Raw genomic sequence first — 57,671 nt, 5'->3', positions numbered from 1 at the left:
CGACAGCTGCCAGGAGTAAAGCGCCTGGACAGCGCACTCACGGGCGCGACGACGAGCAGCAGGTTTCACAAAATTCCCCTTCCAAAAATCAGGCTTTGATGGCTTTCAATACGTTAATCATTTCGAGTGCAGTCAGGGCCGCTTCGGCGCCTTTATTACCTGCTTTGGTGCCGGCGCGTTCAATCGCCTGCTCGATGTTTTCGGTGGTTAACACGCCGAAAGTCACCGGAATCTCGCTGGTCATCGCCACGTTGGCAATGCCAGAGCTGGCTTCACCTGCCACATATTCGAAGTGGGCGGTGCCGCCACGGATCACGGTTCCCAGAGCCACGATTGCATCGTGCTTACCGGCTTTTGCCAGTGCGCGCGCTGCCAGAGGCAGTTCGTAAGCGCCTGGAACCCAGACCACAGTGATGTTTTCTGCTTTGACCTGGCCAATACGCTTCAGCGCATCGACCGCGCCATCCAGCAGGCTGTCATTAATGAAGTTGTTAAAACGCGCAATGACGATGGCAATGTGAGCATCAGGCGCGGCAACAGGAGCTTCGATAACTTTCATACATATCCTTTGGGTGTTTGATTTATGGCCCCGCAGAAGGGGGCGGATTCTATCATACTCTTCGACAACGCGCTCAGGCTTTTCAGTGGGTGCTTAAGCGGGCGTCAGGGTCAGTCGCAGGTCCGCGCCAACCTTGCGTACGTCACTAAACTTCAGCTCTGGCGCATCGGACAATCGTTCCAGCCCAGGCAGTTCACACAGGCCGCGTGCCGCATTGCCCAGTAGTTTCGGTGCCACATAGACAATAAGTTCATCGACCAGTCCAACCTGCAACAGCGCACCGGCTAAACCGGCACCGGCCTCAACCCACACCGAGTTAATCTGACGCTGGCCGAGTAACATCATCATCGCCACCAGATCCAGTTGCTCTCCGCGCAGCGGCACCGCAATCTGGCTGACGCTGTCTGGCCAGGTTTGCTGATCGATTTCACTGCGCATCAGCCAGGTTTCGCCCGACTGACTCATCAGTCGATGTTGCGGCGTCACACGCTGTTGGCTATCAATCACCACGCGAACCGGCTGACGCAGCGTGGCTTCATCCAGCTGCTGGCGTGCATCTTCATTCAGTTCGCCCCAGCGCACCGTTAATGACGGATCGTCTGCCAGCACGGTGGCGCTGGAGGTAAGAATAGCCGAACTCTGGGCACGTAATTGTTGCACATCGCGCCTTGCCGCCGCCGAGGTGATCCATTGACTTTCACCACTGGCCATCGCGGTGCGCCCATCAAGGGATGCGCCGAGTTTGAGCTGAATCCACGGGAAGCCAGTGCGCATACGTTTCAGAAAACCACGATTCAATGCTTCAGCTTCGCTCATCATTAAGCCGTGGCTGACTTCAATCCCGGCCTGCTGCAAACGATACAAGCCGCGTCCCGCCACTTGCGGATTGGGATCCTGCATTGCCGCCACCACGCGACTGACGCCCGCAGCGATCAACGCATCGCAACACGGCGGCGTGCGGCCATGATGGCTGCAGGGCTCCAGCGTGACATAGGCGGTCGCACCTTTAGCTTTTTCACCCGCCATGCGCAGCGCGTGCACTTCAGCATGCGGCTCGCCCGCACGGTGATGCCAGCCTTCGCCGACAATCTCGCCGTCGCGCACAATCACGCAGCCAACATTAGGATTGGGTGTGGTGGTAAAACGTCCGCGACGCGCCAGTTCCAGCGCGCGCGCCATGTAGCGTTCGTCAGTCATGGCTTAGTCCTGTAAGCGGGCGATCTCTTCGCCAAAATCACGGATATCTTCGAAACTGCGGTATACAGAAGCAAAACGGATATAGGCGACTTTATCGAGCTTCTTCAGCTCTTCCATCACCAGATTACCGACCAGCTTGCTGGGAATTTCGCGCTCGCCAGTGGCCCGCAGTTGCGTTTTAATGTGGTTGACGGCGTTATCCACCGCATCAGCGCTCACCGGGCGCTTCTCCAGCGCCTTCATCATGCCGCTGGCGAGCTTATCTTCGTTAAAGGGTTCACGCACATCGTTGCTTTTCACCACGCGCGGCATCACCAGCTCAGCCACTTCAAAGGTGGTAAAACGCTCATGGCACACCAGACACTGGCGGCGGCGACGCACCGATGAACCTTCACTGACCAGGCGAGAATCAATCACTTTGGTGTCCACAGCGGAGCAGAAGGGGCAATGCATGACGTTTCCTGTCGCGAGATAAATAGGCCACACAGTGTAGCGCGATCTTCAAAGCAACTGAATACACGCGACCGAATCACCGCCTGGCTCACAGACGCAGGATGTCACGCTCTGTAAACAAGAAAAGCCACTAAGCTTAAACAGCCAATCCGGCACATTTGCAGGAGGTCACATGGGTCTGTTCAATTTCGTGAAAGAAGCAGGTGAAAAGTTATGGGATGCCGTCACCGGCGCTGACGATCCCAGCAAAAAACTACAGGATCATATTAATCAACTCGGCTTACCTGACAGCGATAAAGTCAAAGTCGATGTGCAAGGCGACACCGTTACCGTGAGCGGTGATGGCATTTCACAGGAGCTGAAGGAGAAAATCCTGGTGGCCGCCGGTAACGTGGCAGGGATTACCAAGGTCGATGACAAGGTCACCGTCACCGACAGTGCGCCAGAAGCCGATTTCTATACGGTGAAAAAAGGCGACACCCTAAGCGCGATTTCCAAACAGGTCTACGGGAATCCCAATGAATACAACAAGATTTTCGCAGCAAACAAGCCAATGCTGACACATCCTGATAAGATCTACCCCGGACAGGTATTACGTATTCCGAAATAACAGAAAGGACAATGCATGACGATCAGGACGTTTTGGGCGCCCGCCGCACTTTCGCTGCTGGTGCTCAATGGTTGTAGTTCAACGCCGACTTCACCGCAGGTCAAAGAGTTACATCAGGAAGTCAGCCAGCTTAACCAGCAGATGCGCAAGCTCACCAATCAGGCAACGGCGCTGGAAATTCAGGGTCAACTCAATGGGCAATCGACCCAGGGGGCATGGCTGTTGCCGCAAGCCAACACTCCCGTCGAGTTACAGACGCAGGTGGGCAAATTGCGCCTGTCACTGTCTCGCGTCGAGGGGGAAGCCAGTGGTAGTCGCGCCAACCTGAATATCCGTTCCACCGATGACCAGCCGATCCCCGCGCTGAGCGCCACCGTGGTATGGGGTGAGCTGGATCCAGCCAGTGGCAAACCGCTGAATGCGGAAAGTCTGAGCCAGACCATTCAGGTTGAGGCGAGTCTGATGCCACGCAGTTCGGTAACAGTGCCGCTGCGCCTGAGCGGACTGACGCCGGAGCAACTCGGCTTTGTGCGCGTGCATGATGTGCAGAGCACAGCAGCCACCAAAACCGCGCCCTGATCAGCAGGCATAAAAAAACGGGCTGCCCTTAGGCAGCCCGTTTCATTTCATCAGCAGAATTAAGGCAGGATCGAAGGCTGATCTGCGCCCTCTTTCTCCACTTTCTGCACCAGCATGTGTTCACGCTTCATACCCAGTTTCAATGCCAGAGCAGAAGAAACATAGATAGATGAAACGGTACCGATGGTGACACCGATCAGCATGGTCAGCGAGAAGCCTTTCAGCAGCGCACCACCAAAGATGAACAGAATCAGAATCATCGCCAGCGTGGTCAGCGAGGTGATCAGGGTACGGCTCAACGTCTGGGTCAGCGACACGTTAGTAATATCGTAGGAAGAACCGCGACGAATTTTGCGGAAGTTCTCACGAATACGGTCGGAAACCACGATTTTATCGTTAAGCGAGTAACCAATCACCGACATCAGTGACGCGACAATCGTCAGGTCGATCTCAATGTGTGATAACGCCAGAATGCCGCAGGTGATGATGACGTCATGCGCCAGTGCCAGCACGGTACCCAGCGCCAGACGCCACTCAAAGCGGAAGCCGATATAGATCAGAATCGCAATCAGTGCCGACAGCAGCGCCATCGCACCGGCTTGCGCCAGATCGCTACCCACGCTTGGGCCGACGAACTCAATGCGCTTCACGGTCGCGTTCTGCTGCGTCGTCTCATTGATGGAGGTCACGACTTTGTTGCCGAGCTCCTGACCTGCTGCACCGGTGGCTGGCGGCATACGCACCATCACGTCACGGCTGCTGCCAAAGTTCTGCACCAGCGGCTCCTGGAAGCCCGCTTTCACCAAACCTTCACGCAGTGCGTCCAGATCGGCCGGTTTTTCCAGGTTAATCTCAATCACCGTTCCGCCGGTAAAGTCGAGGCCCCAGTTGAAGCCTCGCACACCGATAATGGCGATAGACGCCACAATCAGCAGACCGGAGATGATGAATGCCAGCGTATCCCAGCGCATAAAGTCGACGACCTTACGCCCGTGGTTCAGCTGCTCAATACTATATTCCTGTGCCACAACGCACTCCTCAGATGGACAGCTTGTTGATGCGTTTGCCGCCGTAAACCAGGTTAACGATGGCACGGGTGCCGACGATAGCGGTGAACATTGAGGTCGCGATACCGATAGCGGTGGTGATCGCAAAGCCTTTAATGGAGCCGGTACCGACCGCATAAAGAATGATAACTTTGATCAGCGTAGTGACGTTGGCGTCGACGATACTGGAGAAGGCGCCTTTGTAGCCTTCGTGAATCGCCTGCTGTACCGAGCGTCCGTTACGCAGTTCTTCTTTAATACGTTCGTTAATCAACACGTTGGCATCGACAGCAACCGCCAGCGTCAACACGATACCGGCAATACCCGGCATGGTGAGGGTCGCACCCGGCAGCAGTGACATGATGCCGACAATCAGCACCAGGTTGCACAGCAGCGCGCTGGTCGCAATCAAACCAAATTTCTTATAGAACACCACCATAAACAGAATGGACGCGATCAGACCCCACAAGCAGGCTTCGAGACCCTGAGTGATGTTCTGCTGGCCCATCGTTGGACCAATGGTACGCTCTTCCACAATCTGAATTGGCGCGATCAACGCACCGGCACGCAGCAGCAGCGACAGCTGACGCGCTTCGTTCGGGTTGTTGATACCGGTGATGCGGAAGCTGTTACCGAGGCGCGACTGAATGTTCGCCACGTTAATCACTTGCTCCTGTTTCACCAGGATTGCACGACCGTTGGCGTCTTTCTTACCGCTGTCCTTGTACTCCACAAACAGGGTCGCCATCGCTTTACCGATGTTGTCCTTGGTGAAGTTCGACATCATGTTACCGCCCGCGCCATCCAGTGAAATGTTCACCTGCGGCTGGTTGTACTCGTCCATGCTGGACGTCGAATCGGTAATATGGTCACCGGTCAGAATCACACGCTTGTACAGCACCACTGGCTGGCCTTCACGCGTCTCTTTCACTTCCGAATCACCCGGCACACGGCCACTCGCCGCGGCAGTTGGATCAACGGTGGTGTTTACCAGACGGAATTCCAGGGTCGCAGTGGCACCCAGAATCTCTTTGGCACGCGCCGTGTCCTGAATACCCGGCAGTTCCACCACGATGCGGTCAGAACCCTGGCGCTGCACCAGTGGCTCGGCAACGCCAAGCTGGTTCACACGGTTACGCAAGATATTGATGTTCTGCTGAACCGCATACTCACGGGCTTCGCTCAGACGCGCATCGGTCATCACCGCACGCAGCGTATCGCTGCCGACGCTGGAGATCACCAGATCGCGATGACGCGGTGACAGGTAGCTGATCGCCGCATCACGGCTGGCACCGTCGCGGAAACGCACTTCTACACCGTAGTTAGCGATTTTATTGACGTTGGTATACGGGATGCTTTTGTCGCGCAGGTCACTGCGCAGGCCATCGGCATTCTGCTCTTGCAGCTTGCCCAGAGCGGTATCCATATCCACTTCCATCAGGAAGTGTACGCCGCCACGCAGATCAAGACCGAGTTTCATCGGCTGTGCAGCCAGCATGGTCAGCCAGCGCGGGGTTGCCGGCGCGAGGTTGAGTGCCACAACATAGTTGTCGCCCAACGCGGTAGTGATGGCATCACGCGCGCGCAGCTGTGCATCCTGATTGTCAAAACGGGCCAGAATGGCGCCATTTTCCAGAGCGAGGGATTTGCTCTGGATATTATCTTGTTTTAATAAAGTCTGGACCTGATCCAACGTCTGTTCACTGGCGGCGCCACCGCGCGCACCAGTGATCTGAACGGCCGGATCCTCTCCATAAAGGTTAGGAAGCGCATAGAGCAGGCCGACGAGAATCACGACGACCAGCATGATGTACTTCCACAAAGGATAACGGTTTAACACGGCAGTTCCCTTCGGGAAGAAAAAATTACAGCGCCTTCATAGTACCTTTCGGCAGAACGGCGGCCACGAAATCACGTTTTACAACTACTTCAGTGGTGTCGTTCAGGGCGATAGAAACGTAGCCGTTGTCAGCCACTTTGGTCACACGACCTACCAGGCCACCGCTGGTCAACACTTCATCACCTTTAGAGATGGAATCCATCAGCTTCTTGTGATCTTTAGAACGTTTCTGCTGCGGGCGCAGAATCATGAAATAGAAGATCAGACCAAACACCACCAGCATGATCACCAGAGAATAAGGACTTCCCTGAGACGGAGCGCCTGCTGCGGCAACGGCGTCAGAAATGAAAAAGCTCATTAAATTTCCCTCATTGATAGAATTATCAGACGTTTAACGGTGGAACCGCTTTACCCGTCCGTTGGTAGAACTCGCTAACAAAGTGCTCTAATTTACCCTCTTCGATGGCCTTACGTAAACCCGCCATCAGACGCTGGTAATAGCGCAGATTGTGAATCGTATTCAGACGAGCGCCCAGTATTTCGTTACAACGATCAAGATGATACAAGTAGGCGCGGCTATAATTGCGACAGGTGTAACAATCGCACTCCGCATCCAGCGTTGTTGTGTCATCTTTATACCTGGCGTTACGGATTTTCACCACGCCATCGGTCACAAACAGGTGACCATTACGCGCATTACGCGTTGGCATGACGCAGTCAAACATATCGATACCGCGGCGAACGCCTTCCACCAGATCTTCTGGCTTGCCGACGCCCATCAAATAACGCGGTTTATCTTGCGGAATTTGCGGACAGACGTGTTCCAGGATACGGTGCATGTCCTCTTTAGGTTCACCCACCGCCAGGCCGCCCACAGCGTACCCATCAAAGCCGATATCTACCAGACCTTTAACCGAGACATCTCGTAAATCTTCGTAAACACCGCCCTGAATAATGCCGAACAGCGCATTTTTATTCCCGAGTGAATCAAAGCGATCGCGGCTACGCTGCGCCCAGCGCAGTGACATCTCCATCGAACGTTTGGCGTAATCCCAGTCTGCTGGATACGGCGTACACTCGTCGAAAATCATCACCACGTCTGAACCGAGGTCGTACTGAATTTCCATCGATTTTTCCGGATCGAGGAAAATCGGGTCGCCGTTGATCGGGTTACGGAAATGCACGCCCGCTTCGGTGATCTTACGAATGTCACCGAGGCTGAACACCTGGAAGCCGCCGGAGTCAGTGAGGATCGGTCCCTGCCAGTTCATGAAATCGTGCAGGTCACCGTGCAGTTTCATGATCTCCTGGCCCGGGCGCAGCCACAGGTGGAAGGTATTACCGAGCAGGATCTGCGCACCGGTGTCTTTCACTTCTTCCGGCGTCATGCCCTTTACGGTGCCGTAGGTGCCCACAGGCATGAATGCCGGGGTTTCCACCACACCACGATCGAACACCAAACGGCCACGGCGCGCGCGCCCGTCGGTGGTATCTAATTCAAATTTCACATTGACCTCATTAGATAATCAGAGAAACAGTCTGATTATTAAGCTCCAACCACTTCGTCAGGAGCCTGTGGATTACGGGTGATGTACATGGCATCCCCGTAGCTAAAGAAACGGTACTGCTCTGCCACCGCGCTTTGGTAAGCCGCCATGGTATTTTTGTAACCGGCAAATGCCGACACCAGCATAATCAGCGTCGATTCCGGCAGGTGGAAATTGGTGATCAGCGCATCAATCACCTGATAGTGATAGCCCGGATAGATGAAGATTTGCGTGTCGTCGAAGAAGGGTGCAATCAGCGCATCCTGAGCCGCCTGCGCCGCGCTCTCCAGAGAACGCACGGAGGTGGTGCCCACCGCGACCACTTTGTTGCCACGCGCTTTACACGCCAGCACCGCATCCACCACATCCTGCGGCACTTCGGCATACTCAGAGTGCATGATGTGGTCATTGATGTTCTCGACGCGCACCGGCTGGAAGGTACCTGCGCCAACGTGCAGCGTGACAAATGCCATTTCGATGCCTTTCGCGCGCAGCGCGTCCAGCAACGGTTCATCAAAATGCAAACCGGCGGTCGGTGCGGCTACCGCACCCGGACGCGCACTGTAAACGGTTTGATAAAGTTCGCGATCCGCTTCTTCGTCCGGACGATCAATATACGGCGGCAGCGGCATATGACCGACGCTGTTAAGGATATCCAGCACTGCGCGGTCATCGGCAAATTCGATTTCAAACAGCGTATCGTGGCGCGCGACCATGGTGGCTTTGACGCTTTCGTCATCGCCCAGCAGCAGCTCTGCACCCGGCTTCGGCGCTTTCGAGGCACGCACATGCGCCAGCACGCGTTTGTCATCCAGCATGCGCTCCACCAGCATCTCGATTTTGCCGCCACTGGCTTTTCGGCCGAAGACACGCGCCGGGATCACGCGGGTATTGTTAAACACCAGCAGGTCGCCCGGATTGAGTTTATCCAGTACGTCGGTAAACACTTCATGGCTTAACGCCCCACTTGGGCCATCCAGCGCCAGCAAGCGGCAACCGCTGCGCTGCGCCTGCGGATAGTGGGCGATCAAAGATTCTGGCAACTCAAAAGCAAAATCGGCTACACGCATGCATCACTTCTTTCAGGACTCAAAAAACAGGCGGCATAGTTTAGCGGAAAAGCGGCAAATTCTGAACAACTGGCTGCATATCTGTGATTCTGCCTATAATGCGCCATGAACTTTCTCGCTCACCTTCACCTCGCACAGCTGGCAGACAGCTCCCTGCTGGGCAATCTGATGGCCGACTTCGTGCGCGGCAATGTGCAATCGCAATGGCCGGAACCGGTTGTGGCGGGCATCGCTATGCATCGCCGACTGGATGTTTTGACGGATAACCTGCCGGAAGTGCGTGAAGCGCGGCAATTCTTTCGCGCTGAAACTCGTCGCGTTGCGCCCATCACGTTGGATGTCATCTGGGATCACTTCCTCGCGCTGCACTGGGACCAGCTGCGCCCTTCCCAATCGCTGGTCGCGTTCACGGCGGCAGCCGAGCGTGAAATCATGCCGCAACTGCCCGGCACGCCAGAAGGATTCATCGAACTCAATTCGGTGATGTGGCGCGAGCGCTGGTTTGAGCACTATGCCGAACCAACGCGGCTGGCCCGCGTATTGAGCGGTATGGCACATCGCCGCCCGCGTCTGGCAGCACTGCGCGACTCCTATCAGGATTTTGTCGATCATTATCAGCAACTTGAACCGCTGTTCTTCCAGTTCTATCCGCGCCTGATGGACGCTGCGCGCCACCAGCAACTCTAAACCCGCTTTTTTTCACAATCCCAGCATTTCCGCCTCTTGCCAGCCGCAGTCATCTGCGGCTTAATGAAACCTTTCTTAACTTTTGTTAAGTAGGTCACACCGCCAGGTCGCCTGTTTCGGCGTTTTTTGTCACTTCGTTTGCCAGAAAATGATAAGAGGGAAAGATGTCATCAGCTACGCTAACCGAACTTGACGCGCGTTATCACTTTGCCTGTGATGTCGCTAAAACTGCAGCCAGCCGCGCTTTATCCTGGTATCAGCAGCGTCATCAACTGGTGATTGAGCATAAAAAGGATTTACAGGATGTGGTTAGCGAAGCCGACCGCAACGTGGAAGAATTGGTCAAGCACCTGATTTACGAACGCTTTCCCGATGATGCTGTGCTGGGTGAAGAAAGCGGTGGTGAAACTACAGGTGCGCGCTTTGTCTGGGTGATTGACCCGATTGATGGCACCAGTAACTTCCTGAATGGATTACATAACTGGTGCGTGTCACTGGCGATTGTCTGTGAAAATGAGCCGGTAATTGGCGTGGTCTGCGATCCCAACCATCATGAGACCTTCCATGCCTGTCGCGGTAAAGGTGCCTGGGTCAATGAAAAGCGCATTCAGGCGCACAGCGCTCAGCATCTCAATCAGGGCGTGCTCGGCATTAGTAGTTCCAACAGCCAACCGGTGGAACCGTTGACGACCTTTATTGGTGGCTTGCTGTCACAGGGCGGGATGTTCATCCGTAATGGCTCTGGCGCATTAATGAGTGCCTGGGCCGCCGCTGGTCGTTTAATTGGTTATTACGAAGCGCATATGAATCCGTGGGACGGTTTACCCGGTATTGTATTGATGCGTGAGGCCGGCGGCATAACCAATGATTACCTTGGTCACAACGGTCTGCAGCAGGGCAATCCTGTGCTGCTCGCCAATAGCGTTATCTACCCTCAGCTCAAAGCACTGTTACCCGCGCATATCAGCCTGTAGCCGATTCACCACATCATGAAAGATAAGCCTGAAGGATAATCCGGGCTTATCTTTTCGCTATTTATGCTTCAGCGGTGTAAATACAAATACCACCTTAATCTGCGATTATTCTAATTTTCTTCCGCCCTGATATTTAGCGGCTAAAAGCGCGTATTCTGTCAGCGTCAATCATCCCTTGTAATACCCATTTTTCTCCTTTGTAACTTTTTTCGGCGACAGGATGCGCCGATTTATTTTTTCTGGAACGCATAACCATTCTTATCCTAACTTCTGGGTTAAATTATGACTGCGAATGCCTCTCACCGTTATCGGGCGGATATTGACGGCCTGCGCGCCGTCGCCATCATTCTGGTGGTACTCTTTCACTCCGGCGTCACCTCGCTGCAGGGTGGCTTTATTGGTGTCGACCTCTTCTTTGTTATTTCCGGCTTTCTGATCGGCGGTATTATCAGCAAGGAAATATCCGAGGGTCGCTTCTCATTTTATCAATTCTATTTACGCCGCATTAAACGTATCGCTCCCGCGTTATTTTTCATGATGACGATATTGCTGCTACTGGGCTTCATCCTGCTCTCACCGCTAGAGTTCAGCCAGCTGGCCAAATACAGCCTGGCGGTATTTATCGCCGTACCCAATATGCTGCTACTCAAGAGCGGTGACTATTTCAGTACCGATTCCGATTTAAATCCCCTGCTCATGACCTGGTCATTGGGAATAGAAGAACAGTTCTATATTGTGCTGCCATTCATTCTGCTTTTGGCCGTACGACTCAAACGTTCGATGCGCTCTGTGGTACTGATACTGAGTGTGATCTCTTTGGTGGCCTGTATCGGGATCACACCGTTTGCCACCACCCACGCCTTTTATCTGTTGCCAACCCGCGCCTGGGAACTCGGTGCCGGTGTGCTGCTGGCGCTGTGGAAACCACAACCCCTCACCGGCCGAGCGGCCAGCCTGCTCAATCTGCTGGGCTGGATGATGATTATCGCCGCCAGCCTGTTGCTTAGTAGCCATAGCCAATTTCCGGGCTGGTTGGCAATCATTCCCGTGCTGGCGGGTTGCCTGATGATCGGTGCGCGCAGCGAGCTTAACCAGTTACTGTTAGAAAATCCGCTGATGCGCTTTATCGGCAAGATCTCTTATTCCTGGTACCTGTGGCACTGGCCGCTGCTAAGTCTGGCGCGCATCTGTAGCGATCACCCCCTTACCGTCTGGCAAGGTTTAATGATCTGCGGTGCAGCGCTGGGTCTGGCCTGGTTTTCATGGCGCTTTGTCGAGCAGCCCTTCCGCCAGACGCGCATGGGCACGCGTTGGGTGATCCCCGGCTACTGTGCCTCATCCCTGATTGCGGCGGGTGCGATGCTGCTGTTGTGGCAAACCGGGGGCATGAAATCGCGGGTTAGTGAACTCGTCGTGAATGCGGACAGCTGGAAAATTTCGGCGCAGCGTAATCCGTGCTTGCTTGATTACGGGGCAAACCTGCCCTCCAGGCATGAGGAGTGTCATCCAAACATCGATCGCCCCGGTATCGCCTTAATTGGCGACAGTCACGCTGCCGCACTACGTGCTTCGGTGTCGGGCTATGCACAACGTCAGCATAAACCGCTGTATCAACTCACCAAAGCCTCCTGCCCGTTTCTGATTGGTGCCACGCGCGTGGTGAGCCAAATGCCACATCATGCGCAGCAATGCATCACTTTTAATCAGGAAGTGCTGAAGATGGTGCTGAGCGACAAGGTGGACGAAGTGGTGATCAGCGCCTATTGGGCATCGGGTATGAGCCTGTTGCCCGGTGCCGGTTTCCGCGAAACCGATCATCCTGAAAAGAGTAATCTTGAGGCGCTGCAAGCGGGTATGGATCGCGTGGTGGCTCAGCTGACTCAGGCGGGCAAAAAGGTCACGGTAATAGAGGATGCGCCTTCAGTGGACGTTGACCCGCTGCGCTACAGCAATAACCGTAATATCCCGATTCGTCGCGAACTGAGCGCCTGGCTGAGCAAGTGGGAAGCTCCGCCGCTGCTCTCTGAGCGCACCAGATTGTTCCAGTTCCCGGAAGAGGCCGTGGAGAAATTATTGCAGCGCTATAAGCAACAAGGCGTACGCGTGTTATCGCTGCGAGAGAATCTGTGTAATGAGCAGGGCTGTTTGATCACCAGCGGAGGATTGCCGCTCTATTATGATGACAATCACCTGAGCCCGGCGGGCGGAGAGATTGCGTTGGGTAGCAATTGGTAGTCGTGCTTCGGCCTGAGCTTTTCATCATACTTAAAAGCTCAGGGCGGGAATCTCTCCCGCCCTGAACACTACCTATCCTTCCACGCTTAACGGGCAAACATCCCACCCGTTATGCGCATCAGAATGATCAGGCTTTCCGCTTTTTCGCCAGCGGCCAGGCCAGCAACAGCAGCACAATCCACGCGAAGCCAACATACAGCGACACGCGCGTGTCAGGGAAATAACCGATCAAGGCAATGATGAACACCAGGAAAGCCACGCCAATCCAGGCGGTTTTGCTGCCGCCTGGCAGAGCGAATTGCAGCTTGCCCGCCTGCTCTTTGCCAATTTTGCGGCGAAACGCGATTTGCGACAGCAGAATCATGATCCACACCCACACCGTGGCGAAGGTCGCCAGCGACGCGATCACCAGGAACACTTTTTCCGGCATCAGGTAGTTGAGATACACGGCGATCAGCATCGCCACCATCATCACCAGCACGGTGACCCACGGAATCCCGCGATCCGAGACCTTCTGGAACATCTTCGGCGCATGGCCCTGCTGCGCCATGCCGTGCAGCATACGCCCGACGCCAAACACGTCGCTGTTGATCGCCGACAGTGACGCCGTCAATACCACAAAGTTAAGAATCGATGCCGCCGCCGCAATGCCCAGATGCTGGAAAGTCAGCACAAAAGGACTGCCGGAGGTGCCGACCTGGTTCCACGGATAGATCGACATGATGACAAACAGCGTGCCGACATAGAACACCAGAATGCGCAGCGGAACCGAGTTGATGGCGCGCGGAATCGACTTCTCAGGCTCTTCCGCTTCACCGGCGGTGATACCGATAATTTCAATGCCGCCATAGGCAAACATCACCATTTGCAGTGACAGCAGCATGCCGACAATGCCGTGAGCGAAGAAGCCGCCGTTGGTCCACAGGTTATGGATACCCGTAGGCTGACCGCCGTTGCCGATGCCCCAGAAAATCATGCCAAAACCGGCGATGATCATGATGATAATGGTGGCGACTTTGAAGAAGGAGAACCAGAACTCGACTTCACCAAACACCTTCACGCTCATCAGGTTAATGGCACCGATAATCAGCACCACCGACAGCACCCAAATCCAGTGCGGTACTTCCGGGAACCACACGCCCATGTAGATACCAAAAGCCGTCACGTCGGCAATCGCCACAATCAGGATTTCAAAACAGTAGGTCCAGCCGGTGATGTAACCTGCTAACGGCCCCAGATAGTCCTGCGCGTAGCGCGAAAACGAGCTGGCCTGCGGGTTATTCACTGACATCTCACCCAAGGCACGCATGATGATGTACGCCACCGCACCGCCGATGATGTACGCCAGCAGCACGCTGGGGCCTGCCATTTTGATCGCATCCGCCGAGCCGTAAAACAGCCCGGTACCGATTGCCGATCCCAGCGCCATAAAACGGATGTGGCGCGTGCTCAGTCCGCGTTTGAGCTTGTTGGTTTCTTGCATAACACCAATACCTTGTAAATGAAAAAACCACGGGCAAGCCCGTGGTTGAAATTAACAGCAATGTCGATTACGAGTGGGCAGCGACCTGTTCGCGTCCTTTTGCCCGATCGACCACCGCGGCAATCACCAGCATCACCAACGATGGCGGCAACCAGGAGAGTCCCTGATCGGCCAGCGGCAGGTGCTGGCTGAACAGCGGCAGCACATCTTTAAAATTGGTGGTTTTGATGGCATCAACGATGCCAAACAGCAGGCTCACCAGCATGGTTGGCGCGATAATACGTGCGCTCTTATTCCACCATTTCAGGGTGAAGCTCAGCACCACCAGCACGATGCACGGTGGATAAATCGCCGTCAGCACCGGAATCGAGATCTGAATCAGGTGGCTCAGGCCGAGATTCGACACCACCATGGAGAACAGACCCAGAATAAACACCAGCGCTTTATACGACAACGGCAGGTATTGCGCAAAGAATTCCGCACAGGCGCAGGTCAGGCCAACCGCCGTCACCATGCAGGCCACGAAGATCAGTGCTGCCAGGAAGAAGCTGCCCATGCCGCCAAAGGTCTGCTGCACATACGCATGCAGAATCGCTGCACCATTGGCATTCTGATCAACCAGGCCAGCACTGCCAGAACCGAGTTTGAACAGGCTCAGGTAAACCAGCGTCAAGCCAACACCGGCAATCACGCCCGCCAGCATGGTGTAACGGGTCAGCAGTTTCGCATCTTCAACGCCACGAGAACGTGCCGCATTGACGATAACAATACCAAACACCAGCGCACCCAGCGTATCCATGGTCAGATAACCGTTAACGAAGCCGCTGGAGAAGGCCGCACGCTGGTAATCAGCCGTAGCAGGCGCGATACCACCGGCCGGCCACAGCAGTGCTGCCAGACCGAGAATGGTCAGCGCCACGATTTTCAGCGGAGCGAGGAAGTGGCCGACGGTGTCCAGCAATTTGCCAGGATACAGGGAAATGCCAATCACCAGCGCAAAATAAATCAGGCTGTAGATAAACAGCGGCAGCGCGCCATCACCGGTCAGCGGAGCAATCCCCACTTCAAACGACACGGTCGCCGTACGCGGCGTGGCGAACAGTGGGCCCACTGCCAGATAGCAAACCGTTGCCAGCAGCAGACCTGCGGCTTTACCAATTGGCGAGCTGAGGGCATCAATGCCGCCGCCCACGCGCGCCAGGGCGATAACGGTCATCACCGGCAAGCCAACGGCCGTAATCAGAAAGCCGAAAGCGGCAACCCAGACGTGTTCGCCAGACTGAATCCCCACCATCGGTGGAAAGATAATGTTTCCTGCGCCTACGAACAGGGCAAACGTCATGAAGCCCAGCGCCAGGATATCCTTGGAGGTTAAACGATGTGTCATAAACTTCTGTACTGCCTGTAGCTGATGTTGCGGTGGAAGTTGAGTGCGTGTTGTCCTCTGCATGCACAAAAACAAAGGCTTATCTGATGAGTTCAGAGCGTTATGCGGGCCTAATCGTTAAAGCGCAGGTGATTTAATCTACTTTTCTTCTGTTCGCAGAGGGATAAATCGACAACGGCGCAAATTAAAACGTTTATAGCGAAGAAAGGCAATACGGGATCGGAAAACCAGAAGGATATAACAAGAAAGTGACGCAAAGCAGTTTATCAGCGGGGAATAGCGTGAAAACACCTCAGATGATTTGCTTAAAGTTTCCGCATCACGGGAGATCTCCTCGCAAAACCGGGCTCTTAAATGCACAAAAGGCGCGATTTACGCGCCTGTTTGCACAAGTTTACAGCATCACCACACCTGATTGGCGATATCGACCACCAGACGAATCTTCTGCCACTGCTGCGCTTCCGTCAGGCTGTTGCCCTCTTCTGTCGAGGCAAAGCCACATTGTGGGCTGAGGCAAATCTGGTTCAGGCTCACAAACTGAGAAGCTTCCTGCAGGCGCGCTTTCACCTGCTCCGGATCTTCCAGTTCACCGTTCTTAGTCGTGATCAGACCCAATACCACTTGCTGATGACCGGGTTTGATAAAGCGCAGCGGCTCAAAACCACCGGAACGCTCGTTGTCATATTCGAGGAAGTAAGCATCGATATTCACCTGACCAAACAGAATCTCGGCCACCGGCTCATAGCCACCTTCGGAAATCCAGGTTGAGCGGAAGTTGCCGCGGCACACATGCAGACCAATGGTCAGGTCAGCCGGTTTATCTTCCAGCGCTTTGTTCAGCACCTCAGCGTAAATACGCGCCAGTTCCTGCGGATCTTCACCGCGCTCACGGATCTGCTGCTGCTGATCCGAAGAGCACAGGTAAGCCCAAACAGTGTCATCCAGCTGCAGAAAACGGCAGCCCGCCGCGTAGAAAGCCGCGATCGCATCTTTGTATGTCTGCGCCAGGTCAGCAAAGTACTCTTTCAGATCGGGATAGACGGTGGCATCGATCACTTTACGGCCACCACGGAAGTGCAGCACGCTTGGGCTTGGGATGGTCATTTTCGCCACGGCGTCGCCCGCAATGCTTTTCAGGAAGCGGAAGTGATCCAGCATCGGGTGATGTGGATTAAAGGCCACCTTGCCGGTGACTTTCACGCCGTGCGCTTTGGTTTGCACGCCGTTGAACTGGATGCCCTGCTCCGCTTCAAATAGCTCAACGCCTTGCAGATCGCCAAAGAAGTCAAAGTGCCACCAGGCGCGACGGAACTCGCCGTCGGTGACCACTTGCAGGCCGTTAGCGCGCTGCTGCTCGACCACGTGGCGGATTTCTTTATCTTCTACCTGACGCAGCTGCTCAGCCGTGATCTCGCCATTGGCAAACTGCACGCGCGCTTGCTTGATCGCCGCAGGACGCAGAAAACTGCCGACGGTATCGGCACGGAACGGTTGTTGTTGTGGCATGTTCACTCCTGGCTAAACGCATAATTGCGTCAGGGTATAATTTCACCCGGTTATTTATAGCCATCTGGATGGCTAAATGTCCAGAAAGAGTGACATGCTGAAACAAATTGGGCAATGGAAGAAAATTCAGGTGACGTGAATAAAATTCATGATCGGGTGCTCGTTCTTCCATTTTACTCAATGGCGGCACGTGCCTGGGCCATCTGGCTTTCGGAAAGTGGCAAATAACCGGCCTCAGTTACCCGGCGCTGCCCTTCAGGTGATAACACCTGATGCAGGAACGCATTCACCAGCGGCGGCAGCGGTTTGCCCGGCGCTTTATTGACGTAAATATAGAGCGGACGCGACCACGGATAGCGGCCGCTGCGAATGGTTTCGGCGTCCGGCATCACGCTATCGCCGCTGGCAGTGACGATGGGCACCATCTTCACGCCGCTTAAGTGAAAACCAAAACTGGCATAACCAATGCTGTTGGGTGTTGCCGCAACGGCCTGCACCACCGCCGCCGAGCCGGGAAACTCCGCGACGTCCGAGCGGAAATCCCCTTTACACAGCGCCTGCTGTTTGAAGAAGCCCCAGGTACCTGATGCCGAATTACGGCCAAAACGCTGAATACTGCGTCGCGCCCAATCTCCCTGGTTGAGGCCAAGATCGCCCCAGTGCTGCGGCACCGAGTGCGCACCACACAGACGAGTGACAGAAAAAAGGGCATCGAGTTGCGGTTGATCGATACGCGTTAGCGGGTTGTCCTGATTGACCACCACCACCAGCGCATCCATCGCCACCGGCACCGCCAGCGGGGGATAGCCGTAGCGCGTGGTAAACAGTTGGCGTTCATCAATTTGCATCGGGCGGCTCATCGCCCCGAGCTGGGCAGCGCCTGCCGCCAGCGCGGTGGGTGCGGTTGAGGATCCAGCCGCCTGTACCTGAACGTTAACGCCCGGTGACTGGCGGCTGAAATCCTCGCCCCATAAGGTCATCAGATAGCCGAGGGTATCGGAACCGACGCTGCTCAAATTGCCGGTGAGCATGGTTTGTTGGCTTTGTGCCAGCGTAGAGCACAGCAGCAACGTGAACAGCAACAGCGATCTCATCAGGTCTTCCGCAAATCAGGTCAGGACATTGAACTGCACATTCTGTCGCGCCGCGATTCATCACGCAATCAATTGCGCCACTTCATCGTGCTTAACTGACCTTACTGTGCACGCTCTTCGCCACAATCAAACGTGGCGGCAGCACGAAACTAAAACAGGTTTCCTGATGCGGAATACTGGTGATTTCCAGCCGTGCATTATGGTGGCTCAATGCATGCTTAACGATCGCCAACCCTAAGCCACTGCCCCCGGTGGCGCGCGATCGGGCTTTATCCACCCGATAGAAACGCTCGGTGAGGCGCGGCAGATGCTCCTCGCTGATCCCCGGTCCGTTATCGCACACTTTGAACTCCGCGCCCTCTTTGTTACGCAGCCAGCTGATATCGAGGCGCGTCCCTTCCGGCGTGTGATTCACCGCGTTGTACACCAGATTGGAAATGGCGCTGCGCAGCTGTTCATCATTACCGAAGACTTTGAGGTGCGGATCGGTGCGGAAATGAATGCTGTGCCGGCCCTGGCTGAGCGTTTCCGCCTCGCGCTGCAACAGTTGCAGCATGCCCGGAACATCCACCGTCTCTTTGAGATCGATAGCCGGTGCGGCCTCGATACGCGACAAGGTCAGCAGCTGTTTCACCAGGCTATCCATGCGACGCGTTTGCTCCTGCATGGTGTGCAACGCCTTGCCGCGTGTGCGCTCGTTCATCGTCGCATCGTCCATCATCTCCAGATAGCCCTGCAGCACCGTTAACGGCGTACGCAGTTCATGACTGACGTTGGCAAAGAAGTTACGCCGCGCCCCTTCCAGCTGGTGCATTTGCGTGACATCGCGCGCCACCATCAACCACTGCCCTTCGCTATAGGGCATCACACGGAATTCCATATGATGTTGATTGTTCAGCACCAGCGTCAGCGGCTTGTCAAAATCGCGTTGGCGAATATAGCGGGAAAACTCAGGATAGCGCAGCAAGTTGAGGATGTTCTGGCCATTATCTTCCGGCCAGCGCAGCCCGAGATGCTGTTGTGCCAGCCCGTTGCACCAGAAAATGGTGCCCTCTTCGGTGGTCAGGATCACTGCATCCGGCAGGGATTCCGCGCCGCTACGAAAGCGCTTAATCAGGTTACCCAGCTCGCGACGTCGACGGCGGTTACGCAGTTGCATCTGGTACAAGCCGTAGAACAAGGGCTCCCAGCTACCGCGACCGGCGGGCGGCGTCATGGAACGATCGACCCACAGCCAGTGCGACAGACGCATCAGATTTCTAAAGTGCCAAAACATCACACCCGACACCGCGATCAGCAGTAGCCAGGGCAGATAACCGAACAACAGACCAAGCACCAGCGCGGGCAAACAGACCAGCGCCAGCTCAGTCAATAATCTCTTCCAGGAGAGTCGTTCCAGCACGGTAAAAGACTCCGTTTAGTAGCGGGCAGAGAAACGATACCCTGTTCCGCGTACGGTTTGAACCATGCGATCGTGGCCAGATACTTCCAGTGCTTTACGTAAACGACGGATATGCACATCAACGGTACGATCTTCCACGTAGACGTTGGTGCCCCATACATGGTTCAGCAGCTGTTCGCGGCTGTAAACACGCTCCGGGTGCGTCATAAAGAAGTGCAGTAATTTATATTCGGTGGGTCCCATTTCCAGCGGGGTACTTTCCGACATCACGCGATGTGAGGAAGGATCCAGGCTCAGGCCCTGCATCTCAATCACCTCTTCCACCGCCATCGGTGAAATACGGCGCATCACCGCTTTGATACGTGCCATCAGCTCTTTCGGTGAGAAAGGCTTAGTGATGTAGTCATCGGCGCCGACTTCCAGACCGCGTACGCGATCCTCTTCTTCACCGCGTGCCGTCAGCATCATCACCGGGATGTCGCGCGTCATGGCTTCACGTTTCAAATGTTTAATAAACTGAATACCGCTGCCGCCAGGCAACATCCAATCCAGCAGAATTAAATCAGGCCAGGGTTCGATCAGCTTACCAATCGCGCTGTCATAGTCTTCTGCCTCAATAGGCTGGTAATCATTCTGTTCCAGCACGAAACATAACATTTCACGGATGGGAGCTTCGTCTTCCACAACCAAAATGCGCTTAGCCATTATAACTCCTGCTTTTGTGACAATAGGTCACTGGGATTTGCGGCGCCATTATGCGTCAGTTTTATGACACTTTTATGAAAAACCCTCCCTATGATAGATAGTGATAAAACAGAAATGTGACAACGATTATCGCTTTTTTTTCTTTGCGATCTGAAGAGGTTATAATTCGCCTTCGCTTAACGAAGCAGGGAGTATTCATGCGCATCATTCACACCGCAGATTGGCATCTCGGTCAGTTCTTTTACAGCAAAAGCCGGGCGGCCGAACATCAGGCCTTCCTCGACTGGCTGCTGGCACAGATTACCCAGCATCAGGTGGATGCTTTAATCATCGCGGGAGACCTGTTTGATACCGGTTCGCCACCGAGCTATGCGCGTGAAATGTTTAACCGCTTCGTGGTGGCGTTACAGCCGACGCAGTGCCAGCTGATTGTGCTGGCGGGCAACCATGATTCCGTCGCGACCCTGAATGAATCACGCGAGTTACTCGCCTGTTTAAATACGCGAGTGATCACCAGCGCCACACCACAGGGCGAACAGCAGGTGCTGACGCTGCATCAACGCGATGGCACGCCGGGCGCGTTACTGTGCGCGATTCCCTATTTACGTCCGCGCGATATTTTGCGCAGCCAGGCGGGACAATCCGGGCGCGAGAAGCAGATATCACTGCTGGAAGCGATTGAGCAGCATTATCAGCAGTGTTATGCCGCAGCGCTGGCCGAGCGGGCAGATCGCGCACTCCCCATCATTGCCACCGGTCATCTCACCACCGTTGGCGTGACCAAAAGCGACTCGGTGCGCGATATCTATATCGGCACGCTGGATGCCTTCCCGGCGCAGGCGTTTCCCGCCGCGGATTACATTGCCCTGGGCCATATTCACCGAGCACAGCGCATTGCCGATAGCGAACATATTCGCTACAGCGGCTCACCGATTCCGCTCAGTTTTGACGAACTGGGCCGCGAAAAGAGCGTGTTCCTGCTGGAGTTCAGCGCTCAGTTGGATAGCGTCACTCCCCTCCCGATCCCGCAGTTCCAGCCGATGCAGATGTTGAAAGGCTCAATGGCGGAGATCGAACAACAGCTGGGCGAATTTAGCGAGGGAGATCGCGAGCAGCCCGTCTGGCTCGATATTGAAATCACCACGCAAGAATATCTCAGCGATTTGCAGCGCCGTGTTGAGCAACTGACCGAAGCCCTACCGGTGGAAGTGCTACTGGTACGCCGCAGCCGCGAACAGCGTCAGCGCAGCCTGGCACGCATGGATAATGAAACGCTAAGCGAATTGAAAGTCGAAGAAGTGTTCGCCCGCCGTCTGGCGCAGGAAGAGCAGTTTGATGCCGAACAAGCCGAACAGCTCACCCAACTGTTCCGCACCACCCTCGCCGCGCTGGAGAACCCGTCTGCATGAAAATCCTGACGTTACGCTTTAAAAATCTCAATGCGCTGCGCGGTGAATGGTTTATCGATTTCCGCCGTGAACCCTTTGCCAGCAACGGCTTATTTGCCATAACCGGCCCGACCGGCGCGGGGAAAACCACCTTGCTGGATGCCATTTGCCTGGCGCTTTATCACCAGACGCCGCGCCTTGGCGTGCTGTCGCAGACACAAAACGAACTGATCACCCGCGACACCGCCGAATGTCTGGCAGAAGTGGAATTTGAGATCAAAGGCGAAGCCTGGCGCGCCTTCTGGAGCCAGAACCGCGCACGCGGCCAGGCGGATGGCAAATTGCAGGCACCGCGTGTCGAGCTGGCGCGCGTGGCGGATAACCAGATTGTGGCCGATAAGGTGGGTGACAAACTCAAGCTCATCGAAACCCTTTCTGGCCTCGATTTTGACCGTTTCACCCGTTCAATGATGCTGTCGCAAGGCCAGTTCGCTGCCTTCCTCAACGCCAAGCCGGGCGAACGCGCCGAACTGCTGGAAGAACTCACCGGCACCGAAATTTACGGCCAAATCTCGATGCAGATTTACGAGCGCTGGCGCACCGCACGCACCGATCTGGAGACACTGCGCGCCCGCGCTGGCGGCATGATGCTGCTGGATGAGACGCGTCGCACAGAGTTGATGCAGCAGGTTGAAGCCTTAACGGCGCAGGAAAAAACGCTGAGCGAGCAGCTTGAGCAAGCGCAACAGCAACAACAGTGGCTGACGCACTCGCAACAGCTGGCGCAGGAGCAGCAGCAAGTCGAACAGGCGAACCAGGATGCCGAACAGGCATGGCAGCAGGCGGAGAGCGATCGCCAACGCCTGGCGCGCGCGGAACCAGCTGAAAAGCTGCGAGAAAAACTTCAGCAGCGTGAGCAGTTGCAACAAGATCAACAGCTCGCAACCCAGCAGGCGCAGCAGTTACACACGCAGCAGCAAAATGCACTAACCGCGCTGCAGCAGGGTGAAAAAAGTTATCAGACGGCACAGCAAGCGCGTGAGCAGGCGATCGCCGATCAGCAGCAGCTGGAAACCTTGCTCACCGAACAGGTGATTCCGCTCGACCAACAGCTCGCCAGCCGCGCACAGCAGTTGGCGGAGCAGCAGCGCCTGCATGCGCAACAGTCACAGACATTGCAGCAAAGCCAGAACGCGCTCAGTCAGCATCAGCTAACCCGTGAGCGCTTACAACAGCAGCTGGCAGAGCAACAGACATTCCGCAGCCGTGAAGCGGCGGTGGCGCTCTGGGGCCCAGAACTGACGCGCTGGCAGGCGGATATCGCTCGTTTCGATGAACGCGAGCAGGCGCTGACGCAACTTCGTGCGCAACAGCAGCAGCAACACGCGCAGCTGACACAGCAGCAGCAGGCGATTGCCGAAGGTGATCGCGCGTTGCAACCTCTGCAGCAGGCTGAGACGCAGGCCAGCCAGCAACGTTTGCAAGCGGAGCAGGCACTCACTTCACTTGAGACTGAAATCAGCAGCACTTCACTGCGTGACGCGCTGGCACAGCATCAACAGCAGCGCGCGGCACGCCACCAGCTCAGCTTATTAGCGGCACGCTGGCAGTCGCTGCAGCCGCAGTTGCACCAGCGGCAACAAAAACTCACGCTGTTACAGCAACAGCATCAGCAAGACGAACGTGCTTTGCAGGCACTGCGCGACGATTACAAACGTGAGAACCAGACGCTGCTCGATCTGCGCAAAATCTGCGAGCTGGAGCGCACCATTGCACAGTTGGCTGATGAACGCGCCCGGCTGCAGCCCGATCAGCCCTGCCCGCTGTGCGGTTCGTGCCAGCATCCGGCTATTGCGCAGTATCAGCAATTACAACCGGGTGAAAACCAGCAGCGGCTGGCGGCACAGGAAGCGCGGGTTAACAAGCTCAAAGAATCAGGCACGGCGAAAAGTGAACAGCAAAAGCTCTCGCTGCAACAGCAGCAGGTGCTGCAACAGGAGATTGCCGAATTCGAACAGCAACTCGCGGTGGCGCGCGAGCAGTGGCAAGCTTTCAGCAGTGAGCTGGCACTTACCTGCACGTTAGATCAGCAGGAAGTCTTTACGGCGTGGCAACAGCAGCAGGATGCGCAGGAAGCCACGCAGCAGCAGCAACTGCAGCAGCGCGAAAATGCGGCGCGAGCGTTACAACAGGCCAAAGACGCGCATCTTTTACAGCAACAGCAGTGGCAGCAGCAGCATAGCGCACAACTGCTGGCACAACAGCAACTGAACAACCTGCAGCAAACGCTGGATGAACTTAATCAGCGGGAAACTCAGGAACACAGCGCCTGGCAGCAGTTAGCGCAGCAACTGGAACAGCAGCTGGCGGCACATCAGTTTGTGCTGCCCGAACGCGATGCCCGCGCCAGCTGGCTGGCTACGTTGCAGCAGCGCTGGCAAGCCTGGCAGCAGAGTGAGCGCTTGCTGGCCGAGTTACAGCCGCAGTTGGCTAAAGCCGACAGCGAGCAGAACAACCTGCAAAGCAACCTGACGCGCGAGCAGCAGCAGCTGGAGACGTTGCAGCACGGGCTCAGCAGCCTGCAGCAGCAGCACGCAGAACAGCAACAGCAGCGTCAGCAACTGTTTGGCGATCGCCAGGTGAGCGTTGCGCGTCAGCAGCAGCAGGCCTTGCTGCAACAGTGCGAACAGGCGCTGGCGCAGCAGTTACAACTGTGGCAGCAGGCACAAAGCCAGCTGCACAGCCTGAATGGTCAGTGTGAGCAAATTGATAGCCAAATTCAGGCCATGCATCTGCGTATGCAGGCGGCAGAAACGGCGTTTAACAGCGCACTCCAGCAGAGCGCCTTCGCCGACGAGCAGGCATTGCGCAGCGCGTTGCTGGACGAACAGGACATTCAGCATCTGCGCCAGCATCTGCAAGCCCTGGAGCAACAGCGTCAGCAGCAGATTACCCTGCACCAACAGCTGGCGCAGCGCGTCACTGCCCATCAGCAACAGCGCCCTGCCACGCTAAGTGACGAAGTGGCGGCGGGTATCACTGAACAGCTGGAATCCCTGCGTCTGGCCCTGCGCGACAATGCCCGTCAGCAGGGTGAAGCGCAGCAGCAGTTGCACAGTGATGCCCAACAGCGTCAGCAGCAGCAATCATTACTGACGCAGATTGCCAATGACGAGGTGGAGCTGACGCAACTGGGTCGCCTGAATGATTTAATCGGTTCAGCCAAAGGCGACAAATTCCGCCGCTTCGCACAGGGATTAACGCTCGATCATCTGGTATGGCTGGCGAACCGTCAGCTGGATCGCTTACACGGGCGCTATTTACTGCAGCGCCGCGTCACCGATGAGCTGGAGCTGGAAGTGGTCGATACCTGGCAGGCCGATGCCACGCGCGATACCCGCACGCTGTCCGGCGGCGAAAGCTTCCTGGTGAGTCTGGCACTGGCGCTGGCGCTGTCTGATTTGGTCAGCCACAAAACGCGCATTGAATCACTGTTCCTTGATGAAGGCTTCGGCACGCTGGACGCCGAAACACTCGACACCGCGCTGGATGCCCTCGACGCATTGAACGCCAGCGGTAAAACTATCGGCGTGATCAGCCACGTTGAAGCGATGAAAGAGCGGATTCCGGTGCAGATCAGGGTGCGGAAGATGAATGGACTGGGCTATAGCAAGCTGGAGTTGCCGGGGGAATAAACGTCCGTCCCGCCATCAAATGAGCCTCCTTTCACAGGGTGCGGCTGTCTGGCCGCACCTGACATTCAGCTGTGCGTCGTGCGAGCCATTGAGCGAAAAATTCTGGATCTAATCAGAGTCAGAGAAATGCCATAGCAATCCCCTTACTGCTCGGTAAACTGGCCACCATGTTTTGCAAATCCGGGCAATAGATGAACGTATTTCGCCGTATTGCTGGCACATTGTTGTTGAGTGCCCTACTCAGCGCCTGCCAGCATGCCCCATCGCATCCCATGAAAAGTATGACCAACCTGTGCCAGCCACAGAGCGAACCGGGCAGCGCATCCTGCAAATGGACTGATGAGATGCAGCGACAGCTCAACCGGCAATTTTCCGATGCGGCACATTACGCAGGACAGCAATGCATGGTGCGACTGGAGTGGCAAAACAGCGGGCGCTATGCAGTCACGCAGACGCAAGGTGATGAAACCCTGTGTCTGCGCGCCTGGCAGTTAATTGGTCAGTCGAAAGGATTACCGCCGCCGCCGGATCGTACCCAGCCCGCGTGGTTCGGCTTTGCGCCGCATCAGGCTAACTCGCCAGCCCTTCCTGTCGCCACTGGCGCGGGCTGATGCCAAACCAGCGCCGGAAAGCGCGTGAAAACGCACTGACTTCGGAATAGCCCAGCAGCAGCGCCATCTCCGAGATGGGTAGCTGCTTCTGTTGCAGATAATGCGTGGCCATTTCGCAACGCACTTTATCCACCAGCGCGGTGAAGCTGATGCCCTCTTCGCGCAGCCGCCGTTGCAACGACCAGCTCGACAGCCCCATTTTATCCGCGATCTCTTCCAGCACCGGTTCGCCCTGCATCAACGATAAGTTGACCTGCGAACGCGCCTGCTCCACCACGCTTTGCAGTGAAGCGCTGCTATTCAGACGACGGATGGCATCTTGCATCACCATTAACAACATCGGATCCTGCTCTGGCATGGTGCGCAGCAGATCGCGTTTGGGGATCAGCAGTGAATTGAACGGTTGATCGAACCATACCGGCGCATCAAACACTTTGCAGTGCTCGTGCCACTGCTCCGGCCGGGGATGCTCAAAATGCACCTCGCGCGGCGCCCAGTTTTTGCCGGCCACGTGACGGATCAGATTGAGGAACATGCCGAGCGTCAATTCCGCATCCTGCCGACGCGACAGGATCGCCCCGTGCCTTACCTGATAATCCAGCCGCCAGCAGTCGCCTTTGTCGATAAGACGCGTCAGCGTATCGTGCTGATGCCAGGGAAAAGCATTCACCACGTTGTGCAGCGCCTGCTCCAGCGTCGGTGAACATAAGCCGATGTAGCCAATCAGCCCTAATGACTGCGGTTTGAACTGCTTGCCGTAATGCAAACCGAAGTTATCAAAACCAGAGTGGCGCGCCGCTTCTTCCATCACGCGGCAATAGTTGACCAGACCAAGGCTGAGCGTCGGGCTGGCCAGCAGTTCGGAATCAATGCCGCTGATACCAAAAATACGATCAACATCGCCGCCTTTGTCGGTGATAAAGGTGCTTAAGCCAGTTGCAGCTGCTGCCAGCACGCCACGGTTGTTGGCTTGTGCCGAGAGCGAGCTGTACGCTTCAGAAGGAGTCATCAATGATTGCATCGGAACCTCACAGGGATCGCGCGAGTGAAACTAATGGTGGGATCCAGCAAGATTCGTACCATGACGCACTCAGTGGTCGTCATCAATGACGACGCGGCAAGGTTCGGGAGTATTCTCCGGCATGCGCGTTGGTGCACACGCGGCCCAATGGTCCGGTGACGTACCGTAACGTGCACATTGCTGCACACCTGGCTAAAAGCAGCCCAATGATCCGGTGACATTCGGTAACGTGCGCATTCCTGCTCAACAGAATAAAAGCGGCTCAATGGCCCGGTGGCATTCAAAATGCATGCACATTGATGCACATCTGGCTAAGCGCGGCCCAAAGGTCCGGTTGCATTTAGTTTCGCCGCGACCGCTTTCTGTTCATATCATAGCGGCGCGATTTATCGCGCAACGGCGTGAAGGTCATCTCACAGAGCGCAATAAATTGCGCCGCTACGACGCACTGCTGCCCGCTACTGGTGCAACTCAAACACCAACCGGCAGCTGATTGGTTTCAAGATAGCGACGGCATAGACGCACCGAGTGATCGGCCCAACGCGGCCCCAGGCTCAGCGCCATCTCGGTGTCTGCATGGGTGCCCATCCATGCGGTCATCTGGATACGACGTTGAATCAACAGCGTCGGCACCAGCGCCATCTCCTCATCACTGATGTGCGCCACACGCTCGTAGCCCTGGATCCAGTTATCCACCCATTCGGCGGCACGCGGATGATGCTCAACAAAACTGATCGCCGCCGCCAGATCGTGCAGATACCAGCCCATGCCGCAGTCATCAAAATCGATCACCCGGGTTTCACCTTTGTGCAGCAGCAAATTGGTGAGGCGCAGATCAGCGTGGATCAAGCCATAACGATCCTGTCCTTTACCAAAGCCCTGCAACTCTTGCCCGACCCGCGCTACCGCTTCAGCGACAATGCCATGATCGGCAGGATTGAGATTGGGCGCATCCTGCCAGCGGCCCCAGTGGCTGTGATCGCTGACCATGGTGTGATGATCCCAGATGATGCGCTGGAAGCCAGCCGGTTTTTGCCAGCTGCGACTGTGCTGATGCAGGCGCGCAGTGATGTGCCCGAGCTGCTGGAAGGCTTTGGGATCGACATCGGTGGTGGGCATCTCGCCCTCGATCCAGTGGAACAGTACCGCATGTCGCATGCCTCCATCGGGCATGGCTATTGTCAGCACCGTTTCGCCATCACTGGCCGGGATCGCCTGCGGCACCATAATGCCAATCTCACGCAGCGCGTCGAGCCACAGCAGCTCACTCTGGATATCCGCTTTGCTGTGATAGTCAGGTCGATGCAGGCGCAACGCATAACGCTTACCGCCCGCCAGCAACAGGAAGGTGGCGTTCTCCGAGCGACAAAGTAGCTTCAGCTCGCCCTGCAAGGGCGCGGGATAACAGGCCAGCGCCTGCTGTGCCAGCACGGTGGTTTCCGCATCAGTAAGGGTATCGGATTGTTTGGCGCTCATTCATCTGTCTCCAGCATCAATCTTAAAGGAAGCAAGTGTTATCAGCATGGGATGACGGCGTTCTGACTGCTTGACCGCAGATAACCCAAAGTTGACCGCAGCGTACATCTGGCACTTTTCTTGCCTCAGAGTTGACCGTGGAGGACAAAACTCACTGCGCCTGCGTCAAGTTTTCCCGCTGCAGGCGGCGGCATTATCACTTCACTGTAGTGCATAGAACAAAACAGCGCGGTGCAGCCGCCGCACAACAATCACGACGGGGAGACGATTATGACGAGTAAGCTCAAACCCACGCTGGGCACTCTGCATTTGTGGGGTATCGCGGTTGGACTGGTAATTTCCGGGGAGTATTTTGGCTGGAGTTATGGCTGGGGCGTGGCGGGCACGTTGGGGTTCCTGATCACTACCGCACTGATCGCCACCATGTACACCTGCTTTATTTTTAGCTTTACCGAACTGACCACCGCCATTCCACACGCCGGTGGCCCGTTTGCTTACAGTCGCCGCGCCTTTGGTGAAACCGGTGGTTTGATTGCCGGTCTGGCGACGTTGATTGAGTTTGTGTTCGCCCCACCGGCGATTGCCATGGCGATTGGTGCTTATCTCAACGTGCAGTACCCGGATCTCAACCCGAAAACCGCTGCGGTCGGCGCTTATCTGGTTTTCATGACCCTCAATATCCTCGGCGTGAAGCTGGCGGCGATGTTTGAACTGGTGGTGACGGTGCTGGCGGTGCTGGAACTGCTGGTGTTTATGGGCGTAGTGTCGCCGGGCTTCAGTATCGCCAATTTTGCCGCTAACGGTTGGGCGGGAAGCGATCATTTCGGTATGCCAGCCCTTTCCGGCATCTTCGCGGCTATTCCTTTTGCCATCTGGTTCTTCCTCGCCATTGAAGGCGCCGCCATGGCCGCCGAAGAGGCCAAAGATCCGAAGCGCACCATTCCCAAAGCTTACATCACCGGGATTCTGACGCTGGTGGTACTGGCGATTGGCGTGATGCTGCTGGCGGGCGGCGCAGGCGACTGGCGTAAACTGTCTGACATCAACGATCCGTTGCCGCAGGCGATGAAGATGATCGTCGGCGAGCATTCAAACTGGATGCATATGCTGGTGTGGATTGGCTTGTTCGGACTGGTCGCTAGCTTCCACGGCATTATCCTCGGTTATTCACGTCAGTTCTTTGCCCTGGCGCGCGCCGGTTATCTGCCGCAGGGTCTGGCGAAACTGTCACGCTTCCAGACGCCGCATCGCGCCATTATTGCCGGTGGCGTAATTGGTATCGCGGCAATCTACAGTGATGGTCTGATCAACCTGCAGGGCATGACGCTGACGGCGGCGATGATCACCATGGCAGTATTTGGCGCCATCGTGATGTACCTGATGAGTATGCTGAGCCTGTTCAAATTGCGCCGCACCGCACCCGACATGGAACGCAGCTTCCGCGCACCGGGTTATCCGATTATTCCCGGTATCGCGCTGGTGCTGTCACTGGTGTGTCTGATTGCCATGCTGTGGTTCAACCCGGTGATTGGCGGCCTGTTCGTGGGGATTATGGTGGTGGGATATATTTACTTCCTGGCGACCAAAACCCAGCGACAAAATGCACCGCAAGATGCGATGTTGATGGGTGAGTAATGGCTAAATTGCAGGGGCGCAAACCTGCGCCCCTGTCCAAAGGTTGCTATTGAGGCGACCTTTTTTCTAGGATTTCAGCGGCCACAACCATGCTGCGCCGCGCACACCACTGGAATCGCCGTGCACCGCTTTCAATACCGGCGTTTCACACTCGCGACCAAACACCCACTGCTTCATCAGCGCAGGCACGGTCTGATAAAGGCGATCGTTATTACTCATCCCGCCGCCCAGCACGATCACATCCGGATCGAGCAAATTCACTACCTGCGCCAGCGACTTAGCTAAGCGCATTTCGTAACGGCTCATCGCCAGCTCTGCTACCGGATCCTGCTGCTCAATCAGTTTAATGATCTCTGCGCCCTTCAATGCTTTACCGCTCAAACGCTGATAATCGATGGCAAAGCCGGTGCCCGATACAAAGGTTTCAATACAGCCCTGCAAACCGCAATAGCAAGGCACTTCTTCGCGATGGCGAAGTTCATCTTCATCCATCCACGGCAAAGGATTGTGGCCCCACTCGCCCGCATTACCATTGCCGCCAATGCGCGATTCACCGCCAATCGCCACGCCCGCGCCCGAGCCAGTGCCGATGATCACTGCGAACACCAACGGCTGACCCGCACCTGCACCATCCACCGCTTCGGAAACCGCTAAACAATTCGCGTCATTAGCGATGCGCACGTCACGATTCAGCGCCTGCGCCAAATCCTTGTCCAGCGGCTGTCCGTTCAGCCAGGTGGAGTTGGCGTTTTTTACCCGCTGGGTGTACGGCGAAATCGTGCCGGGAATGCCAATGCCCACCGTGCCTTTTTCCCCGGTTTTCTCCTCTGCCAGCAGTACTAAATCCACAATCGCCTGGACTGTGGCGGCATAGTCATCGCGCGGGGTATTGACGCGGTGACGGAACAGCTCTTGCCCCTGATCGGAGAGCGCAATCACTTCAATCTTGGTACCGCCTAAATCAATCCCAATACGCACGATTTATTCCTCATTATTCGTTCAGGTGACAGATACAGTAGAAGGCTGAATCGGGAAAGGCAATGAAACCAATCCGATGTTTCGCTATCATGCGCGCTGACTTTGAGACTTGTGCGCCCGATCGCACCCACGGTAAGGAATCCCGATGTTGTGGTTTAAAAATATGATGGTTTATCGTCTGAATCGTGACATCCCGCTGTCCGCAGACGATCTGGAAAAACAGCTCGACGCCTTCACGTTTTCGCCGTGCGGCAGCCAGGATATGGCGAAAACCGGCTGGGTTTCACCGATGGGCAACCGCGGCGAAGCGCTGACGCATGAAATCAACGGCCAGATCGTGATTTGCGCCCGCACCGAGCAAAAGATCCTGCCTTCGCCGGTGGTGAAGCAGGCGCTGGAAGCGAAGATCGATAAGCTGGAAGCGGAACAGAGCCGCAAGCTGAAGAAGACCGAAAAAGACTCGCTGAAAGATGAAGTGCTGCATAGCCTGCTGCCACGCGCGTTTAGCCGTTTCAGCCAGACGTTCATGTGGATCGATACCGTGAACAACCTGATCATCGTCGATTGCGCCAGCGCCAAAAAAGCAGAAGACACTTTAGCGCTGTTGCGTAAGAGCATCGGTTCACTGCCAGTGGTGCCGCTAACGCTGGAAACCCCGATTGAGCTGACGCTGACCGAATGGGTGCGTTCTGGTGAATTGCCTGCTGGTTTCGCGCTGATGGATGAAGCGGAACTGAAAGCGATTCTGGAAGACGGCGGCGTGATCCGTTGTAAGAAACAGGATCTGATCTCCGATGAGATCGCCACCCACATCGAAGCTGGCAAAGTAGTGACCAAACTGGCTCTGGACTGGCAGGAGCGTATTCAGTTGGTGATTGCCGACGATGCCTCGATCAAGCGTCTGAAGTTCAGCGACACGTTGCGTGAGCAGAATGACGACATCGACCGCGATGATTTTGCCCAGCGTTTTGATGCCGATTTCACCCTGATGACCGGCGAGCTGGCCGCGTTGATCAGTAATCTGGTGGAAGCGTTAGGCGGCGAAGCCAAGCGCTAAAGCTTTTATTGATCTAACCTCGCTGTAGCGTAGTGCTTGTCCGTTAAGCGACGGTTGATAACGTAGTCTGGTGCCGTTCAGGGGTTGGCGGTCCTCGCGCCGCTAACGCGGTTCCTTCACTTCATTCATCTGCCTGACGGACCGGCGGGGATGGCACATCGTGTGCCGCCCCGCCTTTCGCCCGCATCCATGCGTGCTCTCCTGGCATCCTCATTACGTTCAGCGCTGCGGATTGCCAGCCCCTGAACAACACCAGCCTGCTCTGAAGCTTCAGTGCGAGTTGTTGAAATGGGCACTATAGTGAAGGCCTGAGCACCTCTGCTGCTGCAAGGGCTATCCGCAGCGCTGAGGCGAAAACGTTGTGCCAGGAGCCTGGCGCATGGATGCGCCAGGCAGTTCGGGTCGGCCATGGATGGCCATACCCGAACGATCCGCCCGGCACGACGTTGCAGCCGAAGGCACCGCGAAGCGGCGTGAGGACAGCCCGGCAGCAGCAGAGGTGCACTGGCCCGCACTTCCGCACAAAAGAAAACACGGCAGTTTAACGATGTCTCATTCTGGCAATACGTAATTTCGCCAGAGCTTCCCTCAATGTCATTCCCTGATCGTTTGCGATTTCATGTTTTGCGATCATTGCCAATTCAAACAATGCGTTCTTCTGGCGTTCATCTTCAGGCTGTTCAGGACTATCCAAACGTTCAAGCGCGGCTTTATTGAATATAATCTCTGCCATGAGAACACATCCTTTTCTATTTTCGTGAAAATAGCTTTACCAGGCTCAACATAGACACACCTTAGTTTGATTCCTGGCTACGCTGAAGCCAAAAAGAAACCGGGAATGCTAAAAGCATTCCCGGTTTAATGATGACTCATGCTGAAAGTCAGCGTTTACAGATAGCGGCAGAGATAAGACGTTGGCTCAGCCACCTGCAAGTGGAATTCGCTGTGGCCCGGCACGTTGAAAACCGAACCGGCTTCGTACCATTTCCACTCGGTTTCACCTGGCAGCAGCACTTTCAGTGCGCCGCTCACTACCGTCATCTCTTCCGGCTGTCCTGTACCGAAGGTGTACTCACCTTCTGCCATCACGCCAACGCTGGCACGGCCAATTGTTACGCTGTCGAAACCAATGGATTTCACTTTTCCGTCGAAATACTCACTTACGTTGAGCATGTTACTTCCTCACAGCACATTATGGTGTCTGGCAGATTACAAGGGAACTCGCTGATCTGTCACGCGAAAAAGCAGCTTAGCACACGAGTTGTGATCGGCCTCAGTCAGACGATCAACTCTGCCGCTAACTTCGCCACCAGCACGTTGGATAACAGTACCGGAATGCCCAGCATTTTCTGCAGGAAATCCCGGTGCTTCTGGTGATAGCCAATACAGTCGAGCACCACCACATCCGCACCCTGCTCTTGCAGCGACAGGCCCGCCTCGATCAAATCATTCTGCTGTGCCAGATAAGGGCTGGCGACGGCAAAGCATGGCGCGCTGTTCAGATTCCGCCATTTACTGGCCTGCTCAGCGATCTGCTCTTCTACCGGCACCACAATCCCCACTTTATGTTCCTGCACGATGGCCTTGACCAACGGTGGGATAATGCGGTCCGGCTCCAGCAACAGCGCCTTTTCGGTTTTCAGCGTGCCAAATTCACCGGTGCACAGCAGCAAAATCGTATCGTAGCCCTGCTGTTCCAGCGCCGTAATCTTGCGTTGCAGTCCCTGCTCAACTTTTGGCCCCGACAGGCGCACCTGCTCGCCGGTGGTCATACGCGAAACCAGCACTTTCTCACCCGCTTCAGGCGAGAAGAACTGCTCCACCTCAGCGAGTGTCAGCCCGTCGAGTAATCCGGCGTGAGCGACTTGCTCTTCCGGTAAGTGATCCTGCAGCAGCGGCAGAATATCGCTACGCGGGGATTGACCAATCGTTAAGGTAACCAGGGACTGTTTCATCATTAGGCTTTCCGCGTACGCAGGTGACTGAGACTACCATACAAAGAGTGTAGTAATGCGTACTCTTGTTTGTCATAGAACTGACAGGTTTCACGGCCAAACTCTTTCGCCACTTCCACCGCAAACTTCACGGTCGCCGCGATATCGACTTCATGGCTGGCACCGGTGCCGCAACCTGGCACGACCGATTCCGCGCAAATCGCTACACCAACCACTGGCACATCGGTGGCGGTTGACGGCTGCAGGATGCTGTTAAGATGATACACACCGTTGCCATATGGCGTGATGTCCTGCGTGGTAATCGGGAAGGTCACCGCTGGCTGGCCGCTGGTCATCTCCATGATGCGCAACAGATCTTCTGAAACGCGCAGGATGTAACCCTCTTTCACCGTTGGCGACAGCGCGTAGCCTTTGTGATTGAGAATGCGATTACCCTTGGTGGTATCGATGGAAAGAATCGCGTCCACGCCGTCGATCACTTCGTTGTCATTCATGGTGATGTCATCGCATGGCGAGTCCATGAAATCCACCGGCTCATGCGGACGGGTTGGCGCATCCGGGCAGATGTGAGTAGTGATAATCACGTCACCCGCCAGCACATCGCCTTTGGTCTGCATCTGTGCCAGCTTCAGCGCACTGCTCACCGCCGCCACTGCGCCATCTGCATCCGACACCATACCGATACGCGTTGGACGCGCACCGATGCCGCCTAAACGACCGACAATGCCCAGCGTGGGTGCGGTGCCGCCTTTGTTCTTGCCCTGCGCACCAGGAATATCAATGCGCACGAAATCAGTACGCCCTTTCGGGCCGGTGACGCGCTTGAAGCTGGCGGTCACGCCTGGGTAACTGGCAAAAAGATCCACCACTTGCTGGCCATCCACGTAGGCGCTATCGAGTAACTCAAAAACCTGCAGTGTCTGCTGTAAACTCATATTGAATTCCCTGGGTTATTTCTTGGTGCTACTGGCAAAAAGAGAATGGAAGAAGCTGTACAGCGCGTCGCCCGCAATAAACCCTGCGGCCATCACCTCCATCGGTGAACGTCCACGCTCGCCCCACACTCGAATGATCAGGATACGCAGTGCGATCCCCACCATCACCGCCCAACCTGCTGCGGCGTTGTTGATTAACAAACCGGTCGCCAGCAATACGCCTAACTGACGCTTCGGCCCACCGATAAACTGAATAATCGCCCCCGGAATCGCCCACATCAGCAAGCTTCCGGCAATGCCTGGCTCGGCACCGGCCTGAATAGTTTTGGCGTAAACGCGCGCCACTGGCGGCAGCAGATTCTCGGCGAAGAACAGGTTGTGTGCGTACCACACCACCGGAATACAGATCACGAAGGCGATCATCGCGGCGATCAGCTGGATACGGCGGCCCCAAAGCTCTTGCTGCAGATCGGCACCATTACCGCGCAAAATAAAGCCGGCTTTCAGGTCATAACCCATATCGGCAAAGGCCGGTCCTGTTGCGGCGGTGAAGCCACACAACAGGCAGAGCGCCAGCGGCGGGAAGCCGAGCAGAATACCGAGGATCAGGGTTATCAGCGCTACGGCAAAGGCCGGGAACCAGCCTGAGTGCATCGCGGCGATGCCGACAATCAATTCATGCACGAAGGCAGCAAACGCGGCATACACGATAAACAGCACCAGCATCGGCAAGCCCATCTGGCTCCACAAACCGCCCGCCAGTGCCAGCAGCGTGGAGATGATGATGTAGCCAACGGTGCCGAAGCCGAGAGAACGCTTCACTTCGCTGTCGCTGCGGCTGACATTCAGCTGATCGTTGCGACGGCTGACAATCACCTGCACGACCTGAATCAGCGCCACCAATCCAGCGCCGACCATCATGCCGTGTGGGATATACAACGCATTGATATCGATACCAGCAACCGGTTGCGCATAAGCACGCAACAGAAAACCAATACCCAACATGCTCAGCGCCCAGATATTGCCAATAAAAGCAGTACCGAAGGCTGACATGGGGATTTTCAACATCGAACCGGCAATGCCGCCGACAATACCCACCACCAGCAACCACGCCTGACGGCCGCCTTTATCGCCGGCTTTGATCGCTTCCGCGGCTGCCACGCCCGGTGGCCACGCATTGCTGGCCGGGAACACGCGGGTATCGAACAGGCGGTATAGCAGATAGGCATCCAGCAGCATCGCCGCACTGACACCGACAAACAGCGGCAGTACCAGCTGCGGTTCACCCAGCGCCCACGGCACGGCAATCGGCATCAGCAGACTGTTCGCCGCACCAAAGGTGGCAGAAGAGATGGCGGTTTGCGCAAGGTTCTGTACTTCGATGGAGCGATAACGACGGAACCATTGCAGAGGAATGCGCGCCAGCAACATGGCAAACAGCGCACCGATAATAGAGGTATTGGGTGTCACCCCAATGGTGGTAATCAGCTGAACCCCGATGATGGCACCTGCTACAGACAGCAGAACCAGCATTAAGCCCACGCCGATACTTTTTATTGGATTATGTTGACGCATATTATCCCCGTATTTTCACCCTGTAGAAAACGCGTAATACGTTTTATGCCCGACACGCGGGACATCAACGCTTTTAATAAATCGTTCCCTGATTTTTGAAATAGGCAGGTCCGAAGACCTGCTATTTCCCTGGTGTGGCGCGAATAAACGCCTTTAAATCGAAAATAAGGTTATGCGCCGTATTTCTCGGCCATCAATGCAGCCGTTGCGCGCAGTTCGCTGAGCAGCGCGTCCGGATAACCCGGGGCCGCTTCTTGCGAGAGAAACGAGAGACACAGTGCGGCACTTTCGCCGCGATGTTTATTGGTAACCGCCACCGCCAGTGAGCTGATGCCTGGCAACGTCTCATTGCGTGCCAGTGCCCAGCCCTGCTGGCGAATCACCGCTAATTCTTTACAGAGTGCATCAATGTTCAGCGGCGAGTTTGCGGATGCGGCTTGCCAGTCATCGGCAAAACGCTCACGCACTTCGTCATCACTCAACTGTGCCAGCAGCACGCGCCCGGTAGAGGTACCGGAAAGGGAAACACGCGTACCTGGCGGCGTGACGAGTTGGGTGAAAAAACGGCCGTGATACATGCGCATCACCAGAACGTCTTGCCCATCCAGCACGGAGATGTACCCCATACAACCACTGCTGGCCGCCAACTGCGCCATCGGCGCAGAAGCGCTATCCACCAACGGCGTAGATAAGTAGTGCCCCGCAACTGAAAGCAACACACGACCAATCTGGAAACAACGACTATCGGGATCACGCTCAAGCAATCCTTCACTTTCCATGGTCGCCAACAGACGCGAAACGGTACTTTTCGGTAATCCTAACGCGTCAACCACCTCGGTGAAGGTCAGGCCCGGATGGCCCTGCGTCACGCCAAAGCGCTGGAAAAGCTTCAGTACGGCAGCGGCGTTTTCGAGTGTGGTCATGGCGTAGGTTTCACTATGTGGAACTGAGTTCCTATATCAATACAGTGAAAGTAATTCGCTCTGCTGAACGGGTCAAGCGCAAATTTTGAACCGGCTATATTTGCTTCGATTTAACGCAGCATAAAATACGGCGCAAACTGAAAATAAAGTGACGTTATCAGGCAAGCAGGAATAACAGCAGAAAAGGATGGCGGTTCTGGCGGGCATATTAGTCATTTTAAGGCAGTTGAAAATAACTGTTTAGCCACGGAAAGTAATCACTGATTAACAGGCGTCCCTGCCCGCGAGATTTACTCTTTATCCGCGTCTTCATAACGCGCTTTGGCATCCTGCGCTTCGGCTTCAGTTTTGTGCTCACTGATCAGTGAATCGGGCTTCGGATGGTCAGCGCGTAACTCATACCACGTCACAGTATTGCCTGCCGCGCCTTTCTCGACGGTGACGATGCGCGCTTCTCGCGGGTACGGTGGTTTGGTTGGCATAGATTTCCCTCTTATGTCTGGTTTCCACACAGACAGCGGCGATCCCCCTGTCTCTAATAAAGTATAGACAATGGAGGATCGCGAGAAAAAAGAGGGATAAATCTGAAGGAGTTAGCTGGCGCGGGCGAGCGAGAGGGATTGCAAAATTTGATCCACAACCTGTTCTGGCGCCTGCATGGCATTCACTTCATGGTGCGCGGTCTGGCGGTAAAGATGCGCGCGCTCGCGCAGAATATCGCTCATCTCCTCGGCAATCGGACGACCGGTTAGCGTCGGGCGCTGTGCGGCTTCGGGCTGACGTTCAAGACGATCGGCCAGTACCGTTGACGGGGCATTTAACCAAATCACCTGCCCATGTTCGCGCATAAAGCGACGATTCACCTCAGCCAACACCATCCCGCCGCCGGTGGCAATCACCGTTGCCGGCGCTGTGACCGCCCGCAGCGATTCAGTTTCGCGCGCACGGAAGCTGTCCCAGCCTTCAGCCGCGACGATTTCCGCCACGGTGCGTTGCGTCGTGAGCTGCAGGTTATGATCGGTATCGCTAAAGGCATAACCGAGCGCCTGAGAAAGGGCCTGGCCGATAGTGGTTTTACCGCAACCGCGTGCGCCGATCAGATAGATGGGTAATGACATCCGGGCTCATCCTCCGCCGTATTTATGCCGCACGGGCAAGGTCATCAGGTCAATATTGCGTCGCATGATACCTGGATTTTATTTTATCAGCCACCCGCGAAGCACGATTTACGCGTATTTACGGCCATGAATTCACTATCAACATGATTAATAAAGATAAAATGATGCGTATTTCGTGCATCAACCTATTTGTAAGCACGGGCAACATTTCCTTACCAGGCCATTGATTTACTTTCTGTCACGTTGACCACATATAAGGAGGTACGAATCATTGGAGGTTCACACCATGCAGAACGAAGAACAACAGTTAATTGACAATCTCTTTAGCCGACTGAAACAGGCTGAAACCCAGAGCGGACCGCGTGATGCCGGTGCCGAGCAGCTGATTAAACAGCACTTGCAGACCCAGCCTGGCGCGCCTTACTACATGTCACAGGCAATCCTGATTCAGGAAGCGGCGCTGAAAAAACTCAACGCTCAGGTGGCCGATCTTGAGAATCGCCTGACACAGGCTCAGCAACAACAACAGCAAGCACCGCAGCAAAGCAGCGGTGGTTTCCTGTCGAGTCTGTTTGGCGGCGGTTCTCGCCAGTCTGCACCGCAGCAGCAACAGCCAGTGTGGGGCAGCGCGCCGCAGCAGCCGCAACAACAATATGCCCAGCCACCGCAGCAGCAGTATGCGGCTCCGCCTGCGCGCGGCACCGGCTTTCTCGGTGGCGCACTGCAAACCGCGGTGGGTGTTGCGGGTGGTGTGGTGATGGCCGATATGCTGACCAGCATGTTCCATCATTCTCAGCCGGAAGAGATCGTGAACATCATCAACGAGCCGGCGCTGCCGCAGGTGGATAACAGCCTCGATACCTTCAACGGTAATGACAGCGACAACGCCTTCCTGAACGACAACGCCAGCTGGGATAACAACAGCTTTGCGGATAACAACGACTTCAGCGACTTTGGCGGTGGCGACTATGACGACGATGACAGCTTCGTCTGATTAGCGTTGACGTAGCCACTTATCCAGTTCGTTAGCAAACAGCTGGCGGTCACGTTGGTTTAGCGCCGATGGGCCGCCGCTCTGCACCCCACTTGCTCGCATCGTTTCCATAAAGTCACGCATGGTCAGACGCTGACGAATGGTATCCGGTGAATAGCGCTCACCCCGCGGATTCAACGCCGCAGCGCCCTTCTCAAGTACTTCTGCCGCCAACGGAATATCTCCGGTGATCACCAGTTCGCCCGGCTGCACACGCTTGACGATTTCGTTGTCAGCGACATCAAACCCCGCCGCCACCTGCAGCGTTTTCAGCCACGGTGATGGCGGTACGCGCAGCGGCTGATTCGCCACGAAAGTCACGGTGATTTTGGCGCGTTCGGCGGCACGGTACAGCACTTCTTTGATGACATTGGGGCAGGCATCAGCATCAACCCAAATCGACATGTGTTTTCCTTTTTCCTACAGAATTGGAGGCGATCTTGCCCGCTTGCGGCAGAATGGCAAATATTTTTACGCGGCTTGTTATTCAGCACAGCTGTCGTAAGCTAACTCGCACGAGAAAATGAACACTTAAAGGATAGAGCGATGCTGGAGAAGAAAATCGGGTTTATCGGCTGCGGCAATATGGCGAAAGCCATCATCAGCGGACTGGTCAACAGCGGGCTGATTGCCCCGGCTAACATCTGGGTTTGCGATCGCAAACCGGCCACCAATCAGGCGATGGCAGAGCAATACGGCGTGACAGCGGCTGAAAGCCCAGAGAGTCTGGCACGTGAAGTTGATATCCTGTTTGGTGCCGTGAAACCGAATGTGATTCTCAAAGTGCTGAAAGATCTCGCGGGTCAATTGAAGAAGGATTCGCTGGTGGTGTCGATTGCCGCCGGCGTCACCCTTGATTCCCTGGCCGCCGTGCTCGGGCACGACCGCAAAATCATCCGCGTGATGCCGAATACACCGTCACTGGTGAATGAAGGCATGACTTCGATTACCCCTAACGTACTGGTGGAACCGCATGAAGTCGACGAAGTAGTCGGTATCTTCGAGAGCTTCGGCAAAGCGGCGGTGGTGAATGAATTTCTGATTCATGCTGTGGTCGGTGTGAGCGGTTCGGCTCCGGCCTATGTGTTTATGTTTATTGAAGCGATGGCTGACGCTGCCGTGCTCGGCGGTATGCCGCGTGCGCAGGCTTATCAATTTGCCGCGCAGGCGGTAAAAGGTTCCGCGCAGATGGTACTGGAAACCGGTAAACACCCTGGCGAATTGAAAGATATGGTGTGCTCACCTGGCGGTACCACCATCGAAGCGGTGAAAGTGCTGGAGGAGAAAGGCTTCCGCGCGGCAGTGATCAACGCAATGCAGCAGTGCATGGCCAAGTCCGAAGCATTAAGTAAGCAATAACCTACCCGGTTTAATCAGGTGCGCATGCCTGCGCACCTGAATCCGTCCAATGTTGTGCAGCCCTCTTTACGCGCCCTGTCCCTGATAGGCTTCAAATAGCGCTAGCCCTTGCGCCAGCGTCATCGGTTGCTGCATGGCTTCCACCAGCGCCGCCGTCAGCGTGTACATCCCTGCTGAACACACGGCCGCGATGATGCCCTGACGAGAGTAAAAGGCGATGAAACTTTTGTCCTGAAGCGATCCCAGTAGCCGGTAGTCGTCCCACTCTTCGGCATGGCCCAGATATTCGTAGCGTGTGCCATAATGCGCGGTCCAGAAAAACGGCACGCGATCATACATCACCCCTTTGCCCAGCATATTGAGTGCCGCAATACGTCCCTGCTGATGTGCCACACGATAGTGCTCAATACGCTGCGGGCCACGCGGCGTGAGATAACTGGCGATATCGCCCGCGACCCAGATATTTTCAGCCACGCGCAACTGTCCATCGGCGAGCAGGCTGCCATCGTCCTGCAGTGGCAAATCATGGATGAAATCCGTCGCCGGTTTCACGCCAGTGGCAAACAGCACCTGACTTGCTGGCACCGATTTGCCCCCTTTCAGACGCACCGCTTGCACCTGTTCTTTCCCTTCCAGCGCTTCCGGCTCACCCTCAACAAATTTCACCCCATTGCTGCGATGCAGATCGTGAAAATATCGTCCAATCTCTTCACCAAACTGCTTAGCAAACGGCAATGGATGGCGGGCAATCACCGTGACATCCACATCACGATTGCGCAGTGCACCCGCCATCTCCATACCGATAAAACTATTGCCGATGATCACCAGCTGCTCTGTTTGATCCACCTGTTTGAGCAGTTCATCCGCCTGATTTAGCGAACGTAACAGATGCACACCCTGCAAATCCTTACCGGGGATGTTAAGAGGCTGCGGCACGCCGCCGCTGGCAATAATTAGCTGGTCAAATTTCACTGTCTGACCATCAGCAAGAATCAACGTCTGATCCTGCGCCTTGAGTTGCGCGACCTCGCCCTGAATACGCTGTAGCGAACCCAGCACATCCGGCTTAAGGAGTTTAGGCACATCCTCAATCGCCATTTTTCCCGAAGGCACAAACTTGCTCAGCGCGGTGCGATCGTAAGGGGCGGCGGATTCGCGCTCCACCAGCACAATGCGCCCGCTGAAACCTTCATCGCGGAGCGTCCAGATCGCCGCACTGCCTGCGGCTCCGGAACCTAAAATCACGCACACCGGTGATTCGCCCTGAGCGGCGGGCGCACTGGCGGGTGACATCGCTTGTGGATTCACCAGCACCTTGCCCTGTTCAACACGCACCGGATAGCGTTTGAGGTTGGCCAATGCCAGCGGCTCACACATCTTGCCATCGCGCAGTTGAAATACCGCCTTGTGCCACGGACACACCAGCTTGTCGCCGCAAATTGCACCCTGCTCTAACGGCGCTCCCGCATGGGGGCACTTTGCCTGCAACGCCTGCACCCGTTCGCCATCGCGAACCAGTACCATATCGATATCACCCACGGTGAATTTGGTGGGTTTGTGCTGCGCCAGCGACTTGAGTTCCACGACAGATTGATAGCTCACGATTAGCCTCCTGCGTTGTTATTGGATTTGACGACATTAAATCCCTACAAACAGTAAGCCTGGCAAAGCAGGAGAATTTCGCTGAAGAAACAAAGCGTAACGGCGGATAAGCTATTACTTATCACACCGTTAGCGAGGAAAATAAAATCGCGCTTCAGGCTGAGGCGGCTTGCCACACCTTTTTGCCCTGTTTGAGACAGGCGACTAACGCCACGCCCCCATCTGGCTGGGGTTTCAGCAACAACACATCCGCCGGCGCACCGGGTGCCAACCCATGCTGCTGTGGCAAATCTAACTGCCGTGCCGGACGAATCGATGCCATCTCAATCGCCTGCTGCAAAGAGGCTAATTGTTGCCGCAGCAGAAAATTGACGCCATCCAGCAGGCCCCGCGCGGAACCGGCCAGCAGCTGTGGCGCATCCGCCATGCTCAGCCGCCCTTCCGCGCTCAGTTGCACGCGTCCGCCTATTGCCGAATCGTAGATGCCCGGCGGCTGCCCGGCAAAGCAGGTCACATCACTCACCAGCAGCGCCTGCTCGCCCTTCGCCCGTAAAAAGACTTTCAATACCTCAGCGGGCAGATGATCACCATCGGCAATCAGCGTGGCCGCCAGCGCATCTTCCGCCAGCTGCTGCCAGATGTAATTGGGATGGCGCGGCAGTTGCAGGTGCGCGCCATTGCCCAGATGAGTTGAAAGCGAAGCGCCCGCCAGCACCGCATCATGAATCTGCGCGGCAGAGGCCGACGTATGCCCAATCGCCACTCGCACCTGCTGCGCCGCGCAATGCCGGATGAGCTCGCTGCTTTGCGGCCATTCCGGTGAGAGCGTCAGCAAACCAATGCGCTGCTGCGCGGCCCGTTGCCAGCTTTCAAACAGAAACACATCCGGCGCACAGATCGCCTCCCGTGGATGCGCACCGCGCGGGCCGTCCTCCGGTGACAAAAATGGCCCTTCCAGATGAAAACCCGGCACCGCCAGCGCGACGTCCGAATAGTGTTCACAGGCGCTGGCCAGTCGCTGCAACGCTTGCGCAATCTCTCCGGGCTGAGCGGTGATCACCGTCGGCATAAAGCTGGTGACCCCTTGTTGCCACAACGCGTGCGTGGCATTCAGCACATCCTGTTCGCTAAAAGGAAAGTGATTAAAGTCCACGCCCTGAAAGCCGTTAACTTGCAGATCCACCAGCCCCGGCGCCAGAATCAGATCGTTATCGGGCTCTGGCAACGATCGCACCTCTGCCAGCAGGCCTTCACACATGTAGAGCTCAATCGGATCCAGCGTGCGGTAATCGCGACCGCGTAATAGCATTTCAGTCAAAAATCACCTCCGCGCAGGCATCGGCGTCGGTATAGAGCGTGCAGTTGGGATGCTGGCGCAATCGGGTTGCCGGGCAAGCCGTGGATATCGCGTCGTGCAATGTTGCCTGCACCGCTGCGCGTTTGGTCGCGCCCGGCACCATGCAGAACAGCCTGGTGCCACGCATCAAAGCGGGAATCGTCAGCGTCACCGCGTGCGTCGGCACCTGCTCGAGTGTGGGGAAACAGCCGTCGTTGACCTGCTGCTGACGGCAGGCGTGATCCAGTTGCACTGTCTTGACGCTAAGCGGATCGCTGAAATCCGCTACCGGCGGATCGTTAAAGGCCAGATGGCCATTTTCACCAATGCCCAGACAGACCACATCGATCGGTGCCGCCTCCAACTTGCGCGCATATTCGCGACACACTCCCGCAGGATCGCCACCTGAAGGGATGAGATGCACTTCGCCAGGTTGTACGCGGTCAAACAGATGTTCACGCAGGAAATGGCTAAAACGCTGCGGCGCATCCTCATTCAACCCAATGTATTCATCCATGTGGAACGCGTGGATGCGCTGCCAGTCGAGATTCGGCGCGGCAGCCAGCGCGGCAAGAAACTCACGTTGTGAGGGCGCGGCAGCAAACACCATTCGCACCACCGCCTGCTGTTGCAGTAATTGCTGCAAATAGGCGATGGCATCCTCTGCCGCCGCGATGCCTAATGCATCACGATGGGCGAAGCGCTTGACCCACAAGCGGTCGCGCTTTCCCTGTTGTAAAAGCGTCATTCTTATCCCTCTTGAGAAGCGTTGTGACTTTTCGGCCAGTGCGCACTGGCGGGCATATCCTGATCCTGATTGAGTGCCGCGAGCAGCGCGTCGACTTCCGGATTGACCGGCGCACGACGCAGCCATCCCATCACCACAAACAGCACCAGCGATGACATCACGGGGGCGGCCACCTGAGTGGCAGTGCTGACATCAGTAAAGATAAATTTCACGCAGAAAAAGGTGCCCACGCCCACGGCCCAACTCACCAGCGCCGCGGCACTGCCGCTACGACGAAATGCGGGCAGTAAGCCTAAAAGCATCGGAATCGAAATGGGCCCCACTAATCCACCGAACCAGATAATCAGCAGAGACAGCACACCGCCGAAACGGCTGGCATTCATGGCGATAATCAACGTGGTGATGATGAAGAGAAAAGCCGTCAGACGCGCGACGAGCAGCGAGCTTTTACCGCGCTGAAAATGGCGCGGCAGCATGCCGGGCAGAATGTCACGCGTAACCACCGCCGTGATGGCATTGGCATCTGATGAAGTCATCGACAGTGTGTGAGTGAACATCGCCACCAGCACTAATCCTATTAACCCATTCGGCAGTAATTCCATCGCCATCACAGAGTATGAACGTGAGGGATCGCTAAGATTGGGGAACAGCAGTGGTGCCGCCCACATCGGCCAGAACAGTATCAGCGGCCAGATCAGGTAAAGTGCGGCCGAGAGCAACGCCGCTTTACGAGCATCGCGACCCGCCGGTGCGGCGATGAAGCGTTGTGCCAGATTCCAGGTGCCGCCGTTGTAGCTCAGGGTGTAAATCACAAAGTAGGCGAGGATAAAGCCGAGCGTATACGGCTCCTGAACGATGTCGGTGTGCGTGGCGGGCAAGTGCTGCCAGATGGTGAACAGTTCGCCGAAACCACCCAGATGCATCGCCACGGCCACCACCATGACCATCGCGGCGACAAACTGCACCACAAACTGGCCGAAATCATTGCAGGCATCGGCCCATAAACCGCCCATCACGGTATAAAACAGGCTAAGCGCCCCGGAGATACAGATGCCAATCAACGGATCTAACCCGGTAAAGACATTGATGATCACGGCAATGGCGGCCCATTTGGCGCCGACGTCGAAGGTTTTCAGCAGCACCCCACTCCACGCCAGCACCATTTGCGTTGGCAGGTTATAACGCGTCGCGAGGTACTCCATCGGCGATTCGATATTCATATGGATTCGCAGTCTGGCCCAGCGTGGAGCAAACAACCGCGACCCGATTAATACCGCAACGGAGATGGGAAACGCCCACCAGAAATAGATGGTGATGCCCATGTTATAAGCCACTGCCGCATAGGCCACGAACACGGCCGCACTGTAGCCGGACATATGATGCGAGACGCCCGACAACCACCAGGGCATTTTCCCGCCTGCCGCAAAGAAATCACGCGTGCTGCCGACTTTACGCATCGCCCAGAGCGTAATGGCCACTATCATCAGCGCATAGAGCGCCATCACAGCATAATCAAGCACATTCATAGCCGTCTCCACAGGTCAAAGCTGCCCGACGAAAGCATCCGGTTCGAGGGGGAAGGATAGATTATTTTTTAATTAGTCCTTATTTAGGATTAATGCATCCTGGCAGCATTACCGCGTTTAAAATGTGACGACGCTCCGGCTATTACTTTTTCTTCTGACCGGTGAATGGTAGCGAGTGAGAAGCAATAAAAAAGGGCTCATACACAGTATGAACCCTTAAATCAGGTGCAATTCGATTAGGCTTTTTTCAGGCAGGAACTCATAAAGGTCTTGCGTGCATCGCCGCTGAGTTTTTTATCAGCCGCGTCGGTATTACAGGTTTTCATCTTCATTTGCTGCGGCGTCATGCTGCCTATCTTGCTGTCTTTTTTCAGACAGTCGCTCATGAAGGATTTACGCGCATCCCCTTTTAAATCCTGAGAAGATGCGTGTTGATTACATATGGTCATTTTATTTTGTTGGGCGGTTTTCTCTGCTGCACCCGCATTGCCCGCCAACAGCAGGCCTGCTGCTATCATTGCCAAAAGACACGATTTCATTGCCGGAATCTCCATAGAATTATTGCCTCTTAATCATGGCAGGAAATAAGCAATGCAGAAAAAAATATATTCCCTCGTCCAGAGCTTGCTGCGAGCACGCTAACAGCAAAATCGGTTCTTCAGCGTGGCGTGACGCTTACACGCGGGGATGATTCAGCAGCTTTTCAACGTAGTTACGCAGCAGAGTGGTATCTGGGGTTTCTGCCGCAGGGGCAAGTGGAGGCATCGCGGTGGCGATACCGGCCGCAATCTCGTTGAATTGTTCAGGATCCAGCTTACGCAGCATGGCCGTCAGCACAATTTCTAATGCCTCTACCTGGACCACTAATTCTTTTGACTCTTCTTCTTTCTCAGCCAGTTTTAGCAGAAGTTCCGCGATAAGGTTTTTCATGCGACAGGCTCAATAAGAGATGGAAAACAGACGTTAGCATTGAGGGGGTTAAAACAACAGGGATTTTTGGCGGTTTGCTTAAAATTTAGAATAAGCGCAGCGTTATAAAAGAAACGGAATTTCAATATGTAACGGCGAAACGTTTCACTTCATTGATAGGGCTTTTTCGAAACGTTTCGCGCGTAATCATGCATTAACGTCTGGCGCTAATTAATGGGGTCCCATAAAGCCACGACCTGGACCGCCACCGCCGCCAGGACCACCCCAACCGCCTCCGCCACCCGGCGGTGGGAAGATACAACCGCTCAACGCGGTCACCAATGCCACAACGGCAGCGAGTTTAATAATACGGACCATAATTACCTCTGGATGGTGAAATCGGGCTGAGTGTATGAGGCGGTAACGGGCACGACAATACAGAATTCTCTGCAACCCGGCGCTATTCATCTCTGCTCACCACGCTTAACAAATTACTGGCACTACGCCCGCAAAAAAACCACAGAGGCATCATCATATTGAAGAAAATTTCAACCATTGCGGGCGGTCGATCACTTTACACGCCGCGCGAAATGACGCAATGTGAGCGCATTACAATCAATGAGATCTTACCATGACCCTGCCCACCCTTTCTCTCAGTGATATCCTGGCGCGTCGCGACTGGGAAAATCCGGTGATCACTAGCCTGAACCGTCTGGATGCCCATCCGCCGTTTTCCAGCTGGCGCGATGAAGTCAGTGCGCGCGACGATGCCCCTTCCCCATCACGCCAGTTACTGAATGGACAGTGGAGTTTCAGCTATTTCTCACAGCCTGAAGCGGTGCCACAAAGCTGGTTGCTGCAGGATTTGCCTGGCGCGCACTCCCTGTCCGTGCCAGCAAACTGGCAGCTGCATGGCTTTGACGCGCCAATCTACACTAACGTGCAATATCCGATTCCTGTGAACCCGCCGTTTGTTCCTAAGGAAAACCCCACCGGATGTTACTCGCTCACATTCAATGTCGATGAGAGTTGGCTGACACAAGGACAAACGCGCATTGTGTTTGACGGCGTTAACTCGGCCTTTTTCCTGTGGTGTAACGGCCAGTGGATCGGCTATTCACAGGACAGCCGCCTGCCAGCCGAGTTTGATCTCAGTCAGGCATTACAGCGTGGCCAGAACCGACTGGCAGTGATGGTGTTGCGCTGGAGCGATGGCAGCTATTTAGAAGATCAGGATATGTGGCGCATGAGCGGGATTTTCCGCGACGTCAGCCTGCTCCATAAGCCATCAACCCAACTGGCCGACGTGCAAATCGAAACGGCGCTGAGCCCGGAATATATCCGTGGCGATCTGCGCGTGAGTGTCAAAATTAACGCCAGTGAACGACCGCTTAATCAGTGCCGTCTGCGTGTGAGCCTGTGGCAGGACGAAACCTGCATCGGCAGTGAAGAACAAGCGCCGGGCAGTGCGGTGATTGACGAACGTGGGCATTACCCAGAGCGCGCGCTGCTGGTGCTGCCGATAAAAAATCCCCTGCTGTGGAGTGCGGAAACGCCCCATCTCTATCGTGCCGTGGTGACGCTATTGGATGACAACGGGCAGGTGATTGAAGCCGAAGCCTACGATGTCGGCTTCCGGCGTGTCAGCATTGAAAACGGTCAACTGTGCGTCAACGGCAAGGCCCTGCTGATTCGCGGCGTTAACCGTCATGAACATCATCCGGAAAATGGCCAGGTGGTGGATGAAGCCAGCATGCGGCGCGATATTGAATTAATGAAACGCCACAACTTCAACGCCGTTCGCTGTGCGCATTATCCCAACCATCCGCTGTGGTATCGCCTGTGCGATGAATATGGCCTGTATGTCGTCGATGAGGCCAATATTGAAACCCACGGCATGCAGCCAATGAACCGTTTATCGGCCGATCCACGCTGGTTCGCCGCCTATAGCGAGCGCGTCACGCGCATGGTGCAGCGCGATCGTAACCACGCTTGTATCATCATCTGGTCACTCGGCAATGAGTCCGGCCATGGCAGTACCCATGATGCGCTCTATCAATGGGTGAAAAGCAGCGATCCGACCCGTCCGGTGCAATATGAAGGTGGTGGCGCCAGTACTGCCGCCACCGATATTGTCTGCCCAATGTATGCGCGCGTCGATCAGGATCAGCCCTTCCCTGCCGTACCGAAGTGGTCATTGAAAAAATGGATTGGCCTGCCGGGGGAAACGCGTCCGCTGATCCTGTGCGAGTATGCACACGCGATGGGCAATAGCTTCGGGGGCTTCGCCAAATACTGGCAGGCATTCCGTCAGTTCCCGCGTCTGCAGGGCGGCTTCGTCTGGGATTGGGTCGATCAAAGCCTGACGCGTTATGACGAACAAGGCCAGCCATGGCAGGCTTACGGCGGCGATTTTGGCGACACGCCTAACGACCGTCAGTTCTGTATGAACGGTCTGGTGTTTGCCGATCGAACGCCGCATCCGGCTTTGTTTGAAGCGCAGCGTGCACAGCAATACTTCCAGTTCCAGCGCGATGCCAGTAATGCCTGGCGTTTCACGATCTCCAGCGAGTACCTGTTCCGCAGCAGCGATAATGAAGTGCTGCGCTGGTCGATTGAACAGGATGGCGTTTCCGTCGCGCAGGGCGAACTGCCGCTGCATCTCACCGCGCAGGGCAGCCAGACGATTGATATTCCAGCCGCTGAACATTTACAGGGGAATGCGTGGCTGAATCTCGCGGTGCATCAGATCGCTGCCACCGCATGGTCGGAAACCGATGCCCGCGTGGCCTGGGATCAGTGGCCGCTGCCCGCCGCGTTAATGCCTCGTGTGATTGATGCCACGCCCACCGCGCCAGAGCTGATTGCCAATCACGATTTGGTTGCCGTGCAACTGCCGCAACAGCGTTGGCACTTCTCGCGCCGCAGTGGGGAATTGGTGCAGTGGTTTGTTAACGATGAAGAGACGATGCTGACGTCATTGCAGGAGTGCTTTGTACGCGCGCCGATTGATAACGATATCGGCACCAGTGAAGCCGCCAATGTCGATCCCAATGCCTGGGTGGAGCGCTGGAAACACGCGGGCTATAACCAGCTGGAAGCGGTGCTGCTGGATATGCAGGTCGATAGTCTGAAACACAGCGTGCTGATTGAAACCTGGCATCAGTGGCAGGCCAATGGGCAGGTGATCTTTACCAGCCACAAGCGTTATCAGATCGGTGGCAACGGTGAGTTGAGCGTCAGTGTCGAGGTGCAACAGGCGCCGGGCTTGCCTGCTCCCGCGCGCATCGGGTTGCGTTGTCAGTTGAGGAGCGCGCCGCAGAGTGTGAGCTGGCTCGGCCTGGGCCCGCATGAAAACTATCCGGATCGTCAGCTGGCGGCGCAGTTTTCACACTGGCAGCAGCCGCTGACTTCGCTGAGTACCGCCTATGTGTTTCCCGGTGAAAACGGATTGCGCTGCGGTACGCGCCAGCTTGATACCGGCAGCTGGCAGGCGAGCGGCGATTTTGCGTTCTCGCTCAGCCGCTACAGCCTCGAACAGCTGCGTGATACCTCGCATCGCCATCTGTTGCGGGAAGAGGAAGGCTGCTGGCTGCACCTTGATGGCTTCCATATGGGCGTGGGCGGTGACGATTCCTGGAGCCCCAGCGTCAGCCCGGAGTTTTTGCTTTCTCAGCAGAAGTGGCACTACGCGCTGACGCTGCGCCAGTAGACTTCTTCGCCGCCTCACCTTGCTGGCTCAGCGGTGGAACCAGCTCGGTTTTCGGGCGGCGATAGAAGCGGCGCAGAAGCAGGACATTCAACAGCACCACCACGGCGGTAGCGAAGAAGACCCAGCGATAGCCGGTCGCAGCAGACACCGCCGCACCCAATAGCGGGCCGGCCACGTTGCCGAGATACATAAAGGATTGGTTGTAGCCAAAGATGCGTCCGGTGACATTATCGCGCGAGTGGCGTACCAGCAGCGTTTGTACTGCAGGCATCATCGCGCCATCGGCAAAGCCCAGCAGGAAACGCAGCACGCCTAACTGAGTGGCGCTGGTAACGAATGACATCGCCATCAGCAACACCAGAGAAAACAGCATGGTGCCCATCAGAATGCGCTGCGTGCCAATGCGATCACCCAGCTTACCCAAACGAGGGGCGGAGATCAGCGCCGAAACGCCCGGCAGTGCGGCAATCACACCACTGAGGAAGGCAAGATTCTGCGCATCGGGCGCCAGCTCACGCACGAACAGCGTCAGGATCGGGTTCACCGAGCCGTTACACATCTGGATCACCATGGTGGTGACGAACAGACACATCATCAGGCGAGGATTGTCGAGGCTGCGGAACACCTCGCGTCCGCTCATTTTGTCCTGCTTGCTCACTGGCGTGTAGCCGGTCTCTTTGATCAGGAACAACGTGACAAGGAAGCTCACCATCAACAGCACTGCTGTGACAATAAACACCATGCGCAGTCCCAGCCAGTCAGCCAGCAGCCCGCCAATCATCGGCCCCAGAATCACACCGCCAATTTGCCCGGTGGAGACACAGCTCAATGCCCAGCCGCTGCGCTCGCGCGGAACCTGAGCGGCCACCAGCGCCATCGCATTGGGGATATAGCCAGAGGTTAAGCCCATCAGCGCACGCAACAGCAGCAACTGCCACGCTTCGGTCACAAACGCCTGCAGCAGTATCACCGCGCCCATGCCAAAGGATGCGCGTAACAGCATCAGCTTGCGCCCTTTACGGTCAGCCAGGCTGCCCCACAGCGGCGCTACCGCAGCAGAGACGATGAAGGTAATACTGAAGGTGAGACCCGACCAGACGCTTAGTGCATTGGCGCCATGGATACCGAGTTCCTCAACGTAGAGCGGCAGGAAGGGAATGATCTGGCTGATGGCTAATCCGGTAAAAAAACAGCCAAACCAGACCGATATCAGATTGACCTTCCAGGACTCGATGGAGCGTAGCATGGGCATCTACATCAGAAAAAATGAAATGAGGGTTCAGTCTAACAACCTCATAACATCGCTGGACGGCAAAACATGGCATCAGGTTAAAAACGCAGTTTTCCGCTGCCTTGCGTGATTCTGCTCACAGCAAATAGTGTAAGGGACACGATTTATAGTGTCTTTATGTGCTGTAACAAACAACTCAGCAAGATAAGCGCATCGCGACAGAGAGCAAACGTGAAAAAATATGTCTATCCATTACTGACAATATTCGACGCCGCATCTATGTTTAAAAAATCACCGGCCATCGCTGGCGAGGCGCTGCCCGTTCTGGACAGTTCCCATGCTTAACCCATATTTCCCAATGCTGCCAATAACCGGCGGTGGGCATCGTTGTCTCTGCGGAGGTCAGCCATGAGAATACATCCTAACAGCGCCAGTCGGGCGATTACCGACTACTTTAACAGCCCTGCCTGGCATGCGCCGCACGAGAGCGATCTGCTGGCAGCGATCATGCGCGAATTGATGGATGATGGTCAGCCCGCTACCAGCAAAGCGATCATTGCGCGGGTGATTGCCAAACTGGAGTTTGAAGGGGATGAGCAGCAGCTCCAAAGCTATCGTAATTTGCTGGCGCAGTTGCTGGAAGACAGGCAACAAAAGCCGTAAGGTACCGTCATTAAACCACCGAAGAAATCGCCTTGTGTGCGGTGGATTTAAAGGACATCTGCAGCGTTCAGGGACTTCAAGACGCGCCGTAAGCGGGCGCGCCTCAATATCGTGTTACTTCACTGCGCGCAGGTGATCGGCCTCGCTGACCACCGCTTTTCCGCTTGTACGCTGGTACAGGCACAGCTCACGCCCAATCTGATTTTTCATGTGCTCCTGCGGATAACGCCCTTCCAGCAGTACCGCGTCGTAGCCGACGCTGTCGTCATACTGAATCGGTTTCCCCACCACCTTCACCCCTTTCAGGCCGCTGGCTTTCAGACAGGCTTGCTGCCGGGTTTGGCTGTTTTGCTGCCAGGCGGCTTCGCTCGAGGCGTGCGTCAGTGGACTTAATAGCAGGGTGATTAGCAGAATTTTTTTGGTGTGTCTCATCGTCGCTCCTCATCAATCCAGTACGGATTAATAGATAAAAAAATTCCCGCCGAGGCGGGAAGAAACAAGACGAGCATTGCATATTCGAGAGTGACGAGGAAATCTCCGTAATGCGCAGCTATCCTCGCCCGGCGCCATGACAGCCCGATGACAATGCGATGTCCGTTTGAATTTATCCGCAATAAACCCGCGAAATTTTACCACTCTGATCAGCAGTAAAATTCAGGCGGCGCAGGTTGAAGTCCATGGTGACGGCACCGTTCCACGGAATGGCGCGCACCGGCACCGCAAAGCGTTGGGTATCAAGGCTACTCAGTGGCTGGCCGATATAATTCTGATATTGCGATGCGCCACACTGATCGGTTTCGGGATCGTGGCTGACGGCAGCGGTGCTGTCCGGTTTGCTGGCGGACTGACAGGCGGTTAAGGCAAAAAAGGCCGTGGCCAGTAACGCTTTTCCATAATGGGTCACAAGTTTCTCCTCCTGGATAGTAAACGAACCATTCCCGAGAGTAACAAAGCAAGCCGTTGATGTGAAAACAATGCCAGCGGATTGGTCGAAGAATTGTGCTGTAACACGCGATCTTCCTCTCATTTTCCAGGATTAATCGCACGCGCTGTCTAAAAATTACGCACTCAGTCACTATAATTAACTAAGAATTATCTGAGGAGACGATGATGGAACTTGCTATTTTTATCGGCTTTGCCATCCTGATGACCGTGGTTGCGGTTCGGGTGCGCTAAGCCCCCGATAATGCTGGCGGCAAAACGGCCGCCATCAACGAGAGGCCGCCTATTGAGCGGCCTCTTTTTCATCCTGCAAACGCGCATTAAATGCCGCAAGCGGCATCGGTTTGCCGAGAAAATAGCCCTGCCCCTCTTCACACGACAGCGCTTTTAGCTCGTTGAGTTGCGCTTCGGTTTCAATCCCTTCTGCCGTGATGGTGAGCGCAAAGGCGCGTGCCAATCCGACAATCCCCGCCACCACGGATTGCGCCTGCTTCGACTCCGGGAACTCCTTCATCCATGATCGATCGATTTTCAAACCATTGAACGGGAAGGTTTTCAGGTAACCCAATGCGGCATAGCCGGTGCCAAAATCATCGACCGTTAGCCGCACGCCAAGCGCACGCAGCCCCTGCATGATTTCCAGCGCACGATCGGGATGCTCGAAGGTGACGTTTTCAGTGATCTCCAGCTCCAGTCGGGTGGCCGGTAAGCCGCTAACCGCCAGCGCATGCGCCACACGATCCACCAGATCGCTGTTGCGGAACTCCACCGGTGAAATGTTCACGGATACATAGCGCTGGTCGCCCCAATCGCTGGCATCATGGCAGGCGCGCATGAGCACCCAGTCACTGATGGCAGCGATCAGCCCATTCTCTTCCGCCAGCGGAATAAAGCGGTCAGGGGTAATCCATTTATCCTCGCCCACCTGCCAGCGAATCAGCGCCTCTGCGCCAGCCAGCTGTCCCGTTTGCAGTTGATAGCGCGGCTGGTAGTGCAGTGAAAATGTGTTGTTGCGCAGCGCCTCTTCAATCGCCTGCACCATATCGCGCTTCGATTGAATATGGTTGGCCATATCGTTGGAGTACCATACCCAGCGATCGCGTCCAGCCGTGCGTGCCTGGCCGAGAGCGATGTCCGCAAGCCGTAGCAAGGCTTCCGGTTGGCTGGCGTCCTGCGGTGCGCTGACGATGCCCATGCTGGCTGTAAGACTCAGTTGATGCGATCCGCTGATAATCGGCTGATGGACGGCGCGTTGCAGTGCGCGGCAGCGATACTCCAGACCGGCGCGCGAGCTTTCGCGCAGCAGTAGAATAAACTCATCTCCGCCCAGTCGTGCCGCCAGTTCATCTGGGCCGATCAGGTTTTTCAGCCGTTGAGAGATCTCATTCAGCACCACATCGCCCACCGCGTGGCCCCAAGAATCGTTGATCGGTTTGAACTGATCGAGATCGAAGCTGATCACAAACAGCGGTGCCTCTTGCGTGGCATTTTCCAGATGTGTGGTCAGGAATTCCTGTAGCTGCATGCGGTTGGCGAGGCCAGTGAGCAAATCATGACGTGACAGGAACTGGATGCGCGCTTCTGCATCCACCTCATGGGTAATATCGGACACCGTGCCGCGAAAGCCGGTGCGCAGTCCATTACGACGAATGGTTTTCGCCATCAATTCGCCGATGCGGCGCTCGCCATTGGAAGCCATAAACTGGCAGCGCAGCGGCACATGCTGCATTTCATCGCCCTGACGCAACAGCCAGGCCACCAGCGAATGGCTGGGATGACTGAGGAGTTGATCCAGCGGCCGCCCAATCCAGCTTTTGACCTCGTGTCCTGTCACGGCGGCAAACCGCGAGGAGAGATAGCAAAGGCGGCCCTGATCGTCCACTTCCCAAATCCAGTCCGAGGCCGCTTCTGCAAGATCGCGAAAACGCTCTTCACTGTTCGCCAGTTCACGCTGGCTGATGGCCAGCATTTCAAAGCGACGATCGGAAATAACTGCATTATGCAGCGCATGGCGAATCACCCGGCGCGTCACCAGCGCAACCGCTAACGCCGTAAACAGCAACAGCGGCATCATCAGCCATATCACACCAAAACCGGGATTTTTGGCCTGCCAGCGCAATACCAGCGATTCGCCCTGAATCACCGGTTCGACCAGACGCGGTTCATACAACGCATCGTTTAAGCCATTCGCAATACGCGGCGCAATCACATTGAGCGATTTGCCCAGCGCCTGCAGTTTTTCCGGAGTCATGATGTTGACGAACACCATCACCGAAGAAGGGCCAGAGATGGTGGGGAGATCGGGCACCTTGCCTGGGGTGATCGGTGCGGCCACCACCAATGCCGGCTGCTGATTGATTATCACGTTACGTGTGATGCCATCTTCGGGCTGGTGACGTGCGGCGGCCAGCAATAGTGCAGCTTGCCCACCTAACCAGCTCTCCAGCGACGCCTCTGACAATTTGCCATTCACCACCGCATAGCGCGTTTTGCCGGCGCCATCGATCACAAACACGCCATCGTAGTGATACTCTTTGTACAGGCTGGGTCCAAAGTTCTCTTCGTCCCACGCCCAGACTTTATTCACCGTCAGGTGCAAATTTTTCCAGCCTTCCCCCCAGTTCGCATAATCACGCACATCGATGATCATCTTCTCCTGCTGCTGTAGCCAGGCCTGACGCATCAGGTTGACATCCTGCTGTATGGAGTCGGTGTTTTGTCGATGGGCAATCACCAGCACCATCACGACAGAAAGCAGCAGCACGCCAAACAGCAGCGATGTCAGAGTGCGCAGACTGCGTCGCGTCACCCGAACGGTGTGTGCTTCCATATTAGCCCTGGCAGGCAAGGTCGCGTGCCGGTGATACTCAGAATTCATGCAATGTGCTCGCAAAACAGAGGCAGCAAAAGAGAAGACAGGGTGCGCGTTCACAGCGCCTCTGTCCTGTAATGGTTTTTTCGGTTATCGGCGCAGGCCGCCGCAGATTTAGTCCTCACGGCGGAATTTTTGAGCAGTGCGATTCTGTGTGGGGCCATCTCGACAGCAATGATCGCCATTGCTACTATGCGTTTTCCTCTGCCCATTGAGCTGACTATGGACACCCAATCCGACAAGGTGACGCTGACGCTGTTCTACGCCGCGAGCTTTGTGGTGTATTACGTCGTGACCATGCTGATTACGCTGTTTCCCAACTACGGGGCGCTGCGTAATAACGGTTTACTGGTGCCGGTGCTCTGCTTGTTCGAATTCGCGGTAATTTACCCGCTGTATCGTTTTTACTGCCAACGCCGCACTGACATTCCGCTGGGATATCTGCGTCCCGGCCAGGCGTTGCTGTTTGTGGGTGCGCTGGTGGCACTGATGGTGGCGCAAACGCAATTCCTGCAACCGGAAGGCTGGTTGATTGCCCAGAGCCAACAGGGTCGCAGTTCGATGTTGATCCTGCTGCTGACCGCCGTGCTGCTCGCGCCAGTGTTTGAAGAGGTGTTGTTCCGCGGTTTTCTGTTACAGGGGTTTCTGTTATGGGCGCCGAAAAGTCGCTTCGCCTGCATGCTACTCACCTCGCTGCTGTTCGCCGCGATGCACACGCAGTACGTGCACTGGGAGACCATCGTGGCCCTGACGCTGTTTTCACTGTTGCTGTGTTACGCCCGTCTGCGCAGCAATAGCCTCGCGCTGCCCATCTTCCTGCATACGCTGAATAACCTGATCGCGATTCTGCCCGCCTGGTTCTATGCATAAAAAAACAGCGCAAGAGATGAAGTGAACCCCGAAAGTTGGACACCATTCCAACGAGTAGGGGGAACTACAATGAGCAGTCGTAAGCATTCACCGGAATTTAAAAAACAGGCCGTTCTGCATCTTCTCA

Annotated in this window: 53 protein-coding genes (1 of these 53 running past the window's edge); 15 read left to right on the top strand and 38 right to left on the bottom strand. The window is 55.7% G+C overall.

All coding sequences use genetic code 11. From position 1 onward, the window contains the following. The 4 genes from nusB to nrdR all read right to left on the bottom strand — a co-directional run. On the bottom strand, positions 1-69 hold the 5' portion of the coding sequence (nusB, locus tag WFP70_RS24890) for a transcription antitermination factor NusB (RefSeq protein WP_038648596.1). Its footprint begins 351 nt before the window's first position; only the first 69 of its 420 coding nucleotides appear in the window; it begins with the start codon at positions 67-69; its stop codon lies beyond the left edge, outside the window. A gap of 19 nt (positions 70-88) precedes the next feature. Continuing rightward, complete coding sequence (gene ribH / locus WFP70_RS24885) at positions 89-559, bottom strand: 6,7-dimethyl-8-ribityllumazine synthase (RefSeq protein ID WP_160867938.1); 471 nt, start codon at positions 557-559, stop codon at positions 89-91. 93 nt (positions 560-652) lie between these two features. Then, positions 653-1,756, bottom strand: coding sequence for a bifunctional diaminohydroxyphosphoribosylaminopyrimidine deaminase/5-amino-6-(5-phosphoribosylamino)uracil reductase RibD (gene ribD, locus WFP70_RS24880; RefSeq protein WP_337024693.1), 1,104 nt, complete (start codon positions 1,754-1,756; stop codon positions 653-655). 3 nt (positions 1,757-1,759) lie between these two features. Beyond that, complete coding sequence (gene nrdR / locus WFP70_RS24875; RefSeq protein ID WP_034831027.1) at positions 1,760-2,209, bottom strand: transcriptional regulator NrdR; 450 nt, start codon at positions 2,207-2,209, stop codon at positions 1,760-1,762. A 172-nt stretch (positions 2,210-2,381) separates the two neighbouring features. On the opposite strand from nrdR, the gene lysM reads away from it, so the two are divergent. Then, positions 2,382-2,819 (top strand): peptidoglycan-binding protein LysM, encoded by a 438-nt coding sequence (gene lysM, locus WFP70_RS24870; protein ID WP_045833917.1) that lies wholly within the window; start codon positions 2,382-2,384, stop codon positions 2,817-2,819. Positions 2,820-2,834: 15 nt separating this feature from the next. Further along, a complete protein-coding gene (locus WFP70_RS24865; protein ID WP_337024694.1) occupies positions 2,835-3,398 on the top strand; it encodes a DUF3251 domain-containing protein in 564 nt (187 codons plus the stop codon). A gap of 59 nt (positions 3,399-3,457) precedes the next feature. Here the strand turns inward: WFP70_RS24865 and secF are convergent, their stop codons facing one another. Genes secF through queA form a run of 5 tightly spaced genes read right to left on the bottom strand, consistent with a single transcriptional unit; the run spans position 3,458 to position 8,901 of the window. After that, positions 3,458-4,426: a protein translocase subunit SecF gene (gene secF / locus WFP70_RS24860; RefSeq protein ID WP_038648607.1), complete on the bottom strand. Its 969-nt coding sequence runs from the start codon at positions 4,424-4,426 to the stop codon at positions 3,458-3,460. Between the two features lie 10 nt (positions 4,427-4,436). Next, entirely contained in the window at positions 4,437-6,284 is a 1,848-nt protein-coding gene (secD, locus tag WFP70_RS24855) for a protein translocase subunit SecD (protein ID WP_160867942.1), read from the bottom strand. Between the two features lie 25 nt (positions 6,285-6,309). Beyond that, entirely contained in the window at positions 6,310-6,642 is a 333-nt protein-coding gene (gene yajC, locus WFP70_RS24850; RefSeq protein WP_034831018.1) for a preprotein translocase subunit YajC, read from the bottom strand. 25 nt (positions 6,643-6,667) lie between these two features. Further along, positions 6,668-7,792: a tRNA guanosine(34) transglycosylase Tgt gene (gene tgt / locus WFP70_RS24845; protein WP_034831015.1), complete on the bottom strand. Its 1,125-nt coding sequence runs from the start codon at positions 7,790-7,792 to the stop codon at positions 6,668-6,670. 38 nt (positions 7,793-7,830) lie between these two features. Next, entirely contained in the window at positions 7,831-8,901 is a 1,071-nt protein-coding gene (gene queA / locus WFP70_RS24840) for a tRNA preQ1(34) S-adenosylmethionine ribosyltransferase-isomerase QueA (protein WP_058961447.1), read from the bottom strand. 105 nt (positions 8,902-9,006) lie between these two features. Here queA and WFP70_RS24835 point away from each other — a divergent pair, with 105 nt between their 5' ends. From WFP70_RS24835 to WFP70_RS24825, 3 genes are all read left to right on the top strand, one after another. Then, positions 9,007-9,588, top strand: coding sequence for an ACP phosphodiesterase (locus WFP70_RS24835; RefSeq protein ID WP_337024695.1), 582 nt, complete (start codon positions 9,007-9,009; stop codon positions 9,586-9,588). 164 nt (positions 9,589-9,752) lie between these two features. Then, positions 9,753-10,562 (top strand): inositol monophosphatase family protein, encoded by an 810-nt coding sequence (locus WFP70_RS24830; RefSeq protein ID WP_160833999.1) that lies wholly within the window; start codon positions 9,753-9,755, stop codon positions 10,560-10,562. Between the two features lie 282 nt (positions 10,563-10,844). Beyond that, complete coding sequence (locus WFP70_RS24825) at positions 10,845-12,797, top strand: acyltransferase family protein (RefSeq protein ID WP_337024696.1); 1,953 nt, start codon at positions 10,845-10,847, stop codon at positions 12,795-12,797. Between the two features lie 127 nt (positions 12,798-12,924). Here WFP70_RS24825 and proY read toward each other — a convergent pair whose 3' ends face one another. The 6 genes from proY to phoB form a co-directional block, all read right to left on the bottom strand. Further along, a complete protein-coding gene (gene proY / locus WFP70_RS24820) occupies positions 12,925-14,280 on the bottom strand; it encodes a proline-specific permease ProY (protein ID WP_160867945.1) in 1,356 nt (451 codons plus the stop codon). A 67-nt stretch (positions 14,281-14,347) separates the two neighbouring features. Beyond that, on the bottom strand, positions 14,348-15,667 hold the full coding sequence (brnQ, locus tag WFP70_RS24815) for a branched-chain amino acid transporter carrier protein BrnQ (protein ID WP_160867946.1): 1,320 nt from the start codon (positions 15,665-15,667) through the stop codon (positions 14,348-14,350). Positions 15,668-16,069: 402 nt separating this feature from the next. Continuing rightward, on the bottom strand, positions 16,070-17,173 hold the full coding sequence (locus WFP70_RS24810; protein ID WP_058961453.1) for a cobalamin-independent methionine synthase II family protein: 1,104 nt from the start codon (positions 17,171-17,173) through the stop codon (positions 16,070-16,072). 173 nt (positions 17,174-17,346) lie between these two features. Beyond that, on the bottom strand, positions 17,347-18,267 hold the full coding sequence (locus tag WFP70_RS24805) for a PstS family phosphate ABC transporter substrate-binding protein (protein ID WP_045833908.1): 921 nt from the start codon (positions 18,265-18,267) through the stop codon (positions 17,347-17,349). A gap of 91 nt (positions 18,268-18,358) precedes the next feature. Next, positions 18,359-19,669, bottom strand: a complete 1,311-nt coding sequence (phoR, locus tag WFP70_RS24800; protein ID WP_160867947.1) for a phosphate regulon sensor histidine kinase PhoR — start codon at positions 19,667-19,669, stop codon at positions 18,359-18,361. Between the two features lie 15 nt (positions 19,670-19,684). Further along, positions 19,685-20,374 (bottom strand): phosphate response regulator transcription factor PhoB, encoded by a 690-nt coding sequence (gene phoB, locus WFP70_RS24795; RefSeq protein WP_034830536.1) that lies wholly within the window; start codon positions 20,372-20,374, stop codon positions 19,685-19,687. A 197-nt stretch (positions 20,375-20,571) separates the two neighbouring features. Between phoB and sbcD the strand changes: the two genes are divergently transcribed. The 3 genes from sbcD to WFP70_RS24780 all read left to right on the top strand — a co-directional run bounded on the left by sbcD (position 20,572) and on the right by WFP70_RS24780 (position 26,068). Then, positions 20,572-21,783 carry an exonuclease subunit SbcD gene (sbcD, locus tag WFP70_RS24790; protein ID WP_337024697.1) on the top strand — a complete coding sequence of 404 codons (1,212 nt, stop codon included), beginning with the start codon at positions 20,572-20,574 and terminating at the stop codon, positions 21,781-21,783. Beyond that, complete coding sequence (locus WFP70_RS24785; RefSeq protein WP_337024698.1) at positions 21,780-25,457, top strand: AAA family ATPase; 3,678 nt, start codon at positions 21,780-21,782, stop codon at positions 25,455-25,457. The genes sbcD and WFP70_RS24785 overlap by 4 nt, the downstream gene beginning before the upstream one ends. A 191-nt stretch (positions 25,458-25,648) precedes the next feature. After that, a complete protein-coding gene (locus tag WFP70_RS24780; protein ID WP_337024699.1) occupies positions 25,649-26,068 on the top strand; it encodes a cell envelope integrity TolA C-terminal domain-containing protein in 420 nt (139 codons plus the stop codon). Here the strand turns inward: WFP70_RS24780 and qhpR are convergent. Together qhpR and WFP70_RS24770 are read right to left on the bottom strand one after the other, a co-directional pair. Beyond that, positions 26,028-27,089, bottom strand: coding sequence for an AraC-like transcriptional regulator QhpR (qhpR, locus tag WFP70_RS24775; protein ID WP_337024700.1), 1,062 nt, complete (start codon positions 27,087-27,089; stop codon positions 26,028-26,030). The two genes, WFP70_RS24780 and qhpR, sit on opposite strands and share 41 nt — an antisense overlap. 471 nt (positions 27,090-27,560) lie before the next feature. Further along, on the bottom strand, positions 27,561-28,565 hold the full coding sequence (locus WFP70_RS24770; protein ID WP_160867952.1) for a phosphotransferase enzyme family protein: 1,005 nt from the start codon (positions 28,563-28,565) through the stop codon (positions 27,561-27,563). A 270-nt stretch (positions 28,566-28,835) separates the two neighbouring features. Here WFP70_RS24770 and eat point away from each other — a divergent pair, with 270 nt between their 5' ends. Next, complete coding sequence (gene eat, locus WFP70_RS24765; RefSeq protein WP_034830527.1) at positions 28,836-30,200, top strand: ethanolamine permease; 1,365 nt, start codon at positions 28,836-28,838, stop codon at positions 30,198-30,200. A 66-nt stretch (positions 30,201-30,266) separates the two neighbouring features. Here eat and mak read toward each other — a convergent pair whose 3' ends face one another. Next, positions 30,267-31,178: a fructokinase gene (mak, locus tag WFP70_RS24760; RefSeq protein ID WP_058961461.1), complete on the bottom strand. Its 912-nt coding sequence runs from the start codon at positions 31,176-31,178 to the stop codon at positions 30,267-30,269. Positions 31,179-31,323: 145 nt separating this feature from the next. Here mak and rdgC point away from each other — a divergent pair, with 145 nt between their 5' ends. Beyond that, the gene (rdgC, locus tag WFP70_RS24755) at positions 31,324-32,235 is read left to right on the top strand and encodes a recombination-associated protein RdgC (protein WP_034830523.1); all 912 of its coding nucleotides are present in this window, start codon (positions 31,324-31,326) and stop codon (positions 32,233-32,235) included. A 541-nt stretch (positions 32,236-32,776) separates the two neighbouring features. Here the strand turns inward: rdgC and WFP70_RS24750 are convergent. From WFP70_RS24750 to aroL, 8 genes are all read right to left on the bottom strand, one after another. Further along, positions 32,777-32,968: a hypothetical protein gene (locus WFP70_RS24750; protein WP_337024701.1), complete on the bottom strand. Its 192-nt coding sequence runs from the start codon at positions 32,966-32,968 to the stop codon at positions 32,777-32,779. Between the two features lie 155 nt (positions 32,969-33,123). Beyond that, the gene (gene ppnP / locus WFP70_RS24745) at positions 33,124-33,408 is read right to left on the bottom strand and encodes a pyrimidine/purine nucleoside phosphorylase (RefSeq protein WP_034830521.1); all 285 of its coding nucleotides are present in this window, start codon (positions 33,406-33,408) and stop codon (positions 33,124-33,126) included. 104 nt (positions 33,409-33,512) lie between these two features. Next, complete coding sequence (locus WFP70_RS24740) at positions 33,513-34,190, bottom strand: AroM family protein (protein ID WP_160834046.1); 678 nt, start codon at positions 34,188-34,190, stop codon at positions 33,513-33,515. 2 nt (positions 34,191-34,192) lie between these two features. Next, on the bottom strand, positions 34,193-35,125 hold the full coding sequence (locus WFP70_RS24735; protein WP_337024702.1) for a DUF1177 domain-containing protein: 933 nt from the start codon (positions 35,123-35,125) through the stop codon (positions 34,193-34,195). 15 nt (positions 35,126-35,140) lie between these two features. Then, a complete protein-coding gene (locus WFP70_RS24730) occupies positions 35,141-36,700 on the bottom strand; it encodes an OPT/YSL family transporter (protein WP_058961463.1) in 1,560 nt (519 codons plus the stop codon). Between the two features lie 170 nt (positions 36,701-36,870). Then, positions 36,871-37,623, bottom strand: a complete 753-nt coding sequence (locus WFP70_RS24725) for an IclR family transcriptional regulator (RefSeq protein ID WP_337024703.1) — start codon at positions 37,621-37,623, stop codon at positions 36,871-36,873. A 290-nt stretch (positions 37,624-37,913) separates the two neighbouring features. Further along, positions 37,914-38,105, bottom strand: coding sequence for a protein YaiA (gene yaiA, locus WFP70_RS24720; protein WP_337024704.1), 192 nt, complete (start codon positions 38,103-38,105; stop codon positions 37,914-37,916). A gap of 111 nt (positions 38,106-38,216) precedes the next feature. After that, positions 38,217-38,741, bottom strand: coding sequence for a shikimate kinase AroL (aroL, locus tag WFP70_RS24715; RefSeq protein ID WP_034830512.1), 525 nt, complete (start codon positions 38,739-38,741; stop codon positions 38,217-38,219). Between the two features lie 286 nt (positions 38,742-39,027). Between aroL and WFP70_RS24710 the strand changes: the two genes are divergently transcribed. Beyond that, positions 39,028-39,735, top strand: a complete 708-nt coding sequence (locus tag WFP70_RS24710) for a DUF2076 domain-containing protein (RefSeq protein WP_337024705.1) — start codon at positions 39,028-39,030, stop codon at positions 39,733-39,735. Here WFP70_RS24710 and WFP70_RS24705 read toward each other — a convergent pair whose 3' ends face one another. Beyond that, a complete protein-coding gene (locus WFP70_RS24705) occupies positions 39,736-40,179 on the bottom strand; it encodes a YaiI/YqxD family protein (RefSeq protein WP_034830508.1) in 444 nt (147 codons plus the stop codon). A gap of 141 nt (positions 40,180-40,320) precedes the next feature. Between WFP70_RS24705 and proC the strand changes: the two genes are divergently transcribed. Further along, the gene (proC, locus tag WFP70_RS24700) at positions 40,321-41,133 is read left to right on the top strand and encodes a pyrroline-5-carboxylate reductase (RefSeq protein ID WP_337024706.1); all 813 of its coding nucleotides are present in this window, start codon (positions 40,321-40,323) and stop codon (positions 41,131-41,133) included. Positions 41,134-41,199: 66 nt separating this feature from the next. On the opposite strand, the gene WFP70_RS24695 is transcribed toward proC, so the two are convergent. From WFP70_RS24695 to WFP70_RS24665, 7 genes are all read right to left on the bottom strand, one after another. Further along, the gene (locus WFP70_RS24695; RefSeq protein ID WP_337024707.1) at positions 41,200-42,735 is read right to left on the bottom strand and encodes an FAD-dependent oxidoreductase; all 1,536 of its coding nucleotides are present in this window, start codon (positions 42,733-42,735) and stop codon (positions 41,200-41,202) included. Positions 42,736-42,889: 154 nt separating this feature from the next. After that, positions 42,890-44,044 carry an N-acetylglucosamine-6-phosphate deacetylase gene (locus WFP70_RS24690; protein ID WP_337024714.1) on the bottom strand — a complete coding sequence of 385 codons (1,155 nt, stop codon included), beginning with the start codon at positions 44,042-44,044 and terminating at the stop codon, positions 42,890-42,892. Between the two features lies 1 nt (position 44,045). Next, entirely contained in the window at positions 44,046-44,819 is a 774-nt protein-coding gene (locus WFP70_RS24685) for a 6-phosphogluconolactonase (RefSeq protein ID WP_337024708.1), read from the bottom strand. A 2-nt stretch (positions 44,820-44,821) separates the two neighbouring features. Continuing rightward, positions 44,822-46,345, bottom strand: a complete 1,524-nt coding sequence (locus tag WFP70_RS24680) for a sodium:solute symporter family protein (RefSeq protein WP_337024709.1) — start codon at positions 46,343-46,345, stop codon at positions 44,822-44,824. Positions 46,346-46,581: 236 nt separating this feature from the next. Then, the gene (locus tag WFP70_RS24675; RefSeq protein ID WP_337024715.1) at positions 46,582-46,884 is read right to left on the bottom strand and encodes a PsiF family protein; all 303 of its coding nucleotides are present in this window, start codon (positions 46,882-46,884) and stop codon (positions 46,582-46,584) included. 136 nt (positions 46,885-47,020) lie between these two features. Further along, on the bottom strand, positions 47,021-47,275 hold the full coding sequence (gene iraP, locus WFP70_RS24670) for an anti-adapter protein IraP (RefSeq protein ID WP_034830496.1): 255 nt from the start codon (positions 47,273-47,275) through the stop codon (positions 47,021-47,023). 210 nt (positions 47,276-47,485) lie between these two features. Next, complete coding sequence (locus tag WFP70_RS24665; RefSeq protein ID WP_166933682.1) at positions 47,486-47,632, bottom strand: hypothetical protein; 147 nt, start codon at positions 47,630-47,632, stop codon at positions 47,486-47,488. A 253-nt stretch (positions 47,633-47,885) separates the two neighbouring features. Here WFP70_RS24665 and WFP70_RS24660 point away from each other — a divergent pair, with 253 nt between their 5' ends. Then, positions 47,886-50,966, top strand: coding sequence for a beta-galactosidase (locus WFP70_RS24660; protein ID WP_337024710.1), 3,081 nt, complete (start codon positions 47,886-47,888; stop codon positions 50,964-50,966). Here WFP70_RS24660 and WFP70_RS24655 read toward each other — a convergent pair. Then, positions 50,905-52,212, bottom strand: a complete 1,308-nt coding sequence (locus WFP70_RS24655; protein ID WP_337024711.1) for a multidrug efflux MFS transporter — start codon at positions 52,210-52,212, stop codon at positions 50,905-50,907. The genes WFP70_RS24660 and WFP70_RS24655 overlap by 62 nt on opposite strands. Before the next feature lie 393 nt (positions 52,213-52,605). Here WFP70_RS24655 and WFP70_RS24650 point away from each other — a divergent pair, with 393 nt between their 5' ends. Next, entirely contained in the window at positions 52,606-52,860 is a 255-nt protein-coding gene (locus WFP70_RS24650) for a biofilm development regulator YmgB/AriR family protein (RefSeq protein ID WP_097117529.1), read from the top strand. 114 nt (positions 52,861-52,974) lie between these two features. Here the strand turns inward: WFP70_RS24650 and WFP70_RS24645 are convergent, their stop codons facing one another. From WFP70_RS24645 to WFP70_RS24635, 3 genes are all read right to left on the bottom strand, one after another. Continuing rightward, positions 52,975-53,292 carry a hypothetical protein gene (locus WFP70_RS24645; protein ID WP_337024712.1) on the bottom strand — a complete coding sequence of 106 codons (318 nt, stop codon included), beginning with the start codon at positions 53,290-53,292 and terminating at the stop codon, positions 52,975-52,977. A gap of 172 nt (positions 53,293-53,464) precedes the next feature. Next, on the bottom strand, positions 53,465-53,764 hold the full coding sequence (locus tag WFP70_RS24640; RefSeq protein WP_045833892.1) for an I78 family peptidase inhibitor: 300 nt from the start codon (positions 53,762-53,764) through the stop codon (positions 53,465-53,467). 321 nt (positions 53,765-54,085) lie between these two features. Further along, positions 54,086-56,680: a bifunctional diguanylate cyclase/phosphodiesterase gene (locus tag WFP70_RS24635; protein ID WP_337024713.1), complete on the bottom strand. Its 2,595-nt coding sequence runs from the start codon at positions 56,678-56,680 to the stop codon at positions 54,086-54,088. Between the two features lie 216 nt (positions 56,681-56,896). Between WFP70_RS24635 and WFP70_RS24630 the strand changes: the two genes are divergently transcribed. Beyond that, entirely contained in the window at positions 56,897-57,544 is a 648-nt protein-coding gene (locus tag WFP70_RS24630; protein ID WP_034830547.1) for a CPBP family intramembrane glutamic endopeptidase, read from the top strand. The last annotated feature ends 127 nt before the right edge of the window (positions 57,545-57,671 follow it).

Source organism: Pantoea sp. USMM079, assembly GCF_037153115.1.
GTDB lineage: Bacteria > Pseudomonadota > Gammaproteobacteria > Enterobacterales > Enterobacteriaceae > Pantoea > Pantoea communis.
The sequence above is the reverse complement of the archived record's forward strand: the minus strand, read 5'-3'. Positions and strand labels throughout refer to the sequence as shown.

Coding starts and splice junctions, on each gene's coding strand:
- ribH (WP_160867938.1), bottom strand. CDS start 559: ATGAAAGTTATCGAAGCTCCTGTTGCCGCGCCTGATGCTCACATTGCC.
- ribD (WP_337024693.1), bottom strand. CDS start 1,756: ATGACTGACGAACGCTACATGGCGCGCGCGCTGGAACTGGCGCGTCGC.
- nrdR (WP_034831027.1), bottom strand. CDS start 2,209: ATGCATTGCCCCTTCTGCTCCGCTGTGGACACCAAAGTGATTGATTCT.
- lysM (WP_045833917.1), top strand. CDS start 2,382: ATGGGTCTGTTCAATTTCGTGAAAGAAGCAGGTGAAAAGTTATGGGAT.
- WFP70_RS24865 (WP_337024694.1), top strand. CDS start 2,835: ATGACGATCAGGACGTTTTGGGCGCCCGCCGCACTTTCGCTGCTGGTG.
- yajC (WP_034831018.1), bottom strand. CDS start 6,642: ATGAGCTTTTTCATTTCTGACGCCGTTGCCGCAGCAGGCGCTCCGTCT.
- queA (WP_058961447.1), bottom strand. CDS start 8,901: ATGCGTGTAGCCGATTTTGCTTTTGAGTTGCCAGAATCTTTGATCGCC.
- WFP70_RS24835 (WP_337024695.1), top strand. CDS start 9,007: ATGAACTTTCTCGCTCACCTTCACCTCGCACAGCTGGCAGACAGCTCC.
- WFP70_RS24830 (WP_160833999.1), top strand. CDS start 9,753: ATGTCATCAGCTACGCTAACCGAACTTGACGCGCGTTATCACTTTGCC.
- WFP70_RS24825 (WP_337024696.1), top strand. CDS start 10,845: ATGACTGCGAATGCCTCTCACCGTTATCGGGCGGATATTGACGGCCTG.
- proY (WP_160867945.1), bottom strand. CDS start 14,280: ATGCAAGAAACCAACAAGCTCAAACGCGGACTGAGCACGCGCCACATC.
- brnQ (WP_160867946.1), bottom strand. CDS start 15,667: ATGACACATCGTTTAACCTCCAAGGATATCCTGGCGCTGGGCTTCATG.
- WFP70_RS24810 (WP_058961453.1), bottom strand. CDS start 17,173: ATGCCACAACAACAACCGTTCCGTGCCGATACCGTCGGCAGTTTTCTG.
- WFP70_RS24805 (WP_045833908.1), bottom strand. CDS start 18,267: ATGAGATCGCTGTTGCTGTTCACGTTGCTGCTGTGCTCTACGCTGGCA.
- phoB (WP_034830536.1), bottom strand. CDS start 20,374: ATGGCTAAGCGCATTTTGGTTGTGGAAGACGAAGCTCCCATCCGTGAA.
- sbcD (WP_337024697.1), top strand. CDS start 20,572: ATGCGCATCATTCACACCGCAGATTGGCATCTCGGTCAGTTCTTTTAC.
- WFP70_RS24785 (WP_337024698.1), top strand. CDS start 21,780: ATGAAAATCCTGACGTTACGCTTTAAAAATCTCAATGCGCTGCGCGGT.
- WFP70_RS24780 (WP_337024699.1), top strand. CDS start 25,649: ATGAACGTATTTCGCCGTATTGCTGGCACATTGTTGTTGAGTGCCCTA.
- qhpR (WP_337024700.1), bottom strand. CDS start 27,089: ATGCAATCATTGATGACTCCTTCTGAAGCGTACAGCTCGCTCTCGGCA.
- WFP70_RS24770 (WP_160867952.1), bottom strand. CDS start 28,565: ATGAGCGCCAAACAATCCGATACCCTTACTGATGCGGAAACCACCGTG.
- eat (WP_034830527.1), top strand. CDS start 28,836: ATGACGAGTAAGCTCAAACCCACGCTGGGCACTCTGCATTTGTGGGGT.
- rdgC (WP_034830523.1), top strand. CDS start 31,324: ATGTTGTGGTTTAAAAATATGATGGTTTATCGTCTGAATCGTGACATC.
- WFP70_RS24750 (WP_337024701.1), bottom strand. CDS start 32,968: ATGGCAGAGATTATATTCAATAAAGCCGCGCTTGAACGTTTGGATAGT.
- ppnP (WP_034830521.1), bottom strand. CDS start 33,408: ATGCTCAACGTAAGTGAGTATTTCGACGGAAAAGTGAAATCCATTGGT.
- WFP70_RS24740 (WP_160834046.1), bottom strand. CDS start 34,190: ATGAAACAGTCCCTGGTTACCTTAACGATTGGTCAATCCCCGCGTAGC.
- WFP70_RS24735 (WP_337024702.1), bottom strand. CDS start 35,125: ATGAGTTTACAGCAGACACTGCAGGTTTTTGAGTTACTCGATAGCGCC.
- WFP70_RS24730 (WP_058961463.1), bottom strand. CDS start 36,700: ATGCGTCAACATAATCCAATAAAAAGTATCGGCGTGGGCTTAATGCTG.
- WFP70_RS24725 (WP_337024703.1), bottom strand. CDS start 37,623: ATGACCACACTCGAAAACGCCGCTGCCGTACTGAAGCTTTTCCAGCGC.
- yaiA (WP_337024704.1), bottom strand. CDS start 38,105: ATGCCAACCAAACCACCGTACCCGCGAGAAGCGCGCATCGTCACCGTC.
- aroL (WP_034830512.1), bottom strand. CDS start 38,741: ATGTCATTACCCATCTATCTGATCGGCGCACGCGGTTGCGGTAAAACC.
- WFP70_RS24710 (WP_337024705.1), top strand. CDS start 39,028: ATGCAGAACGAAGAACAACAGTTAATTGACAATCTCTTTAGCCGACTG.
- WFP70_RS24705 (WP_034830508.1), bottom strand. CDS start 40,179: ATGTCGATTTGGGTTGATGCTGATGCCTGCCCCAATGTCATCAAAGAA.
- proC (WP_337024706.1), top strand. CDS start 40,321: ATGCTGGAGAAGAAAATCGGGTTTATCGGCTGCGGCAATATGGCGAAA.
- WFP70_RS24690 (WP_337024714.1), bottom strand. CDS start 44,044: ATGCTATTACGCGGTCGCGATTACCGCACGCTGGATCCGATTGAGCTC.
- WFP70_RS24685 (WP_337024708.1), bottom strand. CDS start 44,819: ATGACGCTTTTACAACAGGGAAAGCGCGACCGCTTGTGGGTCAAGCGC.
- WFP70_RS24680 (WP_337024709.1), bottom strand. CDS start 46,345: ATGAATGTGCTTGATTATGCTGTGATGGCGCTCTATGCGCTGATGATA.
- WFP70_RS24675 (WP_337024715.1), bottom strand. CDS start 46,884: ATGAAATCGTGTCTTTTGGCAATGATAGCAGCAGGCCTGCTGTTGGCG.
- iraP (WP_034830496.1), bottom strand. CDS start 47,275: ATGAAAAACCTTATCGCGGAACTTCTGCTAAAACTGGCTGAGAAAGAA.
- WFP70_RS24665 (WP_166933682.1), bottom strand. CDS start 47,632: ATGGTCCGTATTATTAAACTCGCTGCCGTTGTGGCATTGGTGACCGCG.
- WFP70_RS24660 (WP_337024710.1), top strand. CDS start 47,886: ATGACCCTGCCCACCCTTTCTCTCAGTGATATCCTGGCGCGTCGCGAC.
- WFP70_RS24655 (WP_337024711.1), bottom strand. CDS start 52,212: ATGCTACGCTCCATCGAGTCCTGGAAGGTCAATCTGATATCGGTCTGG.
- WFP70_RS24650 (WP_097117529.1), top strand. CDS start 52,606: ATGAGAATACATCCTAACAGCGCCAGTCGGGCGATTACCGACTACTTT.
- WFP70_RS24645 (WP_337024712.1), bottom strand. CDS start 53,292: ATGAGACACACCAAAAAAATTCTGCTAATCACCCTGCTATTAAGTCCA.
- WFP70_RS24635 (WP_337024713.1), bottom strand. CDS start 56,680: ATGAATTCTGAGTATCACCGGCACGCGACCTTGCCTGCCAGGGCTAAT.
- WFP70_RS24630 (WP_034830547.1), top strand. CDS start 56,897: ATGGACACCCAATCCGACAAGGTGACGCTGACGCTGTTCTACGCCGCG.